The 56,510-nt window shown below is 73.6% G+C and carries 53 protein-coding genes, 1 other RNA gene and 1 riboswitch (1 of these 55 running past the window's edge); of the genes, 20 read left to right on the top strand and 34 right to left on the bottom strand.

Annotated features, from left to right (window positions below; genetic code table 11):
• Positions 1-161 precede the first annotated feature (161 nt).
• From AMK18_RS16750 to AMK18_RS16730, 5 genes are read right to left on the bottom strand one after another with little or no spacing between them, the layout of a single operon-like run.
• Positions 162-986 carry an ECF transporter S component gene (locus tag AMK18_RS16750; protein ID WP_018103394.1) on the bottom strand — a complete coding sequence of 275 codons (825 nt, stop codon included), beginning with the start codon at positions 984-986 and terminating at the stop codon, positions 162-164.
• Positions 983-2,698, bottom strand: a complete 1,716-nt coding sequence (locus AMK18_RS16745) for an ABC transporter ATP-binding protein (protein WP_073863399.1) — start codon at positions 2,696-2,698, stop codon at positions 983-985. The genes AMK18_RS16750 and AMK18_RS16745 overlap by 4 nt, the downstream gene beginning before the upstream one ends.
• On the bottom strand, positions 2,695-3,855 hold the full coding sequence (locus AMK18_RS16740) for a cobalt ABC transporter permease (RefSeq protein ID WP_073863398.1): 1,161 nt from the start codon (positions 3,853-3,855) through the stop codon (positions 2,695-2,697). The genes AMK18_RS16745 and AMK18_RS16740 overlap by 4 nt, the downstream gene beginning before the upstream one ends.
• A complete protein-coding gene (locus AMK18_RS16735) occupies positions 3,852-4,547 on the bottom strand; it encodes an SCO2322 family protein (RefSeq protein ID WP_073863397.1) in 696 nt (231 codons plus the stop codon). Before AMK18_RS16735 ends, AMK18_RS16740 begins: the two co-directional genes overlap by 4 nt.
• Entirely contained in the window at positions 4,544-5,806 is a 1,263-nt protein-coding gene (locus tag AMK18_RS16730) for a prenyltransferase/squalene oxidase repeat-containing protein (RefSeq protein ID WP_073863396.1), read from the bottom strand. The genes AMK18_RS16735 and AMK18_RS16730 overlap by 4 nt, the downstream gene beginning before the upstream one ends.
• Positions 5,807-5,928: 122 nt before the next feature.
• Positions 5,929-5,998: riboswitch (cobalamin riboswitch) on the bottom strand.
• A 215-nt stretch (positions 5,999-6,213) separates the two neighbouring features.
• On the opposite strand from AMK18_RS16730, the gene AMK18_RS16725 reads away from it, so the two are divergent.
• Together AMK18_RS16725 and AMK18_RS16720 are read left to right on the top strand one after the other, a co-directional pair.
• A complete protein-coding gene (locus AMK18_RS16725; RefSeq protein ID WP_018103399.1) occupies positions 6,214-6,852 on the top strand; it encodes a helix-turn-helix transcriptional regulator in 639 nt (212 codons plus the stop codon).
• A gap of 47 nt (positions 6,853-6,899) precedes the next feature.
• Positions 6,900-7,373, top strand: a complete 474-nt coding sequence (locus AMK18_RS16720) for a DUF3291 domain-containing protein (protein WP_073863395.1) — start codon at positions 6,900-6,902, stop codon at positions 7,371-7,373.
• Here the strand turns inward: AMK18_RS16720 and AMK18_RS16715 are convergent.
• The 3 genes from AMK18_RS16715 to AMK18_RS16705 form a co-directional block, all read right to left on the bottom strand.
• Positions 7,370-9,580 carry a bifunctional glycosyltransferase/CDP-glycerol:glycerophosphate glycerophosphotransferase gene (locus tag AMK18_RS16715; RefSeq protein ID WP_073863394.1) on the bottom strand — a complete coding sequence of 737 codons (2,211 nt, stop codon included), beginning with the start codon at positions 9,578-9,580 and terminating at the stop codon, positions 7,370-7,372. The genes AMK18_RS16720 and AMK18_RS16715 overlap by 4 nt on opposite strands.
• A 141-nt stretch (positions 9,581-9,721) precedes the next feature.
• Positions 9,722-11,719, bottom strand: a complete 1,998-nt coding sequence (locus AMK18_RS16710; protein WP_073863393.1) for a helix-turn-helix domain-containing protein — start codon at positions 11,717-11,719, stop codon at positions 9,722-9,724.
• Between the two features lie 36 nt (positions 11,720-11,755).
• Positions 11,756-12,574 carry a 3-hydroxybutyrate dehydrogenase gene (locus tag AMK18_RS16705; protein ID WP_073863392.1) on the bottom strand — a complete coding sequence of 273 codons (819 nt, stop codon included), beginning with the start codon at positions 12,572-12,574 and terminating at the stop codon, positions 11,756-11,758.
• 283 nt (positions 12,575-12,857) lie between these two features.
• Here AMK18_RS16705 and AMK18_RS16700 point away from each other — a divergent pair, with 283 nt between their 5' ends.
• On the top strand, positions 12,858-14,117 hold the full coding sequence (locus AMK18_RS16700) for an extracellular catalytic domain type 1 short-chain-length polyhydroxyalkanoate depolymerase (protein ID WP_018103404.1): 1,260 nt from the start codon (positions 12,858-12,860) through the stop codon (positions 14,115-14,117).
• 56 nt (positions 14,118-14,173) lie between these two features.
• Here AMK18_RS16700 and AMK18_RS16695 read toward each other — a convergent pair whose 3' ends face one another.
• The 7 genes from AMK18_RS16695 to AMK18_RS16665 all read right to left on the bottom strand — a co-directional run bounded on the left by AMK18_RS16695 (position 14,174) and on the right by AMK18_RS16665 (position 20,578).
• Positions 14,174-15,067 (bottom strand): alpha/beta fold hydrolase, encoded by an 894-nt coding sequence (locus AMK18_RS16695; RefSeq protein ID WP_073863391.1) that lies wholly within the window; start codon positions 15,065-15,067, stop codon positions 14,174-14,176.
• Positions 15,064-16,176 (bottom strand): branched-chain amino acid ABC transporter permease, encoded by a 1,113-nt coding sequence (locus tag AMK18_RS16690; RefSeq protein WP_073863390.1) that lies wholly within the window; start codon positions 16,174-16,176, stop codon positions 15,064-15,066. The genes AMK18_RS16695 and AMK18_RS16690 overlap by 4 nt, the downstream gene beginning before the upstream one ends.
• Positions 16,173-17,060, bottom strand: a complete 888-nt coding sequence (locus AMK18_RS16685; RefSeq protein WP_018103407.1) for a branched-chain amino acid ABC transporter permease — start codon at positions 17,058-17,060, stop codon at positions 16,173-16,175. The genes AMK18_RS16690 and AMK18_RS16685 overlap by 4 nt, the downstream gene beginning before the upstream one ends.
• On the bottom strand, positions 17,060-17,806 hold the full coding sequence (locus AMK18_RS16680) for an ABC transporter ATP-binding protein (RefSeq protein WP_073863389.1): 747 nt from the start codon (positions 17,804-17,806) through the stop codon (positions 17,060-17,062). Before AMK18_RS16680 ends, AMK18_RS16685 begins: the two co-directional genes overlap by 1 nt.
• Positions 17,803-18,591 (bottom strand): ABC transporter ATP-binding protein, encoded by a 789-nt coding sequence (locus tag AMK18_RS16675; protein ID WP_073863388.1) that lies wholly within the window; start codon positions 18,589-18,591, stop codon positions 17,803-17,805. Before AMK18_RS16675 ends, AMK18_RS16680 begins: the two co-directional genes overlap by 4 nt.
• A gap of 3 nt (positions 18,592-18,594) precedes the next feature.
• Entirely contained in the window at positions 18,595-19,842 is a 1,248-nt protein-coding gene (locus AMK18_RS16670; protein WP_018103410.1) for a substrate-binding domain-containing protein, read from the bottom strand.
• Positions 19,843-19,978: 136 nt separating this feature from the next.
• Entirely contained in the window at positions 19,979-20,578 is a 600-nt protein-coding gene (locus AMK18_RS16665; protein ID WP_018103411.1) for a TetR family transcriptional regulator, read from the bottom strand.
• Positions 20,579-20,754: 176 nt separating this feature from the next.
• Here AMK18_RS16665 and AMK18_RS16660 point away from each other — a divergent pair, with 176 nt between their 5' ends.
• The 3 genes from AMK18_RS16660 (at position 20,755) to AMK18_RS16650 (ending at position 23,978) form a co-directional block, all read left to right on the top strand.
• Positions 20,755-22,086: a glycosyltransferase family 4 protein gene (locus tag AMK18_RS16660; protein WP_018103412.1), complete on the top strand. Its 1,332-nt coding sequence runs from the start codon at positions 20,755-20,757 to the stop codon at positions 22,084-22,086.
• Between the two features lie 69 nt (positions 22,087-22,155).
• Positions 22,156-22,908, top strand: coding sequence for a class I SAM-dependent methyltransferase (locus tag AMK18_RS16655; RefSeq protein ID WP_073863387.1), 753 nt, complete (start codon positions 22,156-22,158; stop codon positions 22,906-22,908).
• Complete coding sequence (locus AMK18_RS16650; protein ID WP_018103414.1) at positions 22,905-23,978, top strand: prenyltransferase/squalene oxidase repeat-containing protein; 1,074 nt, start codon at positions 22,905-22,907, stop codon at positions 23,976-23,978. Before AMK18_RS16655 ends, AMK18_RS16650 begins: the two co-directional genes overlap by 4 nt.
• A gap of 18 nt (positions 23,979-23,996) precedes the next feature.
• Here the strand turns inward: AMK18_RS16650 and AMK18_RS16645 are convergent, their stop codons facing one another.
• Positions 23,997-24,284, bottom strand: coding sequence for a hypothetical protein (locus AMK18_RS16645; protein ID WP_018103415.1), 288 nt, complete (start codon positions 24,282-24,284; stop codon positions 23,997-23,999).
• Positions 24,285-24,432: 148 nt separating this feature from the next.
• Between AMK18_RS16645 and AMK18_RS16640 the strand changes: the two genes are divergently transcribed.
• The 3 genes from AMK18_RS16640 (at position 24,433) to AMK18_RS16630 (ending at position 26,940) form a co-directional block, all read left to right on the top strand.
• A complete protein-coding gene (locus AMK18_RS16640; RefSeq protein ID WP_018103416.1) occupies positions 24,433-24,987 on the top strand; it encodes a hypothetical protein in 555 nt (184 codons plus the stop codon).
• A gap of 40 nt (positions 24,988-25,027) precedes the next feature.
• Entirely contained in the window at positions 25,028-25,807 is a 780-nt protein-coding gene (locus AMK18_RS16635; protein ID WP_073863740.1) for a maleylpyruvate isomerase family mycothiol-dependent enzyme, read from the top strand.
• A 92-nt stretch (positions 25,808-25,899) separates the two neighbouring features.
• Positions 25,900-26,940 carry a PHP domain-containing protein gene (locus AMK18_RS16630; RefSeq protein ID WP_073863739.1) on the top strand — a complete coding sequence of 347 codons (1,041 nt, stop codon included), beginning with the start codon at positions 25,900-25,902 and terminating at the stop codon, positions 26,938-26,940.
• 74 nt (positions 26,941-27,014) lie between these two features.
• Here AMK18_RS16630 and AMK18_RS16625 read toward each other — a convergent pair whose 3' ends face one another.
• The 6 genes from AMK18_RS16625 to AMK18_RS16600 form a co-directional block, all read right to left on the bottom strand.
• Positions 27,015-27,797 (bottom strand): hypothetical protein, encoded by a 783-nt coding sequence (locus AMK18_RS16625; protein WP_073863386.1) that lies wholly within the window; start codon positions 27,795-27,797, stop codon positions 27,015-27,017.
• A gap of 223 nt (positions 27,798-28,020) precedes the next feature.
• Positions 28,021-28,956 carry an N-acetylmuramoyl-L-alanine amidase gene (locus AMK18_RS16620; RefSeq protein WP_073863385.1) on the bottom strand — a complete coding sequence of 312 codons (936 nt, stop codon included), beginning with the start codon at positions 28,954-28,956 and terminating at the stop codon, positions 28,021-28,023.
• Between the two features lie 83 nt (positions 28,957-29,039).
• Positions 29,040-29,684 carry a class I SAM-dependent methyltransferase gene (locus AMK18_RS16615; protein WP_018103421.1) on the bottom strand — a complete coding sequence of 215 codons (645 nt, stop codon included), beginning with the start codon at positions 29,682-29,684 and terminating at the stop codon, positions 29,040-29,042.
• Positions 29,685-29,784: 100 nt separating this feature from the next.
• The gene (locus AMK18_RS16610) at positions 29,785-31,110 is read right to left on the bottom strand and encodes a M20/M25/M40 family metallo-hydrolase (RefSeq protein WP_073863384.1); all 1,326 of its coding nucleotides are present in this window, start codon (positions 31,108-31,110) and stop codon (positions 29,785-29,787) included.
• A complete protein-coding gene (locus AMK18_RS16605) occupies positions 31,107-32,498 on the bottom strand; it encodes a cytosine permease (RefSeq protein WP_073863383.1) in 1,392 nt (463 codons plus the stop codon). The genes AMK18_RS16610 and AMK18_RS16605 overlap by 4 nt, the downstream gene beginning before the upstream one ends.
• Positions 32,498-33,451, bottom strand: coding sequence for a DUF1177 domain-containing protein (locus tag AMK18_RS16600; RefSeq protein ID WP_073863382.1), 954 nt, complete (start codon positions 33,449-33,451; stop codon positions 32,498-32,500). The genes AMK18_RS16605 and AMK18_RS16600 overlap by 1 nt, the downstream gene beginning before the upstream one ends.
• A gap of 148 nt (positions 33,452-33,599) precedes the next feature.
• Between AMK18_RS16600 and AMK18_RS16595 the strand changes: the two genes are divergently transcribed.
• Together AMK18_RS16595 and pepE are read left to right on the top strand one after the other, a co-directional pair.
• Positions 33,600-34,433 carry an IclR family transcriptional regulator gene (locus tag AMK18_RS16595; RefSeq protein ID WP_020207436.1) on the top strand — a complete coding sequence of 278 codons (834 nt, stop codon included), beginning with the start codon at positions 33,600-33,602 and terminating at the stop codon, positions 34,431-34,433.
• A gap of 25 nt (positions 34,434-34,458) precedes the next feature.
• Positions 34,459-35,187, top strand: a complete 729-nt coding sequence (pepE, locus tag AMK18_RS16590; RefSeq protein ID WP_073863381.1) for a dipeptidase PepE — start codon at positions 34,459-34,461, stop codon at positions 35,185-35,187.
• On the opposite strand, the gene AMK18_RS16585 is transcribed toward pepE, so the two are convergent.
• Complete coding sequence (locus tag AMK18_RS16585; RefSeq protein ID WP_073863380.1) at positions 35,150-36,955, bottom strand: MFS transporter; 1,806 nt, start codon at positions 36,953-36,955, stop codon at positions 35,150-35,152. The two genes, pepE and AMK18_RS16585, sit on opposite strands and share 38 nt — an antisense overlap.
• A gap of 271 nt (positions 36,956-37,226) precedes the next feature.
• On the opposite strand from AMK18_RS16585, the gene AMK18_RS16580 reads away from it, so the two are divergent.
• Positions 37,227-38,714, top strand: a complete 1,488-nt coding sequence (locus AMK18_RS16580; protein WP_198957021.1) for an MFS transporter — start codon at positions 37,227-37,229, stop codon at positions 38,712-38,714.
• On the opposite strand, the gene AMK18_RS16575 is transcribed toward AMK18_RS16580, so the two are convergent.
• From AMK18_RS16575 to AMK18_RS16550, 7 genes are all read right to left on the bottom strand, one after another.
• A complete protein-coding gene (locus tag AMK18_RS16575; RefSeq protein ID WP_073863379.1) occupies positions 38,653-40,095 on the bottom strand; it encodes a glycosyltransferase family 39 protein in 1,443 nt (480 codons plus the stop codon). The two genes, AMK18_RS16580 and AMK18_RS16575, sit on opposite strands and share 62 nt — an antisense overlap.
• Before the next feature lie 51 nt (positions 40,096-40,146).
• Positions 40,147-40,779, bottom strand: coding sequence for a response regulator transcription factor (locus tag AMK18_RS16570; protein WP_037786093.1), 633 nt, complete (start codon positions 40,777-40,779; stop codon positions 40,147-40,149).
• Positions 40,780-40,784: 5 nt separating this feature from the next.
• Positions 40,785-41,993, bottom strand: a complete 1,209-nt coding sequence (locus AMK18_RS16565) for a sensor histidine kinase (RefSeq protein WP_018103431.1) — start codon at positions 41,991-41,993, stop codon at positions 40,785-40,787.
• Between the two features lie 53 nt (positions 41,994-42,046).
• Positions 42,047-42,766, bottom strand: coding sequence for an ABC transporter permease (locus AMK18_RS16560; protein WP_018103432.1), 720 nt, complete (start codon positions 42,764-42,766; stop codon positions 42,047-42,049).
• The gene (locus AMK18_RS16555; RefSeq protein ID WP_073863737.1) at positions 42,766-43,728 is read right to left on the bottom strand and encodes an ABC transporter ATP-binding protein; all 963 of its coding nucleotides are present in this window, start codon (positions 43,726-43,728) and stop codon (positions 42,766-42,768) included. The genes AMK18_RS16560 and AMK18_RS16555 overlap by 1 nt, the downstream gene beginning before the upstream one ends.
• A 205-nt stretch (positions 43,729-43,933) precedes the next feature.
• Positions 43,934-44,110: a hypothetical protein gene (locus AMK18_RS34905; protein ID WP_198957020.1), complete on the bottom strand. Its 177-nt coding sequence runs from the start codon at positions 44,108-44,110 to the stop codon at positions 43,934-43,936.
• Positions 44,111-44,232: 122 nt separating this feature from the next.
• Positions 44,233-45,516, bottom strand: a complete 1,284-nt coding sequence (locus AMK18_RS16550; RefSeq protein ID WP_073863378.1) for a hypothetical protein — start codon at positions 45,514-45,516, stop codon at positions 44,233-44,235.
• Positions 45,517-45,714: 198 nt separating this feature from the next.
• Between AMK18_RS16550 and AMK18_RS16545 the strand changes: the two genes are divergently transcribed.
• The 3 genes from AMK18_RS16545 to AMK18_RS16535 are packed head-to-tail and all read left to right on the top strand — an operon-like array spanning position 45,715 to position 48,460.
• The gene (locus AMK18_RS16545) at positions 45,715-46,551 is read left to right on the top strand and encodes a Nif3-like dinuclear metal center hexameric protein (protein ID WP_073863377.1); all 837 of its coding nucleotides are present in this window, start codon (positions 45,715-45,717) and stop codon (positions 46,549-46,551) included.
• Positions 46,548-47,291 (top strand): zinc ribbon domain-containing protein, encoded by a 744-nt coding sequence (locus AMK18_RS16540; RefSeq protein ID WP_198957038.1) that lies wholly within the window; start codon positions 46,548-46,550, stop codon positions 47,289-47,291. Before AMK18_RS16545 ends, AMK18_RS16540 begins: the two co-directional genes overlap by 4 nt.
• Positions 47,291-48,460 (top strand): bifunctional RNase H/acid phosphatase, encoded by a 1,170-nt coding sequence (locus tag AMK18_RS16535; protein ID WP_073863375.1) that lies wholly within the window; start codon positions 47,291-47,293, stop codon positions 48,458-48,460. Before AMK18_RS16540 ends, AMK18_RS16535 begins: the two co-directional genes overlap by 1 nt.
• 192 nt (positions 48,461-48,652) lie before the next feature.
• Here the strand turns inward: AMK18_RS16535 and eda are convergent, their stop codons facing one another.
• Together eda and yaaA are read right to left on the bottom strand one after the other, a co-directional pair.
• Complete coding sequence (gene eda, locus AMK18_RS16530; RefSeq protein ID WP_073863374.1) at positions 48,653-49,273, bottom strand: bifunctional 4-hydroxy-2-oxoglutarate aldolase/2-dehydro-3-deoxy-phosphogluconate aldolase; 621 nt, start codon at positions 49,271-49,273, stop codon at positions 48,653-48,655.
• 64 nt (positions 49,274-49,337) lie between these two features.
• Positions 49,338-50,138: a peroxide stress protein YaaA gene (yaaA, locus tag AMK18_RS16525; protein ID WP_073863373.1), complete on the bottom strand. Its 801-nt coding sequence runs from the start codon at positions 50,136-50,138 to the stop codon at positions 49,338-49,340.
• Between the two features lie 178 nt (positions 50,139-50,316).
• Between yaaA and AMK18_RS16520 the strand changes: the two genes are divergently transcribed.
• The 4 genes from AMK18_RS16520 to rnpB all read left to right on the top strand — a co-directional run bounded on the left by AMK18_RS16520 (position 50,317) and on the right by rnpB (position 53,381).
• The gene (locus AMK18_RS16520) at positions 50,317-51,735 is read left to right on the top strand and encodes an RNB domain-containing ribonuclease (protein WP_073863736.1); all 1,419 of its coding nucleotides are present in this window, start codon (positions 50,317-50,319) and stop codon (positions 51,733-51,735) included.
• Positions 51,736-51,799: 64 nt separating this feature from the next.
• A complete protein-coding gene (locus tag AMK18_RS16515; RefSeq protein ID WP_073863372.1) occupies positions 51,800-52,309 on the top strand; it encodes a TetR/AcrR family transcriptional regulator in 510 nt (169 codons plus the stop codon).
• Positions 52,310-52,369: 60 nt separating this feature from the next.
• Positions 52,370-52,948 (top strand): Uma2 family endonuclease, encoded by a 579-nt coding sequence (locus AMK18_RS16510; RefSeq protein WP_073863371.1) that lies wholly within the window; start codon positions 52,370-52,372, stop codon positions 52,946-52,948.
• Positions 52,949-52,979: 31 nt separating this feature from the next.
• Positions 52,980-53,381, top strand: an RNA gene (rnpB, locus tag AMK18_RS16505) — RNase P RNA component class A.
• Positions 53,382-53,475: 94 nt separating this feature from the next.
• On the opposite strand, the gene AMK18_RS16500 is transcribed toward rnpB, so the two are convergent.
• A complete protein-coding gene (locus tag AMK18_RS16500) occupies positions 53,476-55,170 on the bottom strand; it encodes a glycosyl hydrolase family 18 protein (RefSeq protein ID WP_073863370.1) in 1,695 nt (564 codons plus the stop codon).
• A gap of 395 nt (positions 55,171-55,565) precedes the next feature.
• On the opposite strand from AMK18_RS16500, the gene AMK18_RS16495 reads away from it, so the two are divergent.
• Positions 55,566-56,318 carry a lytic polysaccharide monooxygenase gene (locus AMK18_RS16495; RefSeq protein ID WP_073863369.1) on the top strand — a complete coding sequence of 251 codons (753 nt, stop codon included), beginning with the start codon at positions 55,566-55,568 and terminating at the stop codon, positions 56,316-56,318.
• 56 nt (positions 56,319-56,374) lie between these two features.
• Here AMK18_RS16495 and AMK18_RS16490 read toward each other — a convergent pair whose 3' ends face one another.
• Positions 56,375-56,510, bottom strand: partial view of an arginine deiminase gene (locus AMK18_RS16490; protein ID WP_073863368.1) — the end only. The gene runs 1,127 nt beyond the window's last position; only the last 136 of its 1,263 coding nucleotides appear in the window; the start codon falls outside the window, past its right edge — the gene reads right to left on this strand; its stop codon occupies positions 56,375-56,377.

The following is a 56,510-nucleotide window of genomic DNA, read 5'->3' as shown; positions in this document are numbered from 1 at the left end:
GCAACGACCCCTGTTACGACCCCGCCTCGCATCCGGGGCCGAAGGTCCTGAACCCCCTCAAACCGCTCCATAGCAGGTCGTGGGCGGTGCGGCGGGGCCCCGAGAGCCCCGTGCGCGGCTCCTAAGCCGCTTCGTACAGGACCAAGGTCCTGTGGGTGCCCTCACTCGCCGGGGGCGTCGAATGTGACCTGGGCCTCGAAGGAAGCCCGCCGCGTCGCCCGCCGCAGCGCCTTCAGCAGCGGCGCCCCGACCGCCAGCGTCAGCACGATCGTGAGCACCGCCCGGCCCAGGTCCCAGCCCAGCGAGGTCGTCGCGCAGTACGCGAGGAAGCGGACCAGGTTGTCGCCCAGCGGGTCACCCGGCCGGAACGAGATGCCCGAGGCGAGGCCCGGCACGATCGTCCACCCGTACAGATTCATGATCGTTCCGTACGCGAGCGAGGCGACGGCCCCGTAGGCCGCCAGCATCAGCAGCTCGCCGCGCCCGCGCAGCCGGTCCGGCCCCGGCAGCAGCCCCGCGCCCATCGTGAACCAGCTCATCGACAGCATCTGGAACGGCATCCACGGCCCCACCCCGCCGGTCAGCAGCGCGGACGCGAACATCGTCACGGACCCCAGCACGAAGCCGAAGCCCGGCCCCAGCACCCGCCCGCTCAGCACCATCAGGAAGAACATCGGCTCCAGGCCCGCCGTGCCCGCCCCCAGCGGGCGCAGCGCCGCCCCGACCGCGGCCAGCACCCCCAGCATCGCGACCGCCTTCGCGTCGAGCCCGGCGTCCGCGATCATCGCGACCACCACCCCGACCAGCAGCGGCAGCAGCGCGGCGAACAGCCACGGGGCGTCCTGCGCGTGCGCGAGCCCGGAGTCCCGGTCCGCGAGCAGCGGCCACCCGAAGGCGGCGATCCCGATCGCGCTGATCAGCACCAGCGCGACGACCGCCCGGGGGCCCAGCCGGACCGGGCGGCCACGTTTCAGCACCTCGCTCACGCGCCACCTCCCAGCGCCGCGCGCACCTGGGGAACGGTGAGCCATTCCTGCGGGGCGAGGATCTTGGCGGTCTGCGGGGCGAACGCGGGCGAGGACACCACGACCTCGGCGGTCGGGCCGTCCGCGACGACCTCCCCGTCGGCGAGGATCACCACCCGGTGCGCCAGCTCGGCGGCCAGCTCCACGTCATGGGTGGCGAGCACGATGGCATGGCCCTCGGCGGCCAGCGCGCGCAGCACCCCGACCAGCCGGGCCTTCGCCGCGTAGTCCAGACCCCGGGTCGGCTCGTCCAGGAGCAGCAGTGGCGGCCGGGCGGTGAGCACCAGGGCGAGGGCCAGGGCCAGGCGCTGCCCCTCGGACAGATCGCGGGGGTGCGTGTCGTCCCCGACCCCCGGCAGCAGCTCCGAGACCAGGGCCCGGCAGCTGCCCGGCTCCGCCCCGGCGTCCGCGTCGGCCGCCGCGCACTCGGCTGCGACCGTGTCCGCGTACAGCAGATCGCGCGGCTCCTGCGGTACGAGGCCGACGCGGCGCACCATCTCGCGCGGCGGGGTCCGGTGCGGGGGCAGGCCCCCGGTCAGGACGGTGCCGGAGGTGGGCTCGACCATGCCGACGAGGGCGCCGAGCAGCGTGGACTTGCCCGCGCCGTTGCGCCCCATCAGGGCCACGGTCTCCCCGGCCCGGACGGTGAGCGACACCCGGCGCAGCGCTTCGACGCGGCCGCGTCGGACGCCGAGCCGGTCCGCCTGGGCGGCGGGGGCGCCGGTGACGGGTTCGGGGGCCTCGTGCGGGTCGCGCCGGAACAGCCGGGCGAGGGCGCCTCGGGCGGGAGCGGGGCGGGGCTCGGGGAGGGGGGCGTCGGGCATCGCGGGCCGGGGCGCGGCCTCGTCCACCGCCGCCTCCGCCAGCCGCTCGCGCAGGTCACCGGCCCTGCGCCGCGCGTCCCGGACCGTGAGGGGCAGCGGGTCCCAGCCCGCGAGGCGGCCGAGCGCGACGACCGGGGGGTGCACCGGGGAGACCGCCATCACCTCGGCGGGCGTCCCCATCACCGGGGCGGCGCCCGGCGAGGGGAGCAGGACAACCTGGTCCGCGTACTGCACCACGCGCTCAAGCCGGTGTTCCGCCATCAGGACCGTGGTGCCCAGGTCGTGGACGAGCCGCTGGAGGACCGCGAGGACCTCCTCGGCCGCCGCCGGGTCCAGGGCGGACGTCGGTTCGTCCAGGACCAGGACGCGGGGGTGCGGGGTGAGGACCGAGCCGATCGCGACCCGCTGCTGCTGGCCCCCGGACAGGGTGGCGATCGGGCGGTCGCGCAGCCCGGCCAGGCCCAGCAGGTCGAGGGTCTCCTCGACCCGCCGCCGCATCACGTCCGGGGCCAGGCCCAGCGACTCCATGCCGTAGGCGAGCTCGTCCTCCACCGTGTCGGTGACGAAGTGCGCCAGCGGGTCCTGGCCCACCGTGCCCACCAGGTCCGCCAGCTCCCGGGGCTTGTGCGTCCGGGTGTCCCGCCCGCCCACGGTGACCCGCCCGGTCAGCCGGCCGCCCGTGAAGTGCGGCACCAGCCCCGAGACGGCGCCGAGCAGCGTGGACTTGCCGACCCCCGAGGGGCCGACGAGCAGCACCAGCTCACCCTCCGGGATCGTCAGGTCGACCCCCGAGAGCGTGGGGCGCTCGGCCCCCTCGTACCGCACCGAAACAGCGTCGAACCGGATCACACCTGCTCCTGGAAGCCTGTGGGGGAGGGCGGGACGGGCGCGACCACCGCCGGAAGCAGCCCGAGCAGCACGGCGGCGGCCGGCCACAGCGGCAGCACGGGAGCGGTCAGCGGTACGACACCGGGGTGCAGCGCCGCCGGGTCGGCGGTCCCGGCCCAGATCATCGCCGCCGCGACCGCCGCGCCGGACCCGGCGATCAGCCAGGCCCGCACGCCCCAGCGGTCGGGCCGGTAGCGGGTCCGCACCGAACGCGCCCCGCCGAGCCGCAGCCCCGCCATCGCGGCGAGCAGACCGGCGACGAGCAGCGGAACCCCGTAGCCCGCGCCCTCGGCGGCGAGCAGCCCGTACGTACCCGCGCACACGCCGAGCAGCCCGCCGAGCGTCAGGACGTTCGTGGTGTGCCGGACGGCGGCCGGGACGCGGGCGGTACGCCCGTAACCCCGCGCGTCCATGGAGGCGGCGACGGCGACCGACCGTTCGAGGGCGCCCTCCAGGACCGGCAGGCCGATCTGGAGGACGGCCCGCACCCCGCCGGTCGGGCGGCCGCGCAGGCGGCGGGCGGTGCGCAGCCGCAGCACGTCGGCGACCATGTTCGGCGCGAACGTCATCGCCACGACGACGGCGACCCCGGCCTCGTACAGCGCGCCGGGCAGCGACTTCAGCAGCCGGGCCGGGTTGGCGAGGGAGTTCGCCGCGCCGACGCAGATCAGCAGGGCCGCCAGCTTCGCGCCGTCGTACAGCGCGAACAGCAGCTGCTCGGCGGTGACCCGGCCGCCGATCCGGACGCCCTTCGCCCAGTCGGGCAGCGGCACCTCGGGCAGCGTGAACAGGGTGTGCGTGCCGGGGATCGGCGAGCCGAGGAAGACGGAGAACAGCAGCCGGACCGCGATCACGAAGAGCCCGATCCGGATGAACATCCCGTACGACCTGGCCCACGGCGCGTCCGTGCGGCGCGCGGCCACCACATAGCCCGCGACCCCGACCAGCAGGCCGAGCAACAGCGGATTGGTGGTCCGCGACGCGGCGGTGGCCAGGCCCAGCGCCCACAGCCACCACGCCCCGGCCGGGACCGCGTTGGAGCGGGTCGCGGCGGGGGCGCGCCAGGCGGGGAGCCGGTGTGTCGCGGTGTCCGTGCGGCCGGCCGTCGTGCCGGTCATCCGCGGCGGCGGCGGGCCTGCGCGACTGCGGCGATGCCGAGGAGCAGCACGGCGCCGATCCCGACGAGTATGCCGACGGACGGGCCGCCGTCGTCGCCGTGGGCTTCCGCGGAGGAGGCGGTCGAGGTGGGTGCCTCGCTGCTGCCGTTCGAAGCGCCGCCGTCCGTGCCGCTGCTGCCTGTGTCGCCGGAGACCTGCTCGCCGCAGCCGGTGGCCGGGTAGCCGGAGATCGCGCAGAGCATCGCGCTCGCGTCGTAGCGCAGCGGCTTGGCGACCGCCGCCAGGGCCTCCGCGCTGCTCGCGTCCTTCGCGACCCGCGCGCAGGCGGTGCGCAGCGGGGGCGGCGTCTCCCCGTCCGGCGCGTCGGCGGCGGTGCCCGGGTCGATGACGACCGCGACGCGCTTGCTGCCGTCCTTCGCCGGGGTGTCCGCGCAGACCTTGGCGAAGTCGGGGGCACGGCGCGGCTTGGAGGCGTCCTGCGAGTCCGCGCTCACCGCGAAGCGGAAGCCCTGCACCGAGCCGTCGTCGGGCCGGACGAGCGACGGCCCCTGGGTGGCGTACGACCAGCCGCTCCCCGAGCCCTCCCAGAACGACCAGTAGCGGTAGCCCGCCGCCTGCGCCGCGCCCGCGCCGAGCAGCGCCAGGACGGCGCCGACGACCAGGAGCGCGAGCGCCTGTGCCCCGCGCCTCACAGCTGCTGGTTCTTGCGGCGGCCGCTGATCAGGAAGCCGGCGCCCGCGCCGACCGCGAGGCCGATGCCGACGAACCACCAGACGCCGCCGATGCCGTCGCCGTCGCCGCTGTCCTTCTTCTCCTCGTCCTCCGTGGCCGTCGGCTGCGGCTTCTTCACGGCGGCCGGCTCGGGGCCGGTCGCGTTCAGCTGGGCGACGAGGTCGGCGCCGCCGAAGTCGTGGACGTCGGCGCCGGTCGCGTGGGCGGCCAGGATCAGCTGGGCGTACGCGGCGGGGCCGCTCTGCTTGGCCCAGGCGGCGGAGTTCTTCTTCAGCCAGGCGACCGAGGCGGCCGTCTTGTCCTTGTGCCCGGCGGCGGACAGGGCGACGACCGCGTCGGCGGTGTTGCCGAAGTCGGGCTGCGGGGCGCTGTCCTCCGCGCCGGGCATCGGCGCGGCGTCGAGGTGACCGCTCTTCGCGAGGGCCGTCGCGAGGTAGGAGGCGCCGTTCTGCGCGGCCTGCTCCGGTTCGAGCGGGGAGCCCTTGTGGCAGGCGGGGTCCTTCACGGCCGCGTTGTCCGAGACGACCAGGCCCTTGCCGAGCGCGCCGAGGACACCGGCGGCGGTGGCGTCACCGTTGGCGGCGAGCTTCCCGGCCTTGTCGGGCTGGTAGGCGAAGGCGCCGCCGTCCTTGCCGCCGCAGGGGATGGAGAACGTGAGCAGCGCGGCGTACGGGGTCTTGCCGCCGTGCGTCGTGACGTCGCCCAGCTTCTCGCCGGCCCGGGCGAGGGTGCCGATCACGATGGACGTGGAGTTCGCGTCGCTGGGGCTGCCGGCGGTGTAGCCCCAGCCGCCGTCCTCGTTCTGGACGGACTTCAGCCAGCTGACCGCGTTCGCGACGGCGTCCTGGTGCCCGCCGACCGCGCGCAGGGCCTGGGCGGCGGCGGCCGTCGCGTTGGTGTCGACCATCGTCTTGTCGGTGCAGGGCGCGGAGGCGTCCGGGCGGTACGCGGGGAAGGCGCCGCTGTCGCACTGCTGCCCGGTCAGCCAGTCGACGGCCTTCGTGGCCGGGGTCACGCCGGTCGCCTGCTGCGCGAGGAAGGCGAGGGACTGCCGCCACACCCCGTCGTACGTCGGGTCGCCGGTGCCGTACAGCCCGGAGGGCAGCGCGGCCGAGGGGGAGGGCGACGGAGACGGCGCGGCGACGGCGGCCGGGGCGGCGGCCGCGAGGAGCGCGGCGGCGGTGACGGCGAGCGCGGCGGCGCTGCGGCGTGCGGTCATGGCGGGTGGTGCCTCTCCTGGGGACCGGGGCAGGCACACACGGCACCGGGCTCCGGCTCCGTATACCTCGACGGGGCGGGCCGCCGGGGTTCCGGCGGCGTGAGCCGGTCACGACGCGGACAGGGCATTCCGACTTTCGCCTTGCGGCGGTTTACGGCTGCGGGTCAGTGCCGGATTCGCACCGGCTTCCCCCTGAACGGGCATAGTGACGACGGGGCCAGTCTAGCGGGCGGGGTTTGTTCCCCTACCCGCCCCTTCCCGAAACCGGGGCGCTGCCCCGGACCCCGCGCCTCAAACGCCGGCGAGGCTGAAAGTGGCCGCGCAGCCAGATCAAGCCCCTGCGGCGATTGAGCAGCGGGGGTTCGGGGGCGGCGCCCCCGAGAGGCGTGCGGCCTAGACTCGGGGCCGTGAGCAGTGATGACGCCGCCCTGGACGCGCTGGCGGTGCTCGGGGACCCCGTGCGCCGCAGCTTGTACCGACACGTCGCCGCCGCCCCCGGCGACGTCACGCGGGACGCCGCCGCGGACGCGGTCGGGGTGACGCGGGCCGTGGCCGCGTTCCATCTGGACAAGCTCGTGGACGCCGGGCTCCTGGAGACCACCTTCCGGCGGCTCTCCGGCCGCACCGGACCCGGCGCCGGGCGGCCGTCCAAGCTGTACCGGCGGGCGGACGGCGAGCACGCCGTCTCCGTACCGCCGCGTGCGTACGACACCGTGAGCCAGTTGCTGGCCGAGGTGGTCGAACGGGCCGGGCTCGACACGGAGTTGCAGGCGGCGGCGCGGGCCGCCGGTGAGGCGGCAGGCGCGGCGGACCCCGTCGACGCGCTGCGCGAGCGCGGCTACGAACCGTACTGGGACTGCGGGAAACTCCGGCTGCGCAACTGCCCGTTCCACGCGCTGGCGGAGCAGTTCCCGGCCCTGGTCTGCGGGATGAACCTCGCGGGCATCGAAGGGCTGCTCGGTGAGGGCTGGAGCGCCGCCATGGAGCCGCTGCCGGAAGGGTGTTGCGTCGCGATCGAGGGGCCCGAAGGGGTCGGCGAAGTCTAAAAAGGAATCCGTTGACTTTAGAAGGTTCGCCCGGCCATGCTTGGCCCGTGAACGACTTCCACCTTGCCCAGGTCAACGTCGGGCGCATCCTCGCCCCGCTCGACAGCCCCCAGCTCGCCGACTTCGTCGCACAACTCCCCGAGATCAACGCCCTCGCCGACCACGCCCCCGGATTCGTCTGGCGGATGGTGGACGACGAAGGGGCCGACGCGACGGGGCTGCGCCCCGAGGACGAGGACGACCTCCTCCTGTTCAACTGCTCCGTCTGGGAGTCGGTCGACGCGCTGAAGGCGTACGTCTACCGCAGCGACCACCTGAGGGTCATGGCCCGCCGCCGCGAATGGTTCGAGCGGCTGGCCGACCACCACATGGCCCTGTGGTGGGTCCCGGCCGGCCACCGCCCGGGCGTCGCGGAGGCGATGGACCGCGTCGCCCTCCTCCGCGCGAAGGGCTCCACCCCCGACGCCTTCACCTTCCGCGCCCCGCACCCCCCGCCGACGGGGAACGCAGACAGGCCCTAGGGCCTCGGCGCCGGGGTGCGCCGCGCGAGCGGGACCGGTGCCGGGCCCTCCTCCGAGAGGAACAGGCGGCGGACGACGCGTTCGGCGGCGTGGCCGTCGTCGTACGGGCAGAACCGCTCCCGGAACGCGGCCCGCAGCGCGGCCGACTCGGCGTCGCGCCAGCGGCCGCTGCGGAAGACCTCGGTGAGCTCGTCCTCGGTGGCCGTGACCGGCCCCGGGGTGTCGCCGGGAAGGCCGGAGAGCAGGTCGAAGGTCACCCCGCGGACCTGGTTGTACGTCTCCCAGTCGTCGGCGTGGATGACGATGGGGCGGTCGAGGTTGGCGTAGTCGAAGATCACGGACGAGTAGTCCGAGACGAGCACGTCCGCCGCCAGGCACAGCTCCTCGACCGAGGGGTGACGGGAGACGTCGATGACGCCGTCGTGCCCGGCGAGTTCGGCCAGCCGCGGGCTCCGGCTGTCGAGCGGGTGCGTCCGGACCAGCAGGACGAAGTCCTCGCCCAGTGACGCGGCCAGCCGGGCCGGATCGAAGGGCGGCGTCCACTCCTTGCGGTAGTCCCGGTGGGTCGGCGCGTACAGCACGGCCGTCCGGCCGGGGGCGATGCCGAGCCGGGCCCTGGCCGCGGCGACGTCCTCCGCGCCGGACGCGTAGAAGCGGTCGTTGCGCGGATAGCCCGTGGCCAGGGACTCGAAGGCGCCGGGGTAGACCCGCTCCCACTGGGCCGTCGAGTGCTGGTTGGCCGAGAGGCTCAGGTCCCACTGGTCCACCCGCTCCAGGAGCCGGTCGAAGTCCAGGTTCCGGGCGGCGGCGGGATAGGACTTCCGGTCCAGGCCCATGCGCTTGAGCGGCGTGCCGTGGTGCGTCTGCGCGTAGACCTGGCCCGGGCGCTTGACGATGCCGTCCGGGAAGTCGCCGTTGCTCACGAAGTACGTGGCGCGGGCCATCACCTCCCAGTAGCGGCCCGACCCGTGCACGACGTAATCGATGCCCTCGGGCACCTCGCGGGCGAGTTCCGCGCGCACCAGCCACACCCCGCGCACCTGCGGGGCCAGCTCCTTCGCCTTCTCGTGGACGGCCAGCGGGTTGCAGGAGGGCAGTCCGCCCCCGTACGAGGAGTAGACGGCGAGGTGCGGGTCCAGCGGGCGCCTGCGGTGCACGCCGTACAGGCGCTCGGCCGCCCGCTCGCCCGCCTTCGCCGTGATCCTCCGGACCTTCTTCGGGCCCTTCCGCCTGGCCCGGACGGCGAGCTCGGCCGCCCGGTAGGTGCCGAACGACCGCTTGGCCAGAGCGCGCAGGGAGGCCCCGACCGCCCCGCCCGGCGGTGTGAACCCGGCCGGGACGTGCTTCGCGTAGAAGTCCGCGGTGAGGGCGAAGAAGTCCTTGCGGTCGGCGGCCTGCACCCGGTCGGGGCGCTTCAGCACGAACAGCATGTGGTCCATGGCGCGCTCGAACAGCAGGCTGTGCGCCCAGGCCAGTTCCGGGCGCTCGGCGAGCGCCGCGAACAGCCCCTCGTACTGCCCGAAGATGTCGAAGTGCTTGCGGCCCGGCGTCTTGGTGATCGCGCCGTGGCGGCGCTGGCGGTACTCGACGCCGACCCGGTCCAGGCAGCCGATGCGCTCGGCCGTGACCATCGCCAGATGGGAGACGGGCGCGTCCTCGTACAGGCCGGGCGCGTACTGGAAGCCCTCCTTCAGGAAGAACTCGCGGCGGAACGCCTTGTTCCAGGCCACCAGGAACAGCTCGATGAACTCGGGCCGGTCCTGGATGCGGAAGACGTCCGTGCCCGCCCGCGCGACCAGGTCCGCGGTCTGGCTGCGCGGACCCTTGCCGTACCAGTGGGTGCGCACATGGTCGAAGACGAGGATGTCCAGGTCACCCGCCGCGTCGAGCCGGTCCGCGAGCGCCTGGAGCAGACCGGGGGTGTAGGAGTCGTCGCTGTCCAGGAAGAGGACGTAGTCGCCCCGCGCGTGCTCCAGCCCGGCGTTGCGCGCCCGCCCCAGGCCCACGTTCTCGGGCAGGTGCACCGCCTTGACGCGCGCGTCGCGGGCGGCGTACTCGTCGATGATCGCCCCGCAGGCGTCCGGCGAGCAGTCGTCGACCGCGATCACCTCGATGTCCCGGAACGACTGCCCCAGCACCGAGTCCAGGCACGCGTGCAGATATCCCTGCACCTTGAACACAGGGACGACAATGCTGAATCGGGGCATTCGGGAACTCCAGGTGACGTGCGGGACTGCGGGAGGTCGGACAGACAAGACTCCCGAGCCCGCCGAAGCGTTGTACGAGGTGAGGAGGGGTGCGTCCGCACTCTGCCGGGTACCTTACGGGCTGACGCCGGGCGGCAGGCTTCAGGACGGGCCCCGGCGGAGGCCGCCGGGGCCCCCGCCCGCCCCCGACAGCAGGTGCAGCCGCAGGGCCAGCTGCAGCTCCAGCGCGCGGTCCGGTTCGTTCCAGTCGCGGCCCAGCAGCACCTGGATGCGGTCCAGGCGCTGCACCACGGTGTTCACATGGACGTGCAGCTCGTCCTTGGCCCGGATCAGGCTGCCGCCCGCCCCGAAGTACGCGCCCAGCGTCCGCACCAGATGTGTGCCGCGCTGCGCGTCGTACTCCAGCAGCGGCCCCAGCGTCGCCGCCACGAAGCCGTCCACGTCCTGCGCGTTGCCCAGCACCACGCCCAGGAACCCCAGCTCCTCCACGCACGCGCCCTCGCCCGTCCGCCCCAGCACCCGCATCGCCCGCAGACAGCGCGCCGCCTCCGCGTAGGCGGCGGCCAGCTCCCCGGCGCCCCGGGCCGGACCGGCGGCCGCCACCGTGACGGGGGCCTGGGCCAGCTGCCCCAGCTGGGCCGCCGCCGCCCGGGCCGCCGCACCCGCGGCCGTACCGGTGTCCTCGGTCAGCAGCACCACCGTGCCCGCGTGCTCGGCGCTCACGCCCTGGTGCTCGCCGCCGAACAGGAAGCGCATCGCGGCCGGGGCGAGACGCTCGCGCGCCCCGGTCTCCGCCACGAGCAGCAGGTGCGGGCGGTCCAGGTCGATGCCGAGGCGGCGGCCCCGCTCGGCCAGCCCCGCCGGGTCCCGGGCCGGGTCCGACAACAGGTCCGCGATCAGCTCACCGCGTATCCGGTTCTCCGTCTCGGCCACCGTGCGCCGCAGCAGCAACAGCAGCCCCGTCACCACCGCCGACCGCTCGAACAGCCGCCGGTCCGAGTCGTCCAGCGGGCGGGCCCGGTGCAGGACGAGCCCGGCCAGCAGCTCCTGTCCGGCGAGCACCGCGCACACCACCCGCCCGTCCCGGTGCACCGCCCGTGCGCCCGTACGCGACTCCTCGGCCGCCTCCGCCAGCCAGCCCGCGTCCATGCTGTCGGCGGCGAAGCCCGTACCGTCCGGGCGGACCGCGGCCAGCGGGCGGCCGCCCGGGTCGTGGATGGTCAGCGGCGAGCCGAGCAGCCCGGCGACCGCCGCCGCCACGTCCTTGACGTCCCGGCCGCGCAGCACCAGGTCGGTGAGCCGGTCGTGCGACTCCTCCGCCCGCCGCATGGCCGCCGAGTGCGCCCGCACCGAGGCGTTGGCCTCGGCCAGCTCCGCGTTCGCCTCGGCCAGCTCGGCCAGCGCCGCCGTGGTGTCGGCGAGCGCGCGGGCCGTGTCGATGGCGATCGCCGCGTGCGCCGCCAGCGAGCAGAGCAGGGCCACCTCGTCCGGGCTGAAGACCCGGGGCGAGCGGTCCGCCGCGAACAGGACGCCGATCACCTTCCCCGTACCGCCCCGGCTCGACCCCAGCAGCAGCGGCACGCCCAGGATCGCGACCAGGCCCTCGTCCAGCACCCCGGCGTTGATGTTGCGGGTGTGCCGGAAGCGGTCGTCGGTGCGGTAGTCCGGCGTCGCGTACGGGCTCGCCGTCTGCGCCACCAGACCGCCCAGGCCCTCGCCCAGTTCGAGCCGCAGCCGCTGGAACAGCACCGAGACCGAGCCGTCGGTGACCCGCATATAGGTGTCCCCGGCCTCCTCGTCCGGGAGCGTCAGATACGCGGTGTCCGTGCCCAGCAGCATCCTGGCCCGCCGCACGATCGCCTTCAGCACGTCGTCCAGGTCGCGCGAAGCCGCCAGGTCGCCCGCCGTGTCGAACAGCGCGGTCAGCTGGGCCTCGCGGCGCCGGTGCTGGCGCAGCGCGCTCCTGATCCGCAGCGCGGTCGCCGTCGCCCGCTCCACCTCCGCCAGCTCCTCGGCCGGCACCCCGTCCGCCCGCGCCTGCGAGGAGACCGCCCCCAGCGCCTCGGCCGGGGCGTCGTCGGCCAGCAGGTCGAACAGGCGCCGGAGGTGGAGCGCGGCGGAGGGGAGCGGTTCAGGCATGGCGTTCCAGGGTTCCTCGGGGGTCGGGGCGGCGGGTCAGTTCGCGGTCCAGCCGCCGTCCATGGAGAGCGAGGAGCCGGTGATGTGCCCGGTGCGCGGGCCGCACAGCCACAGGACCGCCTCGGCCACGTCCGCCGGTTCGATCAGCCGCTTGACCGCGCTGCGCTCCAGCATCACCCGCCCGACGACCTCCTCCTCGGAGATGCCGTGCGTGCGGGCCTGGTCGGCGATCTGGTTCTCCACCAGCGGGGTGCGCACGTACCCGGGGCAGACGCAGTTGCTCGTCACCCCGTGCTCCGCCGCTTCGAGCGCGACCACCTTGCTCAGCCCCTCCAGTGCGTGCTTGGCCGTCACATAGGCCGATTTGTACGGGCTGGCGCGCAGCCCGTGCACCGACGAGATGTTGACCACGCGCCCCCAGCCGCGTTCGTACATGCCCGGCAGGGTCCGGCGCAAGACGCGGAACGGGGTCTCCACCATCACGCGCTGGATCAGGGCGAACCGGTCCGGCGGGAACGCGTGCACCGGGGCCACGTGCTGGATGCCCGCGTTGTTGACCACCACGTCCACATCGGCGGGCAGGGTGTCCACGACGTCGGGCTCGGACAGGTCCACCACCCAGGGCGTCCCGCCGATCTCCTTCGCCAGCCGCTCGGCGGCCTCACCGGCCCGGTCCACGACGTGCACATGGGCGCCCGCGGCGGCGAGCACCTGCGCACAGGCCCGCCCGATGCCGCTCGCCGCCCCGGTCACCAGTGCGGTGCGCCCGGCCAGGACGGGTTCTGCGGGCGCCTGCGCGGGGCCGCCGGGCGCGGGGGCGGCGGGCTGGTGATCCGGTCTGCGGGAAGTCTCCATGGCGGTCACGGTAGGTACGCGCGGCCCCGCGTCACACGGCGTCGGTGCACACACCCGTGTACCGGGGCATGGTGCGGGCGTACATGGTGCGGGGCCCGGGGCGGCCGCCGAGGCGCGACCGGCGGGGGACGCCGCCCGGGACCCCTCGCCGCGCCCCGTCGCGCAAGGGCGTCGGGGCACACAGCGGGGGCCCGGGTGTGGCCACCGGTCCCATGGGCGGGGGCCGGTGCCGCTCGTAGGTTCCGGCAGCAACCCGTACCCCCACGGCAGGGAGAAAGCACCCGTGCGCCCACCGATCCTGAAACGTCTCGCCCGCCGCCTCGCGGCGACGGCCGTCCTCGGCCTGCTGGCGGCGACGCTGAGCGTCACCACCGCGCAGCCCGCCGCCGCTGCCGCCGGCCTCCAGCAGGTGACCGGCTTCGGCTCCAACCCCGGCAACCTCCAGATGTACGCGTACACCCCCGCAGGACTCCCCGCGAACGCCCCCCTGGTCGTCGCCCTGCACGGCTGCACGCAGACCGCCGACGCGTACTACACCAACTCCGGCTGGCCGAAGTACGCCGACGAGTGGGGCTTCGCCGTCGTCTTCCCGCAGACCACCTCGGCGAACAACGCGCTGTCCTGCTTCGGCTGGTTCGACCCGAACGAGGACACCCGGGGCAAGGGCGAGGCCGCGTCGATCGTGCAGATGGTCGACTACGCGAAGAAGACCTACGGCTCCGACGGGCGCCGGGTGTACGTCACCGGGCTCTCGGCGGGCGGCGGGATGACCGCCGACCTGCTCGCCGCCTACCCGGACGTCTTCGCGGGCGGCTCCGTGGCCTCCGGGCTGCCCGCCCAGTGCGCGACCAGCCAGGCCGCCGCATCGGGCTGCCAGACGGGCCCGCAGAAGCTGACGCCCGCGCAGTGGGGCGACAAGGTCCGCGCCGCGTACCCCGGTTACAGCGGTCCCTGGCCCAAGGTCGCCATCTGGCAGGGCACTTCGGACTACACGGTCTACCCGGCCAACGCGACGGCCCTGCGCGACCAGTGGACCAACGTGTGGGGCATCAGCCAGACCCCGTCGTCCACGGACAGCCTCCCCGGCAACACCACCCGCACCGTCTACAACGACGCCTCCGGGCAGCCCGCGGTGGAGATGTACTCGGTCTCCGGCATGGGCCACGGCCTGCCCGTCGGCCCCGGTTCGGGCGCCCAGCAGTGCGGCTCCACGGCCGCGTACTTCCTGAACACCCTCTGCTCCACGTACTACACGGGCGTCTTCTGGGGCCTGGACGGCGGCACCGGCACCGACCCGGGCGACCCCGGTGACCCCGGCGATCCCGGTGACCCGGGGGACCCCGGCGACCCCGACCCCGCGCAGTGCTACACCGCCACCAACTACGCCCACGTCACGGCGGGCCGGGCGCACATGTCCGGCGGGTACGTCTACGCCAACGGCTCCAACCAGAACATGGGCCTGTACAACGTCTTCGTCAGCCACACCCTGAAGGAGACCCCGGCCGGGTACTTCGTCATCGCGGACAGCGGCTGCACCGCCTGACGCACACGACGAGCGGGGCCCGGCACACCATCGCCGGGCCCCGCTCGTACGCGCACTCAGCCGCGCGCCAGCGCCACCAGCCGGTCCGCGATCTCCCGGCCGCCCCGGTCGCCCGTCAGGACCGTGTAGTGGTTCACGTCCTTCACCGCGACCGGCTCCACCCGGGTCCCGTCCAGTCCGGCGGCGGCGAGCCGGCCCTCGTCGTACAGGCCCTGCTCCTCGTCCATCAGGCCGCGCGCGGCCCACAGCAGCGTCGCGTCGACGGGCAGCTTCCGGACCGCCGACAGGACCTCCTCGTCGAACAGCCCGACCCCGTCGGTGCGGATCGCCTCGATCCGGCAGGACGAGCGCAGTTCCGGCTCCTCGCCGGTCAGGTCGCGCTGGATGTACGCGTCCACCTCGTCCGACCACGCCCCGGCGAACGCCGGATGCGCCTGCCAGAACGCCCGGTAGGCACCCCGGTCCGGGAAGGTCATCGACAGCCGGTCCATCGCCGGTCCGATCACCGCCGTCATCAGCTCGTCGGGCGTCAGGTGCGTCGGCGCCGGGAAGCCGACGCCGCCGTCCACGAGCAGGAGCGGCCCGAAGCGGTCCGGGTGGCGCACCGCCGCGAGGGCCGCCACGAACGCGCCCATCGAGTGGCCGGCGAGCACCACCCGGTCCTGGCCCAGCGCCTCGGTCAGGGCGGCGATGTCGTCGGTGTGCGCGGCGATCCCGTACGGGCCCGGCAGCCGCGCGCTCCCGGCCCGGCCGCGCAGGTCCGGCGCGACCAGCGTGACCCGGCCGTCCAGCAGCCGGGCCACCGCAGCCCAGGACAGGGCGTTGGAGGTGATCCCGTGCAGGGCCACCACCACCGGCGCGTCCGGGTCGGCGGCCGGCCAGCGCAGGGCCGCCAGGGAGCCCCCGCGCACCGGGACCTCGATCTCTTCGTACTCCGCGAGCGGGCTCAACTGACTCCGGTCTCCTTACGGTTCGACGCGCCCCTCAGCCGGGACGGAAGGCGGGCCAGGCCGCCGGGCAGCAGATGTACCACGGCCACGAACACCACGCCCAGCAGGAACAACGGCTGCGACAGGGGGACGCGCAGGACCGCCGGCAGATCCGCGACCGCGCCCGAGCCCGCGAGGTCGCCGAGCCGGTGGTCGGCCCAGGTGTAGAGGATGCCGCCGACCATCGGGCCCCACCGGGTGCCCGAGCCGCCCAGCACCACCATCACCAGCAGCGACAGCGTGAAGTCCGAGGTGGTCGTCTGCGGGGTCGAGCCGCCCGTCAGCAGCAGGTGCACGATCCCGCCGAGCGCGGCGAGCGCCCCCGCGACCACGAAGGCCGTCAGCTTGAACCCGTACGGCTTCAGGCCCAGGACCTCCACCCGGCGCTCGTTCTCCTTGATGCCCTCCCAGACCCGGCCGGTGGGGGAGCGGACCGCCCAGTGGACGACGCCCAGGGTGAGCACGAGGTACGCCAGCGCGATCCAGTACAGGTTCGCGGTGTTGTCGATGCCGACCAGCGAGGACGGCAGCAGCTCGGACGGGGCCGCCCGGCCCTCCTCGCCGCCGGTGACCCCGCCGGGGTTGCGGGAGACGAGGATCGAGCCCGCCTGCGCGAAGGCCAGGGTCACCATGGAGAAGCCGATCCCGGTCACGCGCAGGCTCACCGACCCCAGGACCAGGGCGAGCGCGATCCCGAAGAGCAGCCCGAGGACCGTGGCGAGCGCGAACGGCAGGCCCGCCTCCAGGAGGAACAGATTGGTGGCGTAGCTGCCCGCAGCGAAGTACAGGGCGTGCCCGAAGGAGAGCAGCCCCGTTCGCCCGAGCAGCAGGTCGTAGCCGGTGGCCAGGGCGCCGAACAGCAGGCAGGTCGCCAGGAGTTGCAGGCTCCCCGCCGAGCCCAGCGGCCCGTCCAGCAGCCCCGGCACCGGCACCGCGCTGAACGGCGCGACCACCAGGACGAGCAGGACGGCGGCGGGCCACCAGCGCAGCAGTCGGGCCCGCCCGGCCGGGGCCGGTCTCGCGGCCGTGCGGCCCGCGGTGCGGTCGGGTGTGTCGGTGGCGGTGCTCACGCGAGCCTCCCCGTCAGTCCGCGCGGCCGGATCAGCAGCAGCACGGCGAGCAGGACGACGACCGCCAGGTCGCCGAGCCCCGCTGCGGTGTAGTAGTTGGCGAACTGCTGGACCAGGCCGATGACGACGGACGCCACGGCGGCGCCGGTCACCGAGCCCATGCCGCCGGTGACCACGACGACGAACGCGAAGATCAGCAGCGAGGTCCCCTGGCGCGGGTCGACCGAGCCGAAGTACAGCCCGCCGAGCGCCCCGCCCAGAGCCGCCGCGCAGCCGCCGATCGCGAAGACCAGCGTGAACGCCTTGCGGACGTCGATGCCGAGCGCGGTGACCATGGCCCGGTCCTCGACCCCGGCCCGGACGACCAGGCCGTGCCGGGTCCGGCCGAGGAACAGCCGGAGCGCCACCAGCACCACGACCGCCGCGCCCACCAGGACCAGCCGGTTGACCGGGACCTGCGCGCCCAGCAGCCCGAAGGTCCCGGACAGCGCCTCGGGCCCCGGGAACGGGTGGGCGTCGGAGCCCCAGATGCCGGAGAGCAGCGCGGGCACCGCGAGCCCCACCCCGACCGTGGCGAGCACCTGCTCGCGCGGCCGGGTGTAGAGCGGGCGGACGACCGCGAGTTCGAGGAGCACGGCGGCGACGGTGCCCACCGCCGTACCGAACAGGACCGCGAGGACGAATCCGGCGCCGCCGGGGCCCGCGCCGGGGAGATTCCCGGACGCGGCCCACCAGGTGCCGTACGCGCCGATGGACAGCAGCGCCCCGTGCGCGAAGTTGAGCACGTCCATCAGGCCGAAGATCAGCGAGAGTCCGGACGCGACGAGGAAGTAGAGGGCCCCCAGACCGAGACCGGTCATGGTGAGCAGGACGAGGGTGGACATCAGGAATCCGCCTTCACGGAAGGGTGTGCGGGGAGCGGGCCGTGGCCCACACCGAGCAGCGTGCGGGCCGCTTCCGGGTCGCCCAGCAGCTCGGCGGCCGGGCCCCGGTGGGCGGTGCGGCCGTCGGCGAGGACCACGCAGTGCCCGGCCAGCCGGCGCACCACGGCGAGGTTCTGCTCGACCAGGAGCACCGGCACCGCCTCGGCGGCCCGTTCCAGCACCTGGGCCACCTCGGTGACCACCTTCGGCGCCAGGCCCTTGGTCGGTTCGTCCGCGATGATCAGCCGGTTGGCGTTGAGCAGGGTGCGCCCGATGGCCACCATCTGCTGCTGACCGCCCGACAGCGTCCCGGCCAACTGCCGCGCCCGCTGCTTGAGTTCCGGGAACAGCTCGTGGACCAGGCCGTACGCGGGCTCGCCCGCGCCGCGCCGCTCGGCGAGGCGCAGGTTCTCCGCGACGGTCAGCCCGGCGAAGATGCCCCGGTCCTCGGGGGCGTAGCCGATGCCGCGCCGGACCAGGGCGTGCGTGGGCAGGCCCGCGGTCTCCTCGCCGTCGAGCCGGACGCTCCCGGCGCGCGGGACGAGCCCGAGGATGCCCCGGACCGTGGTGGTCTTCCCGGCGCCGTTGCGCCCGAGGAGCGCGGTCACACCGTGCGCAGTGACGTCCAGGTCGACGCCGTGCAGGATGTGCCGGCCGCCGATCAGGACCCGCAGGTCCCGTACGTCCAGGAGGGGTTGCTCGGTCACAGCCCCTCCCCGAGGTACGCCTGCTGCACGACCGGGTCGGCGGTGACCGCCTCCGGGGTGTCCAGGGCGAGCAGCCGGCCGTGGTGCATCACGGCGAGCCGGTCCGCGAGGCCGAGCAGGACGTCCATGTGGTGTTCGACCATGAGGACCGTGCGCCCCTCCTCGCGGTGCAGGGTGCGGATGAGTTCGGTCAGCGCGGGGACCTCCTCGGCGCTGACCCCGGCCATCGGCTCGTCGAGCAGCATCAGCCGGGGCTCGCCCACCAGCAGCACGGCGAGCTCCAGCTTCCGCTTCTCGCCGTGCGACAGTTCGCCCGCCGTGGCCTTCGCCCGGTGGCCGAGGCCGGTGCGTTCCAGGACACCGGCCACGTCGGCGGTGTACGGGTCGGCGCGCCGCCACAGCCGGTACGAGCCGCCCCGGGCGGCCTGCGCGGCGAGCCGGACGTGGTCGGCGACGGTCATCGCGGGCCACAGGCTGGAGGTCTGGAAGGTCCGGCCGACACCGCGCCGGGCCCGGACGTGCGCGGGCCGGTCCGTCATCTCGGCGCCGTCCAGCTCGATCCGCCCGGCGGTCGGCAGGTTCAGCCCGCTGATCAGGTTGAACAGGGAGGTCTTGCCCGCCCCGTTGGGCCCGATGAAGGCCAGGAACTCGCCCTCGCGGACGCTCAGCGAGACGTCCTCGACGATGGTGGCGCCGCCGACGCTCCAGCCGAGTCCGTCCAGCCGGAGCACGGGCGTCTCCCGGTCCGCCGGGCTCGCCTGCCCGAGGGTGTGGGGTGCGGTCACGGTTCAGCCCGCCGCGGGCTTCACGGGCGGCGCGACGGCGTCCAGCTGCTCGGTGTCCAGCAGCTTCGGCTCGGCGGTCTTGCCCTTGCCGTCCAGCTTGGCCACGAACATCGGCTGGAGCAGCGCGTGGTCCTCGCCGCGCACCCGGGTCTGCCCCTTGACCCCGTCGAAGCTCCAGCCCTCCAGGGCCTTCACCATCGCGGCGGTATCGGTGGCGCCGCCCTCCTCGACGGCGTGCACGATCATCTGGGCGGCCGTGAAGCCGTCCGGCGTGAACAGGTCGGGCTTGCCGCCGTCCTTCTTCACCGCGTCCAGCATCGCCTTCTCCACGGCGTTGTTCCCGCCCGCGCCCGGGAAGTAGTGCGCCAGGAACGACACCTTGGACCCGGCCGCGCCGAAGATCGGGTACGAGGCGGTGCCGGCCAGGCCGGTGACGACCTTGCTCGCGCCGAGCACGCCCTGCTGGTCGAGCGCGGTCCACAGCGCCGGGGCGGTGGAACCGGCCCAGGCGACGAAGACCAGGTCCGGGCCGCCCGCCTTGACCTGCCGGGCAAACGGCGTCAGGTCCGTCGCGCTGGGCGGCGCCAGCACCGAGCCGACCTTGGCGCCCTTCCCGCCGAGCACCGCCTTCACGGCGGCCACGTTGGCCTGGCCGAAGGTGGAGTCCTGGGCGAGCACCGTGACCTTCTTGCCCTTGGCGTCGCCGAGCATCGTGCCCGCCGTCAGGATGTCCTGGTAGGACTGGCGGCCGGAGCGGAAGGTGTAGTCGTTGATCCCGGTCACCGCGTCGGTGGCGGCCGGCCCGCTGACGTACAGCACCTTGTTCTGCGCGGCGAGCGGGGCCATCTGGAGCGCGACGCCGGAGTCGGTGGTGCCGGCCAGCACCTTGTAGCCCTTGCCGATGAGGTTCTTCGCGGCGGAGACCGCCTTGCCCGGGTCGCCCGCGTCGTCCTGCTCGGTGACCTCGATGCGGTGTCCGGCGACCTTGCGGGTGCCCTTGGTGGCGTAGTCGAGCCCGGCCATGAAGCCGTCGCGGTACTGCTTGCCGTAGTCGGCGAGGAGCCCGGTCCTGGAGTACACCAGGCCGACCTTGACGGCCGCGTCGTCGGCGGACTTCGCGGAGTCGGACCCGCCCGCCTTCCCGGCGGCGGTGCAGCCCGTCAGCAGCAGGCCGGCTGCGGCCAGGACGGCGACGGTACGGATGTCACTGAGGGATCTGCGGGCTCTGCTGGCGGTACGGCTGCGGGGCATGGTGACCGGCTCCTCGGCGTGTTCCTGTGATGTCGCCGAACCGTATGAACACCGCGCCGCCGTCGATATGGTGCAGGGCACCCCACCTCGCCCCCGGCGCGTGTGGGCGCCGCACATGGCAGTCGCCCGGAAGTCCCTAGGAAGCCGCCGGGCCGACCAGCCGGCACACCGTCTCGATGTCCGTGCGCACCTGCGCGATCGACGCCCGGCCGGAGAGCCAGCAGATCAGCGCGGAGTGCCAGGTGTACTCGATCACCCGCACGGCGGAGAGCTGCCCCGGCGTCGGGTGGCCGGTGCCCATCGCGTCCAGGATGATCGCCGTCGTGAGCCGTGAGACCGCGTCGGCCTCGCTGCTGGCGGACCGGTCCGCGCAGGTCAGCGCGCGCACCATGGCGTCCGCCAGCTGCGGTTCGCGCCGCATCGCGCGGAACGCCCGCAGCAGGGTCTCCGCGACCCGGGCCGCCGGGTCGTCCCCGGCCGGGGGGTGCTCGCGGAGGGCGGTGTGCAGAAGCTGTAGGCGGTCGCGCATGGTAGCGAGGAGGAGGTGGATCTTGGACGGGAAGTACCGGTACAGGGTGCCGAGGGCGACCTCGGCCGCCTCCGCCACCTCGCGCATCTGGACGGCCTCGAAACCGCCCTGGCCGGCCAGCTCGGCGGTGGCCCGCAGAATGCGGCGGCGGCGGGCCTCCTGGCGTTCCGTCAGGGGCGGCGATGCCGGTCTGGCTTCCGCTGTCATGTGTCCCGTCCCGTGGCCAGGGTGTGTGCCGTGGCGTGAATCACCTGATCCGGCCGTTGCACCGTCGCTACCTGCCGGTAGATTCGTAGCTCATTGAACTACCCAGTCTGAAACTTGTTCTAGATTAGCGCCAGCGGTTACGCTCCGGCGAACACGCAGTGAGAAGGGGGCCGAGTGTGACCGCTGAGGCCGTTGAGTCGGGCCCCCGTACGGGCGTCGCCGCACCGGGCACGGGCCCCGGCGACGGACCCCTGCGCATCGCGCTCCTCACGTACAAGGGCAACCCCTTCTGCGGCGGCCAGGGCGTCTACGTACGGCATCTCGCCCGCGAACTCGCCCGCCTGGGCCACCGCGTCGAGGTCATCGGAGCGCAGCCCTACCCGGTCCTCGACGAGGGCGTCCCGCTCACCGAGCTGCCCAGCCTCGACCTGTACCGGCAGCCCGACCCGTTCCGCACCCCGAGCCGCGGCGAGTACCGCGACTGGATCGACGCCGCCGAGGTCGCCACCATGTGGACCGGCGGCTTCCCCGAACCGCTCACCTTCAGCCTCCGGGCCCGGCGCCACCTCGCCGCCCGGCGCGGCGAGTTCGACGTCATCCACGACAACCAGACCCTCGGCTACGGGCTCCTCGCCGACCTCGGCGCCCCCCTGGTCACCACGATCCACCACCCGATCACCGTCGACCGGCAGCTCGACCTGGACGCCGCGACGAGCCGCCGCCGCCGGGCCTCCGTGCGCCGCTGGTACGGGTTCACCCGCATGCAGAAGCGGGTCGCGCGCCGGCTGCCGTCCGTGCTCACCGTCTCCGGCTCCTCCAAGCAGGAGATCGTGGACCACCTCGGGGTCGACCCGCGCCGCATCCGGGTCGTCCACATCGGCGCCGACACCGATCTGTGGTCGCCCGACCCCTCGGTCCCCGAGGTCCCGGGCCGCATCGTCACCACGTCGAGCGCCGACGTCCCGCTCAAGGGCCTCGTCCACCTCGTGGAGGCCCTCGCCAAGCTCCGTACCGGCAACCCCGCCGCCCACCTCGTCGTCGTCGGCAAGCGCGCCGAGGACGGGCCGGTCGCCCGGGCCATCGAGCGGCACGGCCTCGCGGACGCCGTCGAGTTCGTCAAGGGCATCAGCGACACCGAGCTGGTCGACCTGGTGCGCGGCGCGCAGATCGCCTGCGTCCCCTCGCTGTACGAGGGCTTCTCGCTGCCCGCCGCCGAGGCCATGGCCACCGGAACCCCGCTCGTCGCGACGACCGGCGGCGCCATCCCGGAGGTCGCCGGACCCGACGGGGAGACCTGCCTCGCGGTCGCGCCCGGCGACCCGGGGGCCCTCGCCGACGCGCTCGGCCGGCTGCTCGGCGACGCGGAGCTGCGCGCCCGGCTCGGGGCCGCCGGCCGTGAGCGGGTGCTCGCCCGGTTCACCTGGAAGCAGGCCGCCATCGGCACCGCCGAGCTCTACCGGCAGGCCATCGCGGCCCGCGCCGCCACCGGCCCCGGTGGCCGGCGGTGACCCCGGTCCTTGTGCCGGGCCCCTGACCCCGTTCCCCCGACCCACCCCCGACCGCGAAAGCAGGCACTCGTGCTGACCGTGGACTTCACCCGCTTCCCGCTCGCCGCCGGCGACCGCGTGCTCGACCTCGGGTGCGGCGCCGGACGCCACGCCTTCGAGTGCTACCGGCGCGGCGCCCAGGTGGTGGCCCTCGACCAGAACGGCGAGGAGATCCGCGAGGTCGCGAAGTGGTTCGCCGCGATGAAGGAGGCCGGGGAGGCCCCCGAGGGCGCCACCGCCACCGCGATGGAGGGCGACGCGCTCAACCTGCCGTTCCCCGACGAGTCCTTCGACGTCGTGATCATCTCCGAGGTCATGGAGCACATCCCCGACGACAAGGGCGTCCTCGCCGAGATGGTCCGCGTGCTGCGGCCCGGTGGCCGGATCGCCGTCACCGTCCCGCGCTACGGCCCCGAGAAGGTCTGCTGGGCGCTCTCCGACGCATACCACGAGGTCGAGGGCGGCCACATCCGCATCTACAGGGCCGACGAACTGCTCGGCAAGATGCGCGGCGCCGGTCTCAAGCCGTACGGCACCCACCACGCGCACGCGCTGCACTCCCCGTACTGGTGGCTGAAGTGCGCGTTCGGCGTCGACAACGACAAGGCGCTGCCGGTGAAGGCGTACCACAAGCTCCTGGTCTGGGACATCATGAAGAAGCCCGCGCTGACCCGGGTCGCCGAGCAGCTGCTCAACCCGGTCGTCGGCAAGAGCTTCGTGGCGTACGCGACCAAGCCGCACCTGCCCCTCGCCGCCGCAGCCGCCGCCGAGGCCGAGGCGTGAGCCTTCCCGAGCGGACCGAACACCTCGTCCTGCCCGGAGTCCTCACCGCCGCGCAGGCCGCCGAGACCGTCGCCGCGGTGCGCGCCGTGCAGCGCCCGGACGGCGCCATCCCGTGGTTCCGCGGCCACCACCTCGACCCGTGGGACCACACCGAGGCCGCCATGGCCCTGGACGCGGCCGGCGAGCACACCGCCGCGGAACGCGCGTACGAGTGGCTGGCCCGCCACCAGAACGCCGACGGCTCCTGGTACGCCGCCTACCACGACGGCGACGCCGGGCAGCCGACCGACCGCAGCCGGGAGACCAACTTCTGCGCCTACGTGGCCGTCGGCGTCTGGCACCACTACCTCGCCACCGGCGACGACGCCTTCGTGGACCGGATGTGGCCCACGGTCTACGCGGCCGTCGAGTTCGTCCTGCGCCTCCAGCAGCCCGGCGGCCAGATCGGCTGGAAGCGGGAGGACGACGGCACGGAGGTGACGGACGCGCTGCTCACCGGGTCCTCCTCCATCCACCAGGCCCTGCGCTGCGCGCTCGCCATCGCCGAACGCCGCGAGGAGCCGCAACCGGACTGGGAGTTGGCGACCGGGGCCCTCGGGCACGCGATCCGCAGCCACCCGGAGCGCTTCCTCGACAAGAGCCGCTATTCGATGGACTGGTACTACCCGGTCCTCGGCGGCGCCGTCACCGGCGCGGCGGCCAAGGAGCGCATCGAGGAGGGCTGGGACCGCTTCGTCGTCCCCGGCCTCGGGGTGCGCTGCGTGCTGCCCAACCCGTGGGTGACCGGCGGCGAGAGCTGCGAACTGGCCCTGGCCCTGTGGGTGATGGGCGAGTCCGACCGGGCGCTCGACATCCTCCAGTCGGTCCAGCACCTGCGGGCCGAGGGCGGGATGTACTGGACGGGATACGTCTTCGAGGGCAACCGCGCCTTCTGGCCCGAGGAGCACACCTCCTGGACGGCCGGTTCGCTGCTGCTGGCGGTGGCCGCGCTCGGAGGGGACGAGGCGACCACCGCCGTGTTCAGCGGGGACCGGCTGCCCAAGGGGCTGGAGCCGGACTGCTGCGGCTGAGCGGTTGACGGGGGAGCGTCAGCGCCGGACGCGGCCCGCGATGGCGTGCCCGATGAACAGGTACACCAGGGCGGCGAGGCCGTAACCGGCGACGACGTTCGCCCATGCCTTGTCGAACGTGAACAGGTCGTACGACCAGCCGGCGAGCCACCTGGCGGTGTCCCGCACGAACTCGACCAGCTCGTTGCCGCGGTTCGCGTCGAGCAGGTACATCAGGATCCACAGGCCGATGATGAAGGCCATGACGTCCGCCACGAGGGCGATGACACGTGCTGCGGTGAAGCCGTTGCCTCTGCTGTAGGACATGGTCTCCGCTTTGCCGCTCCGGCGCGGCCGAAACCCGTCGGCCGGACTCGTACGGCCGCGCAGCGGTGGCGGGTTGCCCGCGGCGCGGCGAGCCTGGCGGGGAGTGCCGGGCCCCGGCACCCGCCCCGCCCGGCCAGGGAGGTCCGCCGTGCCCCGACCCGTACCGCTCCGCCGCCTGCTCCTCGCGCTGCTGCTGGCCTGCGCGGTGCTGGCGGGCACCACCGCGTGCGGGAGCGACGACAAGGACGGCGGTACGAGCAGTTCGGCGTCGCCCACCGGCACCTCGTCGGCCGAGGCGCAGAAGTGGGCCAAGACCAGGTTCGTCGCCAACGCGGGGCTCGCCGCGGGCGCCACGTACCAGTGGGTCGTGAAGCCGTACCGGGCCGGGAAGTTCAAGAAGGGTGCCGACGGGCGCACCTTCGCCCTCGTCAAGGCCGGGCTCGCGGGCACCTTCGCCTACAACCGGCTGAAGGCCGCCACCGAGAACGCCAAGGGCGACCCGCTGCTGTCGAAGGCCGTCGCCCCGCTCACCGCGGGCATCGCCTCGCTCAAGGGGCTCTCCACCAAACTCCGCAAGGGCGAGGCGGGAGCGGGCGACATCGGCATGTTCGAGGACGTCATCAGCGGCATCAAGGACGCCGGGAAGAGCGCGGGCGCCGAGGTGAAGGACAAGGTCCCGTCCACCTCGCAGCTCGGCGGATAACCCCATGTGAACCGGGGGCGGCCGCACTAGGGTGCGGATCATGGGACTTCTGGCGCACGAGCGCTACTGCGAGGAAATCATCCGGCTCACCGGGGAGTTGAGGTCGACCCTCCGGGGCGCCGACCTCGGCGCGACCGTGCCGACCTGCCCCGACTGGACCCTGCGCGAACTGGCCGAGCACGTCGGCCGCGCGCACCGCTGGGCCGGGGAGATCGTCCGCACCCGGGCCGCCGAAGCGGTCCCGGACGAGAAGGTGCCGGACAACAGCCCCGCCGGTGACGACCCCGCCGCGCTCGACGCCTGGCTCGCCGAGGGTGCCGCCGGCACCGTGGCGGCGCTGCGGGAGGCCGGTCCGGACACCGAGGTGTGGTCCTGGGCCTGGGACCACAGTGCGGGCTTCTGGGCCCGCCGCATGGCCCTGGAGACCGTCGTCCACCTCGCCGACGCGGCCCTCGTCGCCGAGGTCCCGTACACGATGGCGCCTGAGCTGGCGGCGGACACCGTCGAGGAGTGGCTGCAGATCGTCCGCTTCGCCCAGGACCACTACGAGGACCGCGAGACCGCCGAGCTGCGCGGGGACGGACGCACCCTGCACCTGCACGCCACCGACGTGCCCGACGCCGAGTGGCTGATCGAGCTCGGCGCGGAGGGCGTCACCTGGAGCCGTGAGCACGGCAAGGCGGACGTGGCGCTGCGCGGGTCCCTGACCGACGTCATGCTCGTCTTCAACCGCCGCCTCGCCCCGGACAGCGACCGGGTCGAGGTGCTGGGTGACGCCGGACTGCTGGACTTCTGGCTGGCGCGCACCTCCTTCGGCTGAGCGGCACGCGCCCGGCCGGTGTGCGGGCCGGGCCCCGCTGGGCCAAGCTGGACGGGCGGCCGCCGGCCGTCCCGTCCCGCGAGGAGGTGCCGATGGACCCGGTCCGGGCCCTGGAACGGATCGCCTTCCTGCTGGAGCGCGGCAAGGCGGACACCTACCGCGTCCAGGCCTTCCGCACCGCCGCGCGCACCGTCGCCGCGATGGACGACGGCGAGGCGGAGCGGCGGGTGGCCGACGGCTCGCTGGAACGGGTCAAGGGCATCGGACCCCGCACCGCCCAGGTCATCCGCGAGGCCGTGGCCGGGGAGACACCCGGCTATCTGGAGCGGCTCGAATCCGAGGCATCCGACGCCGGACCTCTCGCGCGGGGCGGCGAGCACCTGCTGTCGCTGCTGCGCGGCGACTGCCATACGCACTCCGACTGGTCGGACGGCGGCAGCCCCATCGAGGAGATGGGCCGCGCGGCGGCGGAACTGGGCCACGACTGGACGGTCCTCACCGACCACTCGCCCCGGCTCACGGTTGCCAACGGCCTCTCGCCTGAGCGGCTGCGCAGGCAGCTCGCCGAAGTGGCCGAACTCAACGAGCGCTGGGCGCCGTTCAGGCTGCTCACCGGCATCGAGTGCGACATCAACCTCGACGGTTCCCTCGACCAGGAGGAGGACCTGCTCGAACAGGTCGACCTGGTCGTGGTGTCCGTCCACTCCAAACTCCGCATGGACGCCGCCCCGATGACCCGCCGCATGGTCGCCGCCGTCCGCCATCCGCAGGCGAACGTCCTCGGCCACTGCACCGGCCGCCTGCTCACCGGACGGGGCCGCCCCCCGTCGTCGTTCGACGCCGACGAGGTCTTCGCCGCCTGCGCCGAGTCGGGCACCGCCGTCGAGATCAACAGCCGCCCCGAACGGCTCGACCCGCCCCGCGCACTCCTGCGCCGGGCCGTGGCGGCGGGCACCCTGTTCGCCGTCGACACCGACGCGCACGCACCGGGCCAGCTGGACTGGCAGGCGTACGGCTGCGCCCGCGCCGAGGAGTGCGGGGTCCCGCCGGAGCGCGTGGTCACCACCTGGACGGCCGACGAGCTGCTGCGCTGGACCCGGCACGGCAAGGTCCTGAAGCGCGCGGCCGGCTGAGCCCGGACCCGGGCACGGCAGCGGCCCCCCGCCCGGAAGGGGCAGGGGGCCGCTGGGACGGACAGGGCGCGGGCTCAGCCGCGCTGGATGCCCGTGGTGTCCTGGAGGACGCCGCGACGGCCGTCCTGCGTCTGGGCGATCAGCGCCGAACCGCGCTGCTCGACCGCGAGGTACCAGGTGCCCGGCGCCAGCTCGGCGATCGGGGCCTGCGAACCGTCCTCGTTGTACAGCTGGCGGGCCACCGGCACCGCGAACCAGAACGGGGTGAAGTCACCGGAGCCGCCACCGGCCGCCGGAGCCGCCGGGGCCTTCTGCGCCTCGGGCTGACCCGGCTGACCCGGCTGCTGCGCACCGTACGGCTGCGGCTGGCCCGGCTGCTGGCCGCCGAACGCCGGCTGCGGACCGCCCGGGTAGCCGTAGCCCTGGCCGGGCTGGCCACCGTACGGCGGCTGCACGGCCTGCGGGTTCGGGGCACCGGCGAGCGGGGCCTTGAGGGCCGGGACCAGCGGCGAGGCGACCGCGCCACCGGCCAGCGCCAGGGAGGCGATGAAGCCGAGGATCAGGCCGGCGCCCGCGTCGATCTGACCCAGGTCGATGATCGTCCAGAACAGGTTCCACGCGGTGAACACCGTGGCGGCGACACCGAACTGGCCGAGGTCGAGACCCACGACCTTGCGCGGCTGGGGCTGGGAACGGGAGAGCACGATCAGCGCTGCGCCGATCACTCCGACCATGTAGACGCCGATGCCGTTGCCAAGCATGTCCCAGGAGTTGGGGGCGTCGGCGGCGGCGTTTCCGTAGTCGTAGTAGTCGAGGAACGAGGCGATGAACAGCACGACCGCTGCTCCGATCACCACGCCATCGCCTCGAGTGAGGGAGCGGATATTCACGTGAAGGTCCTTAGTCGATCGTCTCGTCGGGGCGGTCGTCGCTGCCGCCGGATACACGGCGGGCAAGGCTTGAAGCTCGGGAACGGCTCCCCATCGTAGGGATGAATCTATCGTCTGGCCCGGCGGGTTGTGTTCCTGCCCGGTTGGTGCGGGAACATCCTCCCGAATTCATCGCAGAATCACCCCTTGACTACCCCTTGAGGTAGCTGCTGATGCCGTCCGCGATGCCCTGGGCGGCCTTCTGGCGCCAACCCGGGCTGGTGAGCAGGGCGGCGTCCTTGGGATCACGCATATTGCCGCATTCGATGAAGACTTTGGGCACGGTCGACAAATTCAGTCCGCCGAGATCCTTGCGCACGTCCAAACCCGTTTTGCCGCCCACGTAATTGGAAGGGGAACTTCCGGTACTGCGTACGAACAGTCCGGCGATACGGGTGCCGAGATCGCGTGAAGGCTCAACGATCTTCGAGGTGTCGGCGCCCCCGCCGCGCACGAGTGCGGGAAGGATCACATGGAAGCCCCGGTTTCCCACGGCCGATCCGTCCGCGTGCACCGAGACCACCGCGTCCGCGTGCGCCTCGTTGCCGATCCGCGCGCGCTCGTCCACGCACGGCCCGAACTCCCGGTCCCCGTCGTACGTCAGGAGCACCTTCGCGCCCTGCGCCCGCAGCAGGTCCCGCAGCCGGTGCGCCACGTCGAGGGTGAACTCCGCCTCCGCGTAACCCCCGTTGGTCGCGGTCCCGGTGGTGTCGCACTCCTTGTGGCCGGTGCCGATGTCGACCTGGCGGTTGATCGCGGCGGTGTGCAGGTGGTTGCGCGGGTTGTGCCCGGGGTCGATGACCACCGTCCTGCCGGACAGCGGCCCGCCGGGAGCGGGCGGTGGCGTCGTGTGCGCGGGGGACTTCGCCGGGGACTTCGACGGCGAAGGGGCGGCCTTCGTGGGCGCCGGTGACGGCGAGGCCGGTGCGGCCGGGGTGGTGGCCGCACCGCCGCTCGGCCCGGCCTGGGCCTGCGCGGTGCCGTCCCCGTCGCCGCAGCCGGCCAGGCCCAGGCACAGCAGGGCAGCGGCGGCGGCGATCCGGAGCGGGCGGCGCGGGGTGGGGGGAAGGCTCTCGTGGTGACGCACCCGGCGATGGTAGCGGCCGGGTCTTGCCCTGTCCGGGGCGTCCGCGGACCGGCCGGGAACGCCCCGTATACGGGTCTTTGTGGTCAGATGCCCGGTCCGGTGCGGCGCAGCACGCGCAGCGAGTCCGTGACGGAGACCTCGGTGAACGCGCCCGATTCCAGCGCCCGCAGATACACCCGGTACGGGGCCTGGCCGCCGTGGGCCGGGTCCGGGAACACGTCGTGGATCACCAGCAGCCCGCCCTCGGCGACGTGCGGGGCCCAGCCCTCGTAGTCGCCGTTCGCGTGCTCGTCGGTGTGGCCGCCGTCGATGAAGACGAAGCCCAGCGCACCGCCCCAGACCGCCGCCACCTGCGGCGAGCGCCCCACGAGCGCCACCACGTGGTCCTCCAGGCCCGCCGCGTGCAGCGTCCTGCGGAAGGTGGGCAGGGTGTCCATCCGGCCGACCTCCGGGTCCACCACGGTCGGGTCGTGGTACTCCCAGCCGGGCTGCTGCTCCTCGCTGCCCCGGTGGTGGTCGACGGTCAGCGCGGTGACACCGGCCGCCCGCGCCGCGTCGGCGATCAGGATCGTGGAGCGTCCGCAGTAGGTGCCGACCTCCAGCAGCGGCAGGCCGAGCGCGGCGGCCTCGGTGGCCGCCTCGTACAGCGCGAGCCCCTCGACCACCGGCATGAAGCCCTTGGCGGCCTGGAATGCGGCGAGAATCTCGGGCTTGGGCTCGGCGGCCACGGTGTTCCTCCTGGTGGGACGGGTAGGGCGCCATCGTGCCGTACGCCCCCGCCGCTGGCTGCGGCGGGGGCGTACGGAGGGGTGTCCGGCGTGGCTCGGGTCAGCAGCTCTGCCAGAGGCGGGTCATGACGCGGACGCCGAAGCGCAGGCCCTCCAGCGGGACGCGCTCGTCCACGCCGTGGAAGAGGCGGCCGTAGTCCAGGTCGTGCGGCAGCTTGAGGCCCTTGAAGCCGAAGCAGCGGATGCCCAGGTGCGTGAACGCCTTGGCGTCCGTGCCGCCGGGGTTGCAGTACGGCACCGGGTGGCCGTCCGGGTCCTCGGCGCGGACCGCCGCGCACATCGCGTCGACCAGCGGGCCGTCGAACGTGGTCTCCATGGCGATGTCGTGGTTGACCCACTCCCGGCTGACCGAGGGCAGCAGCAGCCGGTCGATCGTGTCGATCAGCTCCTGCTCGTGGCCCGGCAGGAAGCGGCCGTCCACGCGGGCGGTGGCCTTCCCCGGGATCACGTTGGTCTGGTAGCCGGCGCTGAACATCGTCGGGTTCGCCGAGTTGCGCAGCACCACCTGCATGAAGTCGGCGACCGGGCCCAGCCGGGCCAGGCTGCCCTCGATGTCGTCCTCGTCGAACGCGACGCCGTAGAGCCGGGCGGCCTCTTCGAGCAGCGCGCGGACCGGCTCGATGAGGCGGACCGGGAAGGTCTCGCGGCCGATCCGGGTCAGCGACTCCGCGAGGTCGGTGACCGCGTTCTCGTCGTTGGGGGAGGAGCCGTGCCCGGCCCGGCCGGTGGCGGTCAGCTCCATCCAGGCCATGCCGCGCTGGGCGTTCTCGATGGGGTACAGCCGCCGGGTGTCGTCGATCGCGAAGGAGAACCCGCCGCCCTCGCCGATCGCCTCGGTGACCCCGGCGAACAGCTCCGGGCGGTGCTCGACCAGCCAGTGCGCGCCGAACTTGCCGCCCGCCTCCTCGTCCGCGAGGAAGGCGAGGACCAGGTCGCGCGAGGGGGCCGTGCCGGTGCGGGCGAAGTGCCGGGCGGTGGCCAGCATCACCGCGACGGTGTCCTTCATGTCGATCGCGCCCCGGCCCCAGAGGTAGCCGTCGCGGATCTCGCCGGAGAAGGGCGGCACCTGCCACTCGGAGGCGTCCGCCGGGACCACGTCCAGGTGGCCGTGGACCAGCAGGGCGCCGCGGTCCCGGTCGCGGCCGGGGATCCGGGCGATGACGCTGGCGCGGCCGGGCGCCGACTCCACCAGCTCGGAGCCGATGCCCACCTCGGCCAGGCGGGCCACGACCCACTCGGCGCTCGCGCGCTCGGTGCTCGTCGGGTTGGAGGTGTCGAACCTGATCAGCTCGGCGCAGAGGGAGATGACCTCGTCCTGGGCCTCGTCGGAGGCCGGGACCAGGGCGGTGCCGGGTGCGGTGCTCATGCTGCTCCCACAGGGGTGGTGGTGCGGGCGGCCGGGGCCGGGCCGTCCTGCTCGTCGGCGAGAACGGAGGTGCCGTAGGGCTTGATCCAGCCCAGCAGGCCCAGGGCGCTGTACAGGACGAAGGCGGTGGCCAGCGAGTTCAGGGCCGGGATGCCGCCGTCGTAGAACTTGCCGACGCAGAACGCGGCGATCCAGATCGCGATCGACATCGGCACCCAGGTCGGCGAGTGCGCCGGCAGGGTCTGGGCCTCCCGGGTCTCGTCCAGCGGCTTGCGCATCCGCTTGACGACCCAGTACTCGGCCACGATGATGCCGCCGATCGGCGGGATGGCGACGCCGAGGATCGTCAGGAACTCCGTGAAGTGGCTCATGATCCCGACGGCCGACAGGACCGTGCCCGCGATGCCCAGGACGATGGTGACCGCGCCGCGGTGCACGCGCTTGTTGAAGACGACCTGGAAGAAGTTGACGACGCCGAGCGAGGAGCCGTACAGGTTCCAGTCGTTGATCTTCGCCGTGGACATCAGGACGACGAGCACACCGAAGGCGCCGGAGGTGGAGAGCACGATGTGCGAGACCTCGTTGCTCTTGACCAGGTGGCCCAGGAGCACACCGGTCAGACCGACGATGTACTCGGAGAGGATCATGGACGAGGCGCTCTGCAGGAAGACGTGCGAGCCCTTGCGGTTGTAGCGGGTCATCTCGGGGGAGACGATCGCGCCCGTCATGTAGCCGCCCGCGATGGCGGTGGCGGCGACGGCCAGCGGGATGGTGTCGCCCGGCGGCGGCGAGTGGACCAGGTCGCTGAACGAGTGGTCGTTCAGGGTCCGGATCACGGAGAAGGCGACCATGGCGAAGAACAGCGGCGTGACGACCTTGGCGAAGTTCGCCATGTACTTGAAGCCGAAGATCACCAGGGCCGTGATGGCGATGCCCGCGAGCACGCACCACATCCAGGACGGACCGCCGACCAGCGCCGAGACGCTGTCACCGAAGATCTTGTTCTGGACGCCGAACCAGCCGACCAGGCTGACCGCGATCACGAAGCTGACCAGCGCCGAGCCGTTGCGCCCGAAGCCGACCCAGCGGGTCAGCATCGGCGTCGCCAGGCCCTCGCGCATCCCGGCCAGGCCGATCGCGAAGATCACCACCTCCAGGATCACCGCACCCAGCGTGAACGCGAGGAACGCGTCGCCGAAGGTCATCCCGACGCCGATGGTGGCGCCGAGCGTGAACTGCGAGATCGAACCGGACTGGGCCAGCCACTGGAGGAGCATCGACCAGAAGCCGAACCGCTTGTCGCGCGGGACGCGCGACAGCGCGTAGTCGTCGCTGCCGATGCTCTTGGGCGCGGGCGCCACGGCACCGGACTGCGGGGCGGCTGCCATCAGGACTCCTGGGGGGTACGGCCGAAGGTCTGCAGGTGGGTCAGCGAGCCGTAGCGGCTGACGAGGTTGTCGAACTCCACCGCGTCGTGGAAGTCCAGCCGGCCGTCGCCGTACGCCTTGGCGACCTCGACGGCATAGCGGGCGGCGGACGCGATGTCGCTCTCGTGACTCGCGCCCGTCCCGCAGCCCGGCACCGCCGCGGCCGAGGTGATGGCGAGGCCGATCACGGGGGCCGCCGTCGCGGTGGAGGGCTGGAGGATCGAATTGATGTGGTGTGCCCCATTACCGTACGGGGTGATGTCCTGGGTGGTCACCGGGTACGTGACCAACGGCTCACCGGTCACCACGGCCAGCAGCTCCCCCAGCTGCTCGTTCACGCGGAGCACCCAGCCCTCCTTGACGGTGGGCGACAGGGCGAGGCCCTTGTGGTTGATGATGCGGTTGCCCTTGGTGGTGTCGATGGAGAGCACGGCCTCCATCTCGCCGGTCACCTCGTGGCGGTTCATCGTGGCGATGTCCACCGGCGAGCCCATGAACGGCACCGGGTCGTGCGGTTCGGTCGGCGCGTCCGGGCAGATGTGGGTGGCGATGATCACGTCGCCGGGCAGCACATCGCCCCGGCGGCGCATGTCGAGCAGCTTGGCGGCGGCGGCCAGCGCCGAGATCGCGCCGTCGGCGTCGGAGACCAGACCGGTCACCTCGGGCCGGGCGCCGATCCCGCCGAGCCGGCCGACGACGCCCAGGGTGCGGGCGTCGCCCCCGGCCGTACGGCCCCGGGAGCCGGGGATGCGGACCGACACGAAGTCCGTCGAGCCCCGCTCACCGGCGACCGTGGTGACCTGTGCGGACGAGCCCTCGGCCCCCGCCGCGGCGTCCAGGTACTCGACGGCCGTCTTGCCATTGGCCTGGGGATCGTCGAGCAGCTCGACGAGGTCCAGTACGTACTTCAACATGGGGGGCCTTTCTCGCGCATCCGTCACACCCGTCCGGAACCGGCCAGGGAGCCGCGGTTCCGGACGGGGTGCTGAGAGCAGATTCGGGATCGGATAGCGTTGAGCGCAATGATTTCCCGTTATCTGCAATTCACGTCTGAATGGTGAGATGGCCATGGCGGAGTTCGAAGTCGACCGGCGCACCCCCGCCGGAGCCCTCCAGACCGTCGACCGCGCGCTGCTCGTGCTGCTCGCGTTCGAGCGGACCCGGCCCGACTGGGGGGTGACCGAGGTCGCGGCCGAGTTCGGCTGGGACACCTCGGTCGCCCAGCGGCTCCTCGCCACGCTCGCGGGGCGCGGCTTCCTGGTCTCCGACCCCGCCACCCGGCGCTACCGCATCGGCCCCGCCGTGCTGCGGCTCGGCCGCCTCTGGGAGCGCTCGGGATCACTGGAACTGCTGGCCGGACCGGTCCTGGAGGAGCTGCGCCGGGTCACCGGCGACACCGTGCTCTTCTGCCTGCCCGACAGCTTCCACATGCGGTGCGTCGCCGCCGAGGAGGGCGAGGCGGGGCCGCTGCGCTACTACCCGCTGGTCGGCGAGCTCTACCCGGCCCACGCCGGGGCGACCAGCAAATCCTTCTACGCCTACCTGCCCGACGAGCAGCGCCACCGGCTCTTCCGGGGCCGCCCGATGGCCCGCTTCACCGACCGCACCGTCACCGACCCGGACGTGCTGGAACAGCAGCTCCTCCAGGTCCGGGCCCAGGGGTACGCGTGGACCGTCGGCGAGTACGACACCGGCATCGCGACCCTCGCCGTCCCCGTCTTCCTGGGCCGCGAACCGTACGGGAGCCTCAGCCTCGGCGGCGCCGAGGAGCGGTTCGAGGGCGCGCCGGAGAACCGCCTCGACGCGCTGCGCAACGCCGCCGCGCTCCTGGAGAAGCGCCTCACCCACCCGCCGCAGCGCCCGAAGCCCCGGGCCCGCCGCACCCCGTCCGCCTGATCCGACCCACCCCGAGAGGAACCCCGTGCACCTGCTCCTGCTCTCCAACTCCACCCAGTACGGCCGCGGCTACCTGGAACACGCCCTGGACACGGTCACCGCGTTCCTGCCCGCCCGCGCCCGCCTCGCCTTCGTGCCGTACGCGCTCGCCGACCACGACACGTACACCGCGCGCGTCCGCGGCGCCCTGGAACCGGCCGGGATCGCCGTCCACGGCGTCCACGAGCACGCGGACCCGGTCGCCGCGCTGAAGGACGCCGACGCCGTGTTCATCGGCGGCGGCAACTCCTTCCGGCTGCTCGGCGCGCTGTACCGGACCGGGCTGCGCGAGGCCGTCGCGGACGCCGTGCGCGCCGGGCTGCCGTACATGGGCGCCAGCGCCGGGACCAACATGGCGGCGCCCACCCTGCGCACCACCAACGACATGCCCATCGTGCAGCCGCCGTCCTTCGCGGCCCTGGGCCTCGTGCCGTTCCAGATCAACCCGCACTACCTGGACCCGGACCCCGCCAGCACCCACAAGGGCGAGACCCGCGAGGAACGGCTCACCGAATTCCTGGAGGAGAACGACGTCCCCGTCCTCGGCCTGCGCGAGGGCTCCTGGCTCCGCGTCGAGGACGAGGAGGCCCGCGTCGAGGGCGCCCGCCCCGCCCGCCTGTTCACGCGGGGCGCCGGGCCCCGGGAGCTGGCGGCCGGGACGGACGTGTCCTCGCTGCTCAGGACGGAACCGCGGTTCGACGCTCCGGTGCGCTGACCCCCGCGAGGACGAGGTCGGTGTCCACCGGTCCGCCGTCCGCCGGGCAGGCGGCCGGGCAGGCGCGCGGTGCGTGGCCGGTGGCCGACGCCGCCAGGACGAACGTGCCGGCCTCCGGGGCCGCCAGCGCCCAGCGGCCCCGGGTGTCCGTGGTGGTCAGCCCCGCCTGGCGGCCCTGCCGGTCGATCAGGGTCACATTGGCCCCGGCGACCGGCGCCCCGTCCGCGTCCAGCACCCGGCCGCGGAAGCCCTCCGGGGCCGTGAGGGGGAGCGGTTCGGCGTCCTCGGCGGCGCGCCGGACCGCCTCGTCGCCCTCGCTGCTCGCCAGCAGGACCGGCGCGGTGGCCGTGCGCCGGGACGGCAGGAACGAGGCCAGGACGAGACCGGCGACCACGGCGCCCGTCGCGATGAGGAACGAGATCCGGAAGCCCTTCATCGTGGGCACCGCGACCGGGCCCATCCGGGTCGAGGTGTGGGCCAGGACCATGCCGATCACCGCGCTGGACACCGAGGTGCCGATGGAGCGCATCAGGGTGTTGAGGCCGTTGGCCGCGCCGGTCTCCGAGGGGTCGACGGCGCCGATGATCAGGGCGGGCAGCGAGGAGTAGGCGAGCCCGATGCCCGCGCCGAGGAGGACGGCGATGATCACCGTCTGCCAGGCGGCGCTCATCAGGCCGAGCCCGGCCCCGTAACCGATGGCGATGACCAGCATCCCGAGCATCAGCGAGACCTTCGGGCCCCTGCGGGCCGAGATCCGCGCGTACAGCGGGGCGACGAACATCATCGTCAGGCCGAGCGGGGCCACGCACAGCCCGGCGACCACCATCGACTGGCCGAGGCCGTAGCCGGTGGCGGCGGGCAGCTGGAGCAGCTGGGGCAGGACCAGCGAGACGGCGTAGAAGGCGACGCCGACCATGATCGAGGTCAGGTTGGTGAGCAGCACCTCGCGGCGGGCCGTGGTCCGCAGATCGACCAGCGGGGCGTCACTGCGCAGCTCGAACAGGCCCCACAGCAGCAGCACGACGAGCGAGGCGGCGATCAGGCCGAGCGTGGTGGGCGAACCCCAGCCCCAGTCACTGCCCTTGGTGATCGGCAGCAGCAGGAGCACCAGGCCCAGCGAGAGACCGAGCGCGCCGACGGTGTCGAACCGGCCGGGGGCGCGCAGCTTCGTCTCGGGCACCGCGAACACGGTCAGCGCCATGGCCAGCACGCCGAGCCCGGCCGAGCCGAAGAAGAGGGCGTGCCAGTCGGTGTGCTGGGCGACGAGCGCGGCGGCCGGCAGCGCGAGTCCGCCGCCCACCCCGATGGACGAACTCATCAGCGCCATCGCCGAACCGAGCTTCTCGCGCGGCAGCTCGTCGCGCATGATGCCGATGCCCAGCGGGATCGCGCCCATCGCGAAGCCCTGGAGGGCGCGGCCCACGATCATGACGACGAGGTCGTCGGTGAAGGCGCATATCAGGGAGCCGACCACCATCACGGCGAGGCTGGCGAGCAGCATCCCGCGCTTGCCGTACAGGTCTCCGAGCCGCCCCATGATCGGGGTGGAGACGGCTCCGGCGAGCAGGGTGGCGGTCATCACCCAGGTCGCGTTGGAGGGGGCGGTGTGCAGAAGGGCGGGCAGATCCTTGATGACGGGGACGAGCAGGGTCTGCATCACGGCGACGGTGATACCCGCGAAGGCGAGCACGGGGACGATCCCCCGGCCCGCCTTCGCGCGCGGATCGGGAAGCTCCGCGCCGGGCTGTTCGTGCGTCGTCTGTGGCATGCGTGCGGCCTCCGGGCGGCGGTGGGAAAGGGGGACGGGCGTACGGTTACGGCCGGTGCTGCGGTCAGCACCGACCGCCAAGTCTGTGCAGGGTGAACCTTCCTCGGCTACGGCGTATTCCGGGGCGCGGGGTGCGAATCCGGTCCGGCCGCGCGCGGGGCGCGTGACCAGGGGCCTGACGCCGCGTCGATCCGGGCGCCGGTCCTACGACGCTGGACCGAGACGCGGGACGACCTGAAACCGATGTACGGGGCACAGCGGGGCTGCGAGTATGACGCCCATGGCCGACGTCCCCCTGCTCGCAGCGCCCACCGACCGGAACTCCGTCCGCACCTGGGCGGTGATCCTCGCCGCCTGCGTCGGGCAGTTCCTCGTGGTGCTCGACGTGTCCGTCGTCAACGTCGCCCTCCCGTCGATGCGCGCGGACCTCGGGCTGAGCTCCACCGGACTTCAATGGGTGCTCAACGCGTACTCGATCGCCTTCGCCGGGTTCATGCTGCTCGGCGGGCGCGCCGCCGACCTGTACGGCCGCAAGCGGATGTTCCTCGTCGGCCTCGGCCTGTTCACCGCCGCCTCGCTGGCCGGCGGGCTCGCCCAGGAGGGCTGGCAGCTGCTCGCCGCCCGCGCCGCGCAGGGCCTCGGCGCCGCCGTCCTCGCCCCCGCCACCCTCACCCTGCTCACCGCCGCCGTCCCGGAGGGCCCCGCCCGCGCCAAGGCCATCGGCACCTGGATGGCGGTCGGGGCGGGCGGCGGCGCGGCCGGCGGACTCGTCGGCGGCGTGCTGACCGACGCGCTGTCCTGGCGCTGGGTGCTCCTGATCAACGTGCCCATCGGGGTGCTCGTGCTGACCGGCGCCGCCCTCTGGCTCGCCGAGGGGCGCAGCGGCGGGCGCAGCCGCGTCGACCTGCTGGGCGCCGTCCTCGTCACGGCCGGCCTCGCCTCCACGGCGTACGGCATCGTGCAGACCGAGGAGGCGGGGTGGACCGCCGCCGCGACCCTGGTGCCGCTGCTCGGCGGACCCGTGCTGCTCGCCCTGTTCGCCCTCGTGGAGACGCGGACGGCGAAGCCCCTGATGCCCTTGCGGGTGCTGGGGTCGCGGGCGGTGGCCTCGGCGAACGTGGCGATGCTCGTCATCGGCTCGGCCACGTTCTCCATGTGGTACTTCATGACGGTGTACGCGCAGAACGTACTGGGCTACAGCGCGTTGGAGGCCGGGCTCGCCCTGATACCGACCTCGCTGGCCGTGGTCATCGGCTCCAAGAGCGCGCCCCGGCTGATGGCCCGCGTCGGCGCGAAGAACCTCGCGCTGATCGGTACCACCGTCACCGCGGCCGGTTTCGGCTGGCAGTCCACGATGACCGTGCACGGCTCCTACCTCACCGCGGTCTGCCTGCCCGGCGTCCTCATGATGGCCGGTGCCGGGCTCGCCTCGACCCCGCTCGCCTCGCTGGCCACGTCGGGCGCCGCGCCGGGGGAGGCCGGGCTCGTCTCGGGGCTCGTCAACACCTCGCGCACCATGGGCGGTGCCCTCGGGCTCGCCGTGCTCTCCACGGTCGCCGCCGCCCGCACCGGGGGCGGGGCCGACCCGGCCGCCCTCACCGCCGGCTACGCGCTGGCCTTCCGCACGGCGGGCACCGTCCTGCTCGGCGGCCTGCTGCTGATGCTGCTGTGGCTCCCGCGCCACCGGCCGGAACGCCTCACTTCCGTTCGTACAGCGTCACCCGACGCCCCCGTACCCGCTCGTCCTCGATCACGGTGAAGTAGTCCCTCAGGACGGCCGCCTTCGCCTTCTCCCGCGGCCCGTTCTCCGGACGCGCCGCTTCCGGCGCGTCCGTGACCAGCAGTATCCGGGGCTGGGCGAGCATCGCGTCCCGTATCCGGGACGGTGCCGCCTCCACCCCGTTCAGCGTCCCGGACGCGCGGGGGCCGCGGGCCAGCGCTATGTCCCGCAGACCGCTGAACGCCTCGGGCGAGACCAGCGCCGCGTCGCGCCGGGCGCCGGGCAGGAACACCACCGCGGTGCCCGGCTCCTTCATCCGGCGCACGTCCGCCGTCATGGCCAGCACGTCGTCCACCCGGCTCGACGGCGACCGCTTGGCCAGCGACTGCGGCAGCAGCGCCGCCACCGCGCAGGCCAGCAGCACCGGTACGAGCCACCGCGCCGCCGCCGGGAACCGGGGCGCCACGACCCGTACCGCCGCGCCCAGCAGGGAGCCGATCAGCAACGCCAGGCCGAGCAGGCTGAAGAGGATGTAGCGGTCCAGGAAGAGCGGCTTCTCCAGCGAGGCGGCGGCCAGACCGAGCTGAGGGACCGCCAGCAGCGGCAGCCCCACCGAGGCCACCGACAGCCGGCGCCCGCCCGGCCGCTCCACCAGGGCCCCGAGACCGCCGACCGCCAGCAGCACCGCGGGGCCGATCATCATGTGCCAGGTCAGCGGCGGTATCCAGGACACCTGTTTGGACTGGCCCGACGTGAACAGGATCAGCGGCAGCGCCCCCGCGACGGCCGCCGCCGAGGCCGCCGTCCAGCGCGCCCACAGCCGGCGACCGGCCCCGCTCCACGCCAGCGTCGCCGCGTGCGCGGGCAGGATCAGCAGCGAGAACCAGTTCAGCAGCGCGCAGACCAGCACCGTCCCGGCGTACGCCGCCCAGCGCCCCCAGCGGTCGCGCCCGCCGAGCAGCGTCACCAGGAGCAGCGTCGAGACCCCGGCGCCCGCCGCGACCAGCGCGTACGGGCGGCCCTCCTGGAAGTAGAACTGCACGGCCGGCAGCAGACCGAGCGCCATCCCGCCGCCCAGGCCCGCCCACCGCCCGGCCAGCCGCTCCCCGATGACCGTCACACAGGCCGCCGCCACCGCCATCGCCAGCACGGAGGGCAGCCGCAGCGTCGTGGTCGTCGGCCCGAACCAGTCGAAGAGTCCGTGCATCAGCAGGTAGTAGAGCCCGTGGACCGCGTCGACATGGCCCAGCATGGCCCGTATCCCGGCGGCGGACCGCAGCGCCACCTGCCAGGTCGCCGCCTCGTCCCGCCACAGGCTGCCCTGCCGCGAGAGCCCCCACAGGCCGAGGCCCAGGGTCCAGAGCGCCGGCACGAGCCAGAGCGGAACAGCGCGCAGGCGCACGGATATTCGAGATGACATGAAGCGGACGGGCCCCCGGGTGGTGACGGTAAGGACAAGGTGCGGAGGCGGTCAGAGCCAGCCCTGCTGCCGGGCCGCGCGGACCGCCTCCATGCGGTTGCGCGTGCCCGTCTTGCCGATCGCCGACGACAGGTAGTTACGGACCGTCGATTCTGACAGATGCAGCTTGGCGGCGATGTCGGCGACCGTCGCCCCGTCCGCCGACGCGACCAGCGCGTCCCGCTCCCGCGCGGTGAGCGGACTCGCCCCCGAGCTGAGCGCGGCCGCCGCCAGCGCCGGATCGACCACCGTCTCCCCGGCGAGCACCCGGCGGATCGCCTCGGCCAGATCCTCGACCGGGCCGTCCTTCACCAGGAAGCCCGCAGCCCCCGCCTCCATCGCCCGGCGCAGATAGCCGGGCCGGCCGAAGGTGGTGAGGATCAGCACCCGGCAGTCCGGGACCTCCTCGCGCAGGTCGGCCGCCGCGTCCAGACCGCTGCGCCCCGGCAGTTCGATGTCCAGCAGCGCCACGTCCGGCCGGGAGGCCAGCGCGGCCGCCACGATCTCGTCGCCCGCGCCGACCTGGGCCACCACTTCGATGTCCGGTTCGAGCCCGAGCAGCAGGGCGAGCGCGCCGCGCATCATCCCCTGGTCCTCGGCGAGCAGGACACGGACGGACTTGGCCGGGGGGTGCTCCTGAGGCATCTCGTTCACCGGCCCAGGGTAGGCGAGCAGGCCGGATCGTCCCCGGCTCCGGGCGTCGGCGTCGGCGTCGCGTCGGCCCCGCCGTCGTCCTCGCCGCCCGCGTCCACCGGGAGCTCGGCGGTCACCACGAAGCCGCCGTCCGGGCCGGGGCCCGCCACCAGCGAGCCGCCCGCCGCGGCGAGCCGTTCGGTGAGCCCCTTCAGACCGGTGCCGCCGATGCCCGGGGTGGGCGCGGGGCCCTCGGGCCTGCCCCGGCCGTCGTCGGTCACCGTGAGCCGGACCTTCTCGCCGGTCCCGCTGACCTCGAACACGCAGCGCGTCGCCGTCGAGTGCCGCACCACGTTGGTGACGGCCTCCCGCACCACCCAGCCCAGCAGCGCCTCGGTCTGCGGGGAGAGCGGCGGCCCGGAGCGCCGGACGACCGGTTCGACCGAGGCGGCGGTCAGCGCGGATCTGGCCCGGTCCAGCTCGGTCGCGAGGCTGCCCTCGCGGTAACCGGTGACGGCCTCGCGGATCTCGGTGAGCGCCTGCCGCCCTACGGACTCGATGTCGGCGACCTGGGACAGCGCCGCGTCCACGTCGCGCGGGGCGAGCCGGCGCGCGGCCTCCGACTTCACCACGATGACCGAGAGCGTGTGGCCCAGCAGGTCGTGCAGATCCCGCGAGAACCGCAGCCGCTCCTGCTCGACGGCGGCCCGGGCCAGCTCCTGCCGGGTGGCCCGCAGCTCCGTCACGGTCTCCGCCAGCCGGAGGATCGCCGACGTCACGGCCCCGGAGATGAACGTCCCGTACCCCAGCGTCCACGGCGGCGAGGCGCTGTCGTCGCGCCAGACCGCGACCGCGCACGCGGCGACCGCGAGCCCGAGCAGCCCGACCGCCAGCAGCCGGTGGCGCAGCACGGTGCCGGCGGCCAGCGAGAGCAGCGGGAAGAACAGCAGCCAGCTGCCCCCGTAACCGATGGCCAGGGCGAAGGTGACCGCGGCCAGCGCGCCCAGCAGGACGTACGTCACCGGGCTCTCGCGCTTCTCCTTGCTGAAGCCCCGGAACACCACCGAGATGTACAGCGAGTTGAAGGCCAGCAGACCGGCTCCGGCGATCCACGGGGTGGGGGTCTCGCCCTGGAAGAGGTTGGAGAAGGCGCCCAGACCCATCAGCAGCCACGGCAGCAGGGCGTACGGCGAGGGCGGCCCCGGCCTGCGGTTCTCCTTCCGCATCCGGCGGCGCTCCCTGAACGATGGTCGTCCGGTCCCCGGCATGTCCACTCCTGTCACACGGTCCTGGCGGACCGACGGTACGAGATCACCGCGTACACGCCGAACAGCAGGAGCCACGCGGCGAGCACGCCTATGGTCATGGCGCCCGGCGCGTGCCCGTCGGTCGTCGCCCAGCCCAGGTCCGCGAAGCGGTTGGCCGGGGTGAACCGGCCGACCGAGCGCAGCCACTCGGGCAGCATCTCCAGCGGGAACCACAGCCCGCCGACGACCCCGAAGCCCATCAGGCAGGCGACGTTGACGACGCCGGTGCCCTGCGGGGTCAGCCGGTAGCCGTTGCCCAGGCCGAGCAGGGTGAAGGGCAGCGCGCCGATCCACAGCAGCAGCACCAGGACCACCCACTGCCAGGCCGCCATCCGCACCCCGTTGAGCAGCCCGCCCGCCAGCAGCACGGTCAGGATCACCGGCAGCACGGTCACCGACCCGCTGACCGCCCGGCCCACCACCGCGTGCGACGGGGCGAGCGGGGTGACCCTCAACTGCTGGAGCCAGCCGAGGGACTTGTCGGAGGCGACGCCCGTACCGATCGACATCGCGGAGCCGAGCGCGCCGTAGGCGGCCATGCCGACCATGGACGCGGTCTTCCAGCCGTCGGCGCTGTCGTCACCGATGTTGGTGAAGATCAGATACATCATCACCGGCATGCCCGTGCCGAAGATCAGGAATCCGGCGTCACGCAGGGTCCGGCGCATTTCGAGCAGGATGTAACGGAACATCAGACGGTCTCCTTCTCGGTGCGGGGCGCGGTCCTCGCGCGAGCGGTGTCCCCGAGCGGGGTGGTGTCCTCCGGTGCGGGTTCCCCGGGCGCGGTGAGCGCCAGGAAGGCGGTCTCCAGCGTGGCCCGGGAGACCTGGAGGCCGCGGATCAGACCGAGGCGGGCCAGCTCCACGACCGTCGCGTCCGAGTCGTCGGTGCGCAGCAGGGCGCGGTCGCCGGTCACCTCGACGGTGACGACACCGGGCAGCCGGTCCAGACCCTCCGTGGAGCCGCCGGCGAGGTCGAAGGAGACCTGGCTGTGCCCGGCCGCGTCCTTGATCGCCTCGCCGCTGCCGTCCGCGACGACCCGGCCCCGGTCGATGACGACGATCCGGTCCGCGTTCTCGTCGGCCTCCTCCAGATAGTGCGTGGAGAAGAGCACGGTGTTGCCGCGCCGGGCGTAGCCCCGCATCGACTCCCAGAACGCGCGCCGCCCCTCCACGTCCAGCGCGGCGGTCGGCTCGTCCAGCACGATCAGCTCGGGATTCCCTGCCAACGCCACGGCGAACCGCACCCGCTGGGTCTGGCCGCCCGAGAGCTTGTCGATGCGCCGGTCCGCGTACTCCGTCACGCCCGCCAGGGCCAGCGCCTCGGCGACCGGCAGCGGACGCGGGTAGGTCGAGGCGACGAAGGCGACCAGCTCGCGCACGGTCACCCTGGGTATCGGCCGCCCCTCCTGGAGCATGGCGCCGACCAGCCCGGCCCGCACCGCCTGCTCGGGGGAGCGGCCCAGGACCCGCACGGCCCCCTCGTCCGGCTCGTTCAGCCCGAGCAGCAGCGAGATGGCGGTGGACTTCCCCGCCCCGTTGCGCCCCAGCAGGGCCACGGTCTCGCCGCGCCCGATCCGCACGTCCACCCCGTCGACGGCCCGTACGCTCCGTCCGGCCCGCCCGAACGTCTTCACCGCCCCGGTGAAGACCACCGCGGCCTCGTCGTCCCTTGTCTGCGTCATGTCTACGACGTTACGCAGCGTGAGCATGCGGCGGCAGAGGTGTATGTACTCGGTCCGCCATGACATTTGTCATCGCGGACGCGGAGAGTCCGCCTCCGCTCGTTTCCTGGGCGGACAGAGCGGTGCCCCGGCGCCCGGGCGCCGGGGCACCGCTTTCCCCTCCTCGATGCGGCGGTCAGGCCGCCGCTGCGCCGCTCTCCTCGGCGGGGCGGCGATGACGGCCGGCCGGCGTTGCCGTCGTGTCGTCCGTCGCCACACCCCCTCGGTGCTTTCCGGAGCCGCCGGCGTCGCCCCGCTGCGCGTCCGCCGCGGGCGGGAACGTCTGGGTCGTGTCGGTGCGGGCTTCAGACATGTGGGAAGTCACCCCGTTGTGATCGCTTACGTGTGTGCCAACCGGAGCGTCACGCCGCCGCCCGTCCGGGAAAAGGCCACGGTCGGTGACCGAGACGCACGGTGCGTGAGCCCGGTCCCAGCTTAGTCAGGGACCGTACGCCCCACGAGAGGCGCCTGCCCCAGTGGAACCGGTGTACACACAGGAGGATTCATCGCCGGGGCGGAAGGTTGCGTACCGCTTGTGCCGCATGCCGGTTCCGCCTCCTCCGGCATCTCCAGCAGGGCCACCGCGCACGCCGTGTCCCCGTCCGCGTAAGGGAGCTTCAGAACTCCGTCGCGCGACCAGACCCCGCTGCCGGCCAGCCAGCCCCCGGGCGCCGCGAGCTGGTGCAGCCGGCGGCCCGACGGGCGCCACAGGCCGATCCAGCTGCCCGCCGCCCCATCGATCCTGAGGGCCACCGCACAGCTCTCCGGCATCAGCATCTGCCCCGGCTGCACCGCGAACGGCTCCAACGAGCAGTCCGGCAGCCGCAGGCACTCCGGGAACCGCACCGGCAGGCAGCTGCCGAGCACCCCCCAGCCGAGCCGGTCGTGGCCGGGCGCGTCCGAGCGGATCAGCAGCAGCCCGCTGCCCGGGTCCGCGAGCAGCAGCCGGTCGTCGCTGTCCGGCGCGATCTGGAGCAGCGGGGTCATCTCGGCGCCCCGCCCCAGGTCCACCGCGACCGTCTTCACCGGACCGCCCCCGGCCGGTTCCCGGTCCAGGGCCAGCATCCGCCCCGCCCGGTCCAGCCAGACGCCGCCGGAGCAGCGCCCCGGCAGATCCGCGAGGTGCTCGGGACCGGCCGTCCCGCCCGCCACCCGCCACAGCTCCGTGGAGTACGCGCCGACCGCCAGGGCGTACGCGCTCACCCCGTCCGGCGACGGCGGCAGCAGGGCGAGCGCGTCCCGCTCGACGGCCCCGAGCAGCAGCTCGCCGGTGCCGGGGCCGGTCGGATAGAGCAGCGAGAAGGTGTGCCGCTCGGCGACCCGGCGCCGGATCAGCACCCGGCCGTCGGCGAGCGGCACCAGCTGCGCCTCGGCCTCCTCCGGCTGGTCGGTGGGCAGCGGCACGGCGTACGGCTCGGGCCCGTCGAGCGTCCAGCGCTCGGCGTACCAGGCGGTGTCGGCGCCGGGCACCGGGGCGGCCGTGAGCCGCGCGCCGTACGCCCCGTCGGCGGTGAGCGTGAAGGCGGGCAGAACCGTTTCGGCGGGGACGTCCGCCTGGGGCGCGGCGGCCGGTACGGCAGCCTCCGGCGCCGGGGCGTCCTCCGCCGGGCCGGTCTCCGCGACGGCCCCCTCGGGGTCGCCGGGACCGGGTTCCGGCTCCGGCTCCGCCGGACCGCCGTCACCCGTGGTGGTTCCCTCCTCGATGGCACAGGCAGTCATCGACTCATCACCTCCGGCAACCGAAGCTAGTTTTCGCACTTCCAGCCGAACAACACGACCTCCCCCACTTCACACATAAGGGTGGTGATGGCCGGATATCGCTGTACGACCGAGGGTGCGTGTGCTGTACGGGGCCGGGCCGCGGGCGGCCCGTTCCCGGGGCTCCCCGGGGCGCGGCGGGCAGGTAGCCTTTCCTCCGTGCCCCGTCTGTCTGAAGTCATCTCCGAGCTCGACGCCCTCTGGCCGCCCGAGCGGGCCGAAGGATGGGACGCGGTCGGCACCGTCTGCGGTGATCCGGACGCCGAGGTCCACCGGGTGCTCTTCGCCGTCGACCCCGTCCAGGAGATCGCCGACGAGGCGAAGGAGCTGGGCGCGCACCTCGTCGTGACCCACCACCCGCTCTACCTGCGCGGTACGACGACGGTCGCGGCGGACACCTTCAAGGGCCGCGTCGTGCACACGATGATCCGCGACGGCATCGCGCTGCACGTGGCCCACACCAACGCCGACACCGCCGACCCCGGCGTCTCCGACGCCCTGGCCGCCGCCCTCGACCTGCGCGTCGAGCGCCCCCTCGTCCCGGACCCGGCGGACCCGTCGGGCCGCCGGGGGCTCGGCCGGATCTGCGTGCTCGACCACCCCGAGACCCTGGGCGCGTTCGCCGCCCGCGCCGCCGCCCGGCTGCCCGCCACCGCGCAGGGCATCCGCCTCGCCGGCGACCCGGGGGCGCTGGTGCGCACCGTCGCGGTGAGCGGCGGCTCCGGCGACAGCCTCTTCGACGCGGTGCGCGCCGCCGGTGTGGACGCCTTCCTCACCGCCGACCTGCGCCACCACCCGGCCTCCGAGGCCACCCAGCACTCGCCGCTCGGCCTGGTCGACGCCGCGCACTGGGCCACCGAGTGGCCGTGGTGCGAGCAGGCCGCCGCACAGCTCGAAGCGATTTCCGACCGCCTCGGATGGGACCTGAGGGTCCACGTCTCGAAGCAGGTCACCGACCCCTGGACCGCCCACCACTCTTCTGGAGCCCCCAACTGAACGCCGCGCCCGCCGACCAGATCCGACTTCTCGACGTCCAGGCGCTCGACCAGCGCCTCTCCCAGCTCGCGCACCGCCGCAAGTCCCTGCCCGAGCACGCCGAGATCGAGTCGCTGACGGCCGACCTCGCCCAGCTCCGCGACCTGCTCGTCGCCTCGACCACCGAGGAGAGCGACACCGCCCGCGAGCAGACCAAGGCCGAGCAGGACGTCGACCAGGTCCGCCAGCGCGCCGCCCGCGACCAGCAGCGCCTGGACTCCGGCGCGGTCACCTCGCCGAAGGACCTGGAGAGCCTGCAGCGCGAGATCACCTCGCTCGCCAAGCGCCAGGGCGACCTGGAGGACGTCGTCCTGGAGGTCATGGAGCGCCGCGAGTCCGCGCAGGAGCGCGTCACCGAGCTGACCGACCGGGTCGCCGCCGTGCAGGCCAAGGTGGACGACGCCACCGCCCGCCGCGACGCCGCCACCCAGGAGCTCGACGCGGAGGCCGCCACGGTCACCAAGGAGCGCGAGGTCGTCGCCGGTTCGGTCCCCGCCGACCTGCTGAAGCTGTACGACAAGCTCCGCACCCAGCAGGGCGGGGTGGGCGCCGCCCGCCTCTACCAGCGCCGCTGCGAGGGCTGCCGCCTGGAGCTCAACATCACCGAGATCAACGACGTGAAGGCCGCGTCCCCGGACACGGTGCTGCGCTGCGAGAACTGCCGCCGCATCCTTGTCCGCACCGCCGACTCGGGTCTGTAGTGAGCCTGCCGCGCCGGTTCGTGGTCGAGGCCGACGGCGGCTCCCGGGGCAACCCGGGCCCCGCCGGCTACGGCGCGGTCGTCATCGACCCGGACACCGGCGAGACGCTGGCCGAGACCGCCGAGTACATCGGCGTCGCGACCAACAACGTCGCCGAGTACAAGGGCCTCGTCGCCGGCCTCCGCGCGGTGGGTGCCCTGATCGCGGACGGCCCGGTGGGCACCGGCGTCCAGGTGCGCGTCCGGATGGACTCCAAGCTCGTCGTGGAGCAGATGTCCGGCCGCTGGAAGATCAAGCACCCGGACATGAAGCCGCTCGCGGCCGAGGCGGCGGCGGTCCTGCCCGGCGCGGACCTCAGCTACGAGTGGATCCCGCGCGAGCGGAACAAGCACGCCGACCGGCTGGCCAACGAGGCGATGGACGCGGGCCGCCGCGGCGACCGCTGGGAGCCCTCGGCGTCCACGGCCGCCCTGGACACCCCGCGCGCCCCGGTGGCCGCCGACCCGGTCACCCCGCAGGTGGGCTGGGGCTCGGCGCCCGACCTGGGCGCGCCCGCCACCCTCGTCCTGCTGCGGCACGGCGAGACGGCCCTCACCCCGCAGAAGCGGTTCTCCGGAAGCGGCGGCACCGACCCCGAGCTCTCCCCGGCGGGCCTGGAGCAGGCCGAGCGCGCGGCCTCGGCGTTCGCGGCGCGCGGCACCGTGCAGGAGATCGTCAGCTCACCGCTGCGCCGCTGCCGCCAGACGGCCGGGGCGGTCGCGGCCCGGCTCGGCCTGGAGGTCCGCGTCGAGGACGGACTGCGCGAGACGGACTTCGGGGCCTGGGAAGGGCTCACGTTCGGCGAGGTCAAGGAGCGGTACGGAGACGACCTGGACGCCTGGCTCGCCTCCCCGGACGCGGCCCCCACGGGCGGCGGCGAGAGCTTCACGGAGGTCGCCGACCGCGTGGCGGTCGCCCGGGACGGCCTGGTCACGCGTTACGCGGGGCGCACGGTCCTCGTCGTCACGCACGTCACCCCGATCAAGACCCTGGTCCGGCTCGCCCTGGGAGCGCCCCCGGAGGCGCTGTTCCGGATGGAGCTGTCGGCGGCGTCCGTCTCGTCCGTCGCGTACTACGCCGACGGCAACGCCTCCGTACGCCTGCTGAACGACACGTCCCACCTGCGGTAGAGGCATCGGGACAGCACTCGGCCCCACCGGCGGGGGGAAGGCCGGTGGGGCCGAGGCGGTTCCGGCGGGTCGGGGGAATACCGGCCGGAACCCGGGTCACCCGGCATGCGGGCTACGTCCCCTGTAGAGGTCGTGCCCCGAATACCGGGGAGCATGCACGACGGGATGCGACGGGTTCGCCCGCCGCCCCGTTCAGCCCCGCAGCGCCGCCGCCCCGGCGGCCAGCCGCTCCACGCGCACCCAGTCCCGGGCCGCCACCGCGTCCCCCGGGACCATCCAGCTCCCGCCCACGCAGCCGACGTTGGGCAGCGCCAGGTACGAGGGCGCGGAGGCGGCCGAGATGCCGCCCGTCGGGCAGAACCGGGCCTGGGGGAGCGGGGCGGACAGGGCCTTCAGATAGGCCGTGCCGCCCGCCGCCTCGGCCGGGAAGAACTTCATCTCGGTGACCCCGCGCTCCAGCAGCGCGACCACCTCGGAGGTCGTCGAGACGCCCGGCAGGAACGGCAGCCCGGACCCCTTCAGGGCGTCCAGAAGCGCGTCCGTCCAGCCGGGGCTGACCAGGAACCGGGCCCCCGCCGCCACGGTGTCCGCGACGTTGCGCGCCGAGATCACCGTGCCCGCCCCGACGACCGCGTCCGGGACCTCCGCCGCGATGGCCCGGATCGCGTCCAGGGCGGCGGCGGTGCGCAGGGTCACCTCGATCGCCGGAAGCCCGCCCGCGACCAGGGCACGGGCGAGCGGCACCGCGTCGGCCGCGTCCTCCAGGACGACGACGGGCACGACGGGGGCGAGGTCCAGCACGGAGGAGGTCATGCGCCCATCCTGCCCGGTCTGCGGCGCAGTGCGCAACGAGCGTTGCGGAGGGTGCAACGTACGGTCAGTGGATCTCCGTCACGACCACATCGAGCTGCCACGGCCGCCCCGCCCGCGCGGGCGCCTCGGCCTCGACGGTGTACCCCAGGTCCCGCAGGACGGCGACCAGTTCGGCGGGACCGGCCGGGCGGGCGCCCGCGAGCAGCAGGTCGCGCACCATGCGGCCCTTGGTGGCCTTGTTGAAGTGGCTGACCACGGACCGCTTCTCCACCCCGTCCACGAGCTGCGCGTGCAGCACCCGCACGCTCGCCGTGCGCTCCGCGACCGCCCCCTTCGGCTTCCACGCGGCCGTGTAGGCGGACGAGCGCAGGTCCAGCACGAGCCCTTCGCCCGCCGCCTCCGGCATCACCTCCGCCATCGGCGTACGCCAGAACGCCCCGAGGGCGCCGAGCCCGGGCAGCTTCACGCCCATCGAGCAGCGGTACGGCGGAATCCGGTCGCCCACCCGCACCGCGCCCCACAGCCCGGAGAACACCAGCAGCGACTTCCCGGCGAGGCGGCGGGCGGCCGTGTCGAGCGAGTCCAGGCCGAGGGCGTCGTACAGGACACCGGTGTACAGCTCCCCGGCCGGACGCGTCCCCGCCGTCCGCAGCTCCGCGTTCTTCGCGATCTCGCCCCGCAGCCCCTCGCTGAGCCCCAGCACCTCCCGCGCCTTCTCCTCGTCGGCCACGCACAGCTCCACGAGCGTGTCCAGCACCTCGGCCCGCGCCCCGGCGAGGCCGGGCAGCGACAGGGACTCGGGCTTCAGGGGTGCCCCGCGCCCCGAGGCGGCCTTTCCTTCGGAGGGCGGCAACAGCACGAGCACGGCGGTTCTCCTTCGTACGTACGGGGAAGAGGCGCGGCGGTGTGCGGACCGCACGGACGCCCCAGGTCAGCGTACGGGGGCGGAGGGGCGGCCCGTACGGGCACAAGGACCCTCGCTCGGAATGCCGCGTTCCGCGCCCCGCCCTACGCTCGGGACCATGCCCCGCCGCCATCTGCACATGACCGGCGCAGCCCGGACCCCGCTGCGGGCGGCCCTGCGCGGCCTGCGCACCGAGCTGTCGCTCCCCGACGACTTCCCGCCCGAGGTGCTCGCCGAGGCGGCGGACGCCGCGCGGAGCCCGGAGCTCGCCGGGCACGCGGACGCGACGGACCTCCCCTTCCTCACCATCGACCCGCCGACCTCCACGGACCTCGACCAGGCGATGCACCTGGAACGCCGCGCCCACGGCTACCGCGTGCACTACGCCATCGCGGACGTGGCCGCGTTCGTGCGCCCCGGCGGCGCGCTCGACGCGGAGGCCCACCGGCGGGTGACGACGCTGTACCTCCCGGACGGCCGGGTGTCCCTCCACCCGGAGGTCCTGTCCGAGGACGCCGCGAGCCTGCTGCCCGGCCGGGTCCGCCCCGCGGTCCTGTGGGAGATCGACCTCGACCCGGAGGGCGCGGCGGTCGCGACCCGGGTGCGCAGGGCCCTCGTACGCAGCCGCGCCAAGCTGGACTACGCGGGCGTGCAGCGGCGGATCGACGCGGGCACCGCCGAGGAACCGCTCGCCCTGCTCCGGGACATCGGCGCGCTCCGCGAGGCGCGGGAGGTGGCCCGGGGCGGCATCTCGCTCAACGTGCCCGAGCAGGAGATCACCGAGCACGACGGCCGCTACGGCCTGGCCTACCGCACCCCGCTCCCCGCCGACGGCTGGAACGCCCAGGTCTCCCTGCTCACCGGCATGGCGGCGGCCCACCTCATGGCGGAGAGCGGCACCGGCATCCTGCGGACGCTGCCGGTCGCGCCCGACGGCGCGGTGGCGCGGCTGCGGCGCAGCGCCGAGGCCCTGCACATCGACTGGCCGCACCACGTCCCGTACGCCGAGCTCGTCCGCTCCCTCGACCCGGGGCGCACGGACCACGCGGCGTTCCTCCAGGACTGCACGACGCTGCTGCGCGGCGCGGGCTACACGGTGTTCGACGGCGGCGAGCTGCCGGTGCCCGCCGTGCACGCGGCGGTGGCCGACCTGTACACGCACTGCACGGCGCCGCTGCGCCGCCTCGTGGACCGTTACGCCTCCGAGCTGTGCGTCGCGGCCTGCGAGGACCGGGACCCGCCCGAATGGGTCCTGGCCGCCCTGCCCGCGCTGCCCAAGGAGATGGCGGAGGGCACGCGCCGGGCCAACACCGTGGAGCGGGAGTCCGTGGACCTGGTCGAGGCGGCGCTGCTCAAGGACCGGGTGGGCGAGGTCTTCGACGGTTACGTGGTGGACGTCAAGGAGAACGAACCGGCCACCGGCACCGTCCACATCGACGCCCCGGCGGTCGTCGCCCGCGTCGAGGGCACCGCGCCCCTTCCCCTGGGCGAGCGCCTGCGGGTCCGCCTGGCCCAGGCTGCCCCGGGCACGGCGAAGGCCCTGTTCGTTCCGGCCTGACGGCGTCTCGTACGATCGCGAGTTCGGCCCCCGCGCCCCGCGCCCGTACGACGGAAGGACCGGCGTGACCGACCGTGCCCGCCAGCACCAGATCCTGGCCGCCGCCCGCATGCTCCTGGAGCAGGAGGGCCCGGAGGCGCTGACCATGCGCAGGCTCGCGGGCCTCCTGGGCATCACGGCCCCGTCCCTCTACAAGCACTTCCCGGACAAGTCCTCGGTGGTCGACGCGCTGGCCGACGCGATGCTGACGGAGACCGCCAAGGCCCTGGAAGCGGCGGAGACGGCCGCCCCGGGCTCCTTCCCGGCCCTGGCCACGGCCTACCGCGCCCACGCCCTGGCCCACCCCCACCTCTACCGCCTCACCACGTCCCGCCCCCACCCCCACGACCTGGAGGACCGCGCCGCCGCCCCCCTCTTCCGCGCCCTGGCCCCCGACGACCACCTGGCCCGCGCGGCCTGGGCCTTCGCCCACGGCATGGTCATGATGGAACTGAACGGCCGCTTCCCCACCCCGGAGTCGGTCACCACGGCGTGGACGGCAGGCATCACGGCCCTGGCGTCGAGCCGCCTCTGACCGTGCGGGGCCCTCCTGTGCCACGATGGCCCATTCTGGCGATCGAGGAGAGGGCGCCACATGTCAGCTGTTCCGCAAGAACGGCTCTCGCAGGCGGACGTACTGCTGGAAGGCTTCGAGGCTCTGGACCCACCGGAGGGCTTCCGGGCGGAGTTGCTCGAAGGAGAGATTGCCCTGAAGCCGCCACCGGACGGCGATCATGAGGACTGCATCGCCCTGATCCTTGAACAGGTGCTCGGGCGTGCGAAGACGGACATGGACTTTTCGGCAAACAAGGGTCTGAAGCTGAGAGGCGGCAGGGGCTGTCCAGCGAACCACGTCATCCCCGACGGCACGTTCGCCCCCCATGCCCTGCGGCTGTACCGGGGCGCTGCCCCGTGGATGCCGTGCGAGGGAGTGGCGCTGGTCGTGGAGGTCACGTCGTCCAAACCGGCCGCCGACCGGGAGGCCAAGCGGCACTGCTACGCGAGGGCTCCGATCCCCCTGTACCTGCTGGTGGACCGGGAGGAGTCCTCGGTGACGCTGTTCCGGGACCCGGCGGGCGACGACTACCGCCAGCACTGCACCGTGCCCTTCGGGAAGGCGGTCAGTCTTCCGGAGCCGTTCTCGTTCGACCTGGAGACGGCGGAGTTCATGTAATCCGGCCAGGTAGCATGGGCCCCACGGCAGACGAGCCGGGCGGACGGTCGCGTGGGGGTTTTCGGATCCTCCCGAGGAACGTCCGGGCTCCACAGGGCAGGGTGATGGCTAACGGCCACCCGGGGTGACCCGCGGGACAGTGCCACAGAAAACAGACCGCCCGGGACCTCGGTCCCGGGTAAGGGTGAAACGGTGGTGTAAGAGACCACCAGCGCCTGGGGCGACCCAGGCGGCTAGGTAAACCCCACCCGGAGCAAGGTCAAGAGGGGCCGTCGCGAGACGGCCCTGCGCGAACGTTCGAGGGCTGCCCGCCCGAGTTCGCGGGTAGACCGCATGAGGCCGGCAGCAATGCCGGTCCTAGATGGATGGCCGTCTCCCCGGCCGCCGCGAGGCGACCGGGCGACAGAACCCGGCGTACAGCCCGACTCGTCTGCCCACCTTTCTTCCGGCCGCGGTGAAGGCCGCCCCCGACGCGAGAGCCCCCGCCGGTGCGCGCACCGGCGGGGGCTCTCAGCGGGTCAGGGCGTTCAGCAGGCGCCCTGGTCCTTCCAGACGCCCCAGTCGCCGGTGCTGCCCGGGGTCTCGTTCTGGGTCCACCACTGGGCCTTGTACTTCCGGCCGTTGTAGGAGACCTCGTTGCCCGCGTTGTAGACCGTGCCGGCCACGTACGCCGGGACCGAGCCGCAGTCACCGGCGGGCGGGTCCGTGGGGTCGGTGGTGGGCGGGGTGGTCGGGTCCGTGGGGTCGGTGGTCGGCGGGGTGGTGGGCTCGGTGGTGGAGCCGCCGATCGCGGTGTTGATCTGGTTCAGCAGGGTGGCCTTGTCGTCCAGGCCGAGGAGCGAGTACATCATCGCGCCGGCCAGGCCGCGCTGCTTGCCGTAGTCGGCCCTGGCCTGGATGGACTTCTGGTCCAGGCCCGTGAAGAACTCGCCGTCCTTGTAGAAGTAGGACGCCTTCGCCTCGTCGTCCCAGTACGTCGTCGCCGGGTTGTCGACGATGCCGCCGAGCTCCTTGTAGTGCGCGATCCCGGCCTGCTGGCTCAGCGGGCGGGCGCCGGAGCCGCCGGTCGCGGACTGGGCCAGGCCGTGGGTGGTGCCCTCCGGGACGCCCTTCCAGCCGCGGTAGTAGAGCTCGTAGCCCAGGATCAGCTTGTTCGCGGGGAAGCCGCCGGCGATGCCGTAGGCCGGCTTGCCGTCGAGCCAGGAGTCGACCGCGTTGTCGATCGAGTACTTCTCGGTGCCGGGCGCGACCGGGTCGGACGGGTCGTTGGCGCCGGAGTAGAGCGGCGACTGGTGGTACGTCGGCCCGTCGCCGTCCCAGGCGCCGTGCATGTCGTACGTCATCAGGTTCGCGTAGTCGAGGTACTGGCCGATCTTGTCGGTCTCGATGTTCGCGATCTTGTCCTGGCCGGCCCCGAAGGCCGCGGTCAGCAGGTACTTCTTGCCGCCGTTGGCAGCGCCGTACGCGTCGAGCTGCTTACGGAACTCCGCCAGCAGCAGCGTGAAGTTCTGCTTGTCCTCGGGGGCGTAGTGGTTGCCCAGGTGGCCGCCCGCGGAGGCCGGGTACTCCCAGTCGATGTCGATGCCGTCGAAGATGCCGGCCGCCGAACCGGCGCCGCCGAAGCCGCCCTCGACGGGCAGGTTGCCCTTGATGTACTGGTCGATGCAGGAGGAGACCAGCTTCTTGCGGCTCGCGTCCGTCTTCGCCGCGTCGCTGAAGTACTTGGAGTACGTCCAGCCGCCCAGCGAGATGTTGATCTTCAGGTGGGGGTACTTCGCCTTCAGTTCCTTGAACTGGTTGAAGACGCCCACGATCGGCTGGTCCCACTTGTCGGCCACGCCGTCGACGCTGTCCGCCGCGCTGAAGGACTTCTGGTAGTCGGCGTACGAGTCGCCCGCACCGTCACCCGCGTTGGGGTTGTTGTCGTCGCCCGCCGCCTTGTTGGCCTCGAAGCACGTGAGGTCGGTCGGGTGGATGTTGCCGAACGAGTAGTTGATGATGTCCAGCTTGCCGGCGATGCCCCGGGTGTCGAGCTGCTTCGGGTAGAAGGCGTTGCCGTACACGCTCCACTGGTCGTAGTACGCGATGCGCACGCCGCCCGCCGAAGCGGAAGCCGGTGCGTCGGCCGCCTGGGCCGAACCGATGCCGACGGTTGCGGCGAGGCCGCCGGTGGCGAGGGCCGTGCTCAGGAGCGCGGCGATCAGAGTTCTACGGGGGTGCACGTGCGGCCTCCAGCGGGGGAGCAGGTGGTGCTGTGGATGGGCTGGAGCAGTGATAACCGGCCCGTGACCTGCGCGTCAACGATTCCAACGAGATTAGGACTAGACCAATTTGACGGTTCGTGGGCCGCGCGGAGGGCGTGCCGGCGCCGGGTGGCCGCCGGACGCCACCGGTGACCAGCGGCTTAAGGATCACTTAAAAATGGCGCCGCGAGTGGTTCGGTGACGAACCACTCGACGTCGAAAAGTGGAAGCGCGAACCGGCGCCGCTCGTCCCCCTTGACCGGACCCTGTCCGTCACTAAGGTCTAGACCTGAATCGGCCAGGTCTGGACCAAGGGCGCCCGTCATGCGCAGGTGGCCGCCCAACCCCCTTACGAGCGAAGGAAGTGACGTGGCATGAACACCAAGCGACGGTTGGCCGTTTCGATCGGAGCGCTGGTCGCCCCCGTGCTCGCCCTCGGCATCCAGACGGGCACCGCCAGCGCCCACGGCTGGGTCACCGCGCCGACGAGCCGCCAGGCCCAGTGCGCCGCCGGTGTGGTCGACTGCGGCCAGATCAAGTACGAGCCGCAGAGCGTCGAGGGCCCGAAGGGGCTCAAGAGCTGTAGCGGCGGCAACGCGGCCTTCGCCGAGCTGGACGACGACAACAAGGGCTGGGAGGTCACCCCGGTCGGCCAGAAGTTCACCTTCACCTGGCACCACACGGCCCGTCACGCCACCGAGAACTGGCAGTACTTCATCGGCGACCAGAAGATCGCCGAGTTCGACGGCAACCACGCCCAGCCGCCCGCCGACGTGAGCCAGGAAGTGGACTTCGGCAGCTTCACCGGCCGCCAGAAGGTGCTCGCCGTCTGGAACGTCGCCGACACGGCCAACGCCTTCTACGCGTGCGTCGACGTCAACATCGGCTCCACCGGCAACGGCGGCGACGACGGCGGCACCCCCGGCGGCGGTGACGGCGACGGCGGCGAGACCGGCGAGCCGGGCGCCTGCGCCGTGCCGCTGTGGAGCACCGAGGCCGTGTACACCGGGGGCGACACCGTCGCGTACGACGGCCACACCTGGCGCGCCAAGTGGTGGGTGCAGGGCGACAAGCCCGGCACCACCGGTGAGTGGGGCGTCTGGGAGGACCTCGGCGCCTGCGCCTGACCGCAGGCCCGGCCCGGCGGGGGAAGCGACATCCCCCGCCGGGCCGCTCCGTCACCTCAGAAGCTCACCGGCTCACGGATCAGCGGGCACGTCATGCAGTGCCCGCCGCCCCGCCCCCGGCCGAGCTCCGCGCCCACGATCTCCAGCACCTCGATGCCCGCCTGCCGCAGCAACGCGTTGGTCTGGGTGTTC

This window comes from Streptomyces sp. CB01249 (genome assembly GCF_001905735.1).
Lineage (GTDB): Bacteria > Actinomycetota > Actinomycetes > Streptomycetales > Streptomycetaceae > Streptomyces.
The sequence above is the reverse complement of the archived record's forward strand: the minus strand, read 5'-3'. Positions and strand labels throughout refer to the sequence as shown.

Bases quoted from the DNA above. Each gene is read 5' to 3' on its own strand.
- AMK18_RS16740 (WP_073863398.1), bottom strand. From the start codon at position 3,855: ATGACCGGCACGACGGCCGGCCGCACGGACACCGCGACACACCGGCTC.
- AMK18_RS16730 (WP_073863396.1), bottom strand. From the start codon at position 5,806: ATGACCGCACGCCGCAGCGCCGCCGCGCTCGCCGTCACCGCCGCCGCG.
- AMK18_RS16715 (WP_073863394.1), bottom strand. From the start codon at position 9,580: ATGCCCCGATTCAGCATTGTCGTCCCTGTGTTCAAGGTGCAGGGATAT.
- AMK18_RS16710 (WP_073863393.1), bottom strand. From the start codon at position 11,719: ATGCCTGAACCGCTCCCCTCCGCCGCGCTCCACCTCCGGCGCCTGTTC.
- AMK18_RS16705 (WP_073863392.1), bottom strand. From the start codon at position 12,574: ATGGAGACTTCCCGCAGACCGGATCACCAGCCCGCCGCCCCCGCGCCC.
- AMK18_RS16685 (WP_018103407.1), bottom strand. From the start codon at position 17,060: ATGTCCACCCTCGTCCTGCTCACCATGACCGGTCTCGGTCTGGGGGCC.
- AMK18_RS16670 (WP_018103410.1), bottom strand. From the start codon at position 19,842: ATGCCCCGCAGCCGTACCGCCAGCAGAGCCCGCAGATCCCTCAGTGAC.
- AMK18_RS16665 (WP_018103411.1), bottom strand. From the start codon at position 20,578: ATGACAGCGGAAGCCAGACCGGCATCGCCGCCCCTGACGGAACGCCAG.
- AMK18_RS16645 (WP_018103415.1), bottom strand. From the start codon at position 24,284: ATGTCCTACAGCAGAGGCAACGGCTTCACCGCAGCACGTGTCATCGCC.
- AMK18_RS16635 (WP_073863740.1), top strand. From the start codon at position 25,028: ATGGGACTTCTGGCGCACGAGCGCTACTGCGAGGAAATCATCCGGCTC.
- AMK18_RS16630 (WP_073863739.1), top strand. From the start codon at position 25,900: ATGGACCCGGTCCGGGCCCTGGAACGGATCGCCTTCCTGCTGGAGCGC.
- AMK18_RS16610 (WP_073863384.1), bottom strand. From the start codon at position 31,110: ATGAGCACCGCACCCGGCACCGCCCTGGTCCCGGCCTCCGACGAGGCC.
- AMK18_RS16605 (WP_073863383.1), bottom strand. From the start codon at position 32,498: ATGGCAGCCGCCCCGCAGTCCGGTGCCGTGGCGCCCGCGCCCAAGAGC.
- AMK18_RS16600 (WP_073863382.1), bottom strand. From the start codon at position 33,451: ATGTTGAAGTACGTACTGGACCTCGTCGAGCTGCTCGACGATCCCCAG.
- AMK18_RS16595 (WP_020207436.1), top strand. From the start codon at position 33,600: ATGGCCATGGCGGAGTTCGAAGTCGACCGGCGCACCCCCGCCGGAGCC.
- AMK18_RS16585 (WP_073863380.1), bottom strand. From the start codon at position 36,955: ATGCCACAGACGACGCACGAACAGCCCGGCGCGGAGCTTCCCGATCCG.
- AMK18_RS16580 (WP_198957021.1), top strand. From the start codon at position 37,227: ATGACGCCCATGGCCGACGTCCCCCTGCTCGCAGCGCCCACCGACCGG.
- AMK18_RS16575 (WP_073863379.1), bottom strand. From the start codon at position 40,095: ATGTCATCTCGAATATCCGTGCGCCTGCGCGCTGTTCCGCTCTGGCTC.
- AMK18_RS16570 (WP_037786093.1), bottom strand. From the start codon at position 40,779: ATGCCTCAGGAGCACCCCCCGGCCAAGTCCGTCCGTGTCCTGCTCGCC.
- AMK18_RS16565 (WP_018103431.1), bottom strand. From the start codon at position 41,993: ATGCGGAAGGAGAACCGCAGGCCGGGGCCGCCCTCGCCGTACGCCCTG.
- AMK18_RS16560 (WP_018103432.1), bottom strand. From the start codon at position 42,766: ATGTTCCGTTACATCCTGCTCGAAATGCGCCGGACCCTGCGTGACGCC.
- AMK18_RS34905 (WP_198957020.1), bottom strand. From the start codon at position 44,110: ATGTCTGAAGCCCGCACCGACACGACCCAGACGTTCCCGCCCGCGGCG.
- AMK18_RS16550 (WP_073863378.1), bottom strand. From the start codon at position 45,516: ATGACTGCCTGTGCCATCGAGGAGGGAACCACCACGGGTGACGGCGGT.
- eda (WP_073863374.1), bottom strand. From the start codon at position 49,273: ATGACCTCCTCCGTGCTGGACCTCGCCCCCGTCGTGCCCGTCGTCGTC.
- AMK18_RS16520 (WP_073863736.1), top strand. From the start codon at position 50,317: ATGACCGGCGCAGCCCGGACCCCGCTGCGGGCGGCCCTGCGCGGCCTG.
- AMK18_RS16510 (WP_073863371.1), top strand. From the start codon at position 52,370: ATGTCAGCTGTTCCGCAAGAACGGCTCTCGCAGGCGGACGTACTGCTG.
- AMK18_RS16495 (WP_073863369.1), top strand. From the start codon at position 55,566: ATGAACACCAAGCGACGGTTGGCCGTTTCGATCGGAGCGCTGGTCGCC.